Here is a 57,671-nt window from a genome sequence, read left to right as displayed (position 1 = left end):
CGGCAGGCCGGCCCGGACGATCTGGTCATCGTTTTGGTCTCGGGCGGCGGTTCGGCCATTCTCGCCGCCCCCCTGGACCTGCCCGGCCTGCCCCTGACCCTGGCCGACAAGCAGGCCGCCACCCGGGCGCTTTTAGCCTGCGGCGCGTCCATCCACGAAATCAACTGCGTGCGCAAGAAGCTCTCGGCCGTCAAGGGCGGCCGGCTGGCCGCGGCCATCGCCCCGGCCGACTGCCTGGGGCTGCTTTTATCCGACGTGGTCGGCGACGACCTCGACGTCATCGCCAGCGGCCCCACCGTGCCGGACTCCACCTGCGGGGCCGACGCCCTGGCCGTGGTCGAACGCTATGGCGTGGGGGAGAGGATCGGGCAAAACGTCCTGGCCGTGCTTGCCGCCGTGGCCGCCGGACGCGCCCCGGAAACGCCCAAGGCCGGGGATCCGGTCTTCAAGCACGTGCGCACGGTGCTTATCGGCACCAACTGCCAGGCCTTGCTGGCCGCCCGGGACAAGGCCGCCGCCCTGGGCTACGCCACCTTGGTCCTGACCTCGCATCTGGCCGGCGAATCGCGCGAGATGGCCAACCTGTTTCTCGGCGTGGCCAAGGACATCGCCGAATACGCCATGCCGCTGCCCCGGCCGGCTTGCTGCATCGCCGGCGGCGAGACCACCGTGACCCTGCGCGGCCCGGGCAAGGGCGGGCGCAACCAGGAAATGGCCCTGGCCTTTCTGGCCGGGCTGGCCGGGGAACCCCGCAACGCCGAGGAGGCCGTGTTCCTGGCCGCCTCCACCGACGGTTCCGACGGGCCCACCGACGCCACCGGGGCGTTTGCCAGCCTGGCCATCCTGCGCGAAGGCCAGGGGCTGGGCCTTGATCCCCGGGCGTTTCTGGCGGCCAACGACGCCTACCATTATTTCGAGGCCGTGGGCCGGCTGCTCAAGACCGGCCCCACCAACACCAACGTCTGCGACGTCAAGGTGCTGCTGGTGCCCTAGGGAGGCGTCCTCGAAACGCGCCTTTGGCCGTTGTCGCGGTTAAGACGTGAAAATGGCGCGGAGGTTGCATTTCCCTGTGCGGATGGAGTAGCCTTTGTGGCTGCGCGGGGCCGGGCCGTTTGAGGACCGCGCATCACGACTGGCCCGGCCGCCGTGGCCGAGCCGCAACCGCTGGGGGAACCCCTTGCCCTTCGCCTCAAGACAGGGAGCCATCACCTGGCTTCGCGCCCTTGATCTGGCCCTGGCCGCGCTGTCGCTTGTTGTCGCGGCGGCGGTCTCCACGGCTTTTTCCCCGGAAACGGCCAATGCCGCCCATCTGCACCTGGACCCGGGAAGCCTTGGGCTGCTGCTTGGCGTCCTGGCCGCCACCCTGATCATTTTCCCGTTTTTCGGCGTCTATACCGAAACCGCCCTGTATGACCGCCGCCTGGCCGTCAAGCAGGTGGTCAAGTCCGTCACCGGCGTGGTCATGGCCTTGCTTTTAGGCGCGGCCGCCCTGCGTCCGCCCCTGGCCACGCCCGTCTTCCTGGCCGCCTTTTGGCTGATGGCGGCTTCGGGCTGTGTGGCTTCGCGTCTGGCCCTGCGCCGGCTGCTGTTTATGGGCGAGGCCCAGGGACTCTTGCGCCGTCGGGTGCTGGTGGCGGGAACCGGGGAGCGGGCCCAGGAGATCGCCCGGGAGATGCTGGCCCATCCCGAACAGGGCCGGCGCTTCATGGGCTTTGTGGCCGATGGCTGGGAAATCGCGCCCATGGGTTCGCAGCCTGAAGCGGCCCGTCTGGTCTGTCGGTTCGACGATCTGGCCGACTACCTGCGCGAGCAGGTGGTGGACGAGGTGGTGATCTGCCTGCCGCTGGAGGAATTGAGCCGCCTGGGCACGGGGTTGGTCACGGCCTGCGAGGAGCAGGGGGTCACGGCCACGGTGGTGGCCCGGCTATTTGCCCTGAAAAATCCTGGAAGCCGCCCGGCCAGTCATGGCGGCGAGGTCGTGTCCACCTTGTCGAGCAGCCTGGCCGACGAACGCGAGCGCATCCTCAAGCGGTTCCTGGACGTGTCCGTGTCCCTGGCCGCCCTGGTCGCGCTGTCGCCGCTTCTGGCCGTGGTCTGGGCGCTGGTGCGGCTGACCTCGCCCGGTCCGGCCATTTTCGCCCAGGAGCGGGTGGGCCTGGGGAAGCGGCGGTTCATGTTCTACAAGTTCCGCACGATGGTGGAAAACGCCCCGGACCTGCAGGAGGAGCTTGAGGCCCAAAACGAGATGGACGGGGCGCTGTTCAAGATCAAAAACGACCCGCGCGTCACCCCTCTGGGCCGATTGTTGCGGCGCACGAGCATCGACGAGCTGCCCCAGCTGGTCAACGTCCTTCGCGGCGACATGAGTCTGGTCGGCCCCCGGCCGCTGCCGCTTCGCGACGTGGAGCGCATCGAAAAGACCTGGCCGCGCCGGCGCTTTGGCGTCAAGCCCGGCATCACCTGCCTGTGGCAGATCAGCGGGCGCAACGCCACGAGCTTCGAGCGCATGATGGAGCTGGACATCGAGTACGTGGACACCTGGTCGGTGGCCCTGGACCTCAAGATTTTGCTGCGCACCATTCCGGTGGTGTGCAGCATGCGCGGGGCCTACTGAGGGGGGCGACGGGTACGCAGGCGGGGGCCGGGACGGCGGTCCCGGGAAAGCAGCGTTCCGGTCCGGGAAGCAGTTGGGCCGGGCGGAGCCGGCTTCAGTCGAGGATCACCACTTCGAGGGTTTGCACCCCGAAATCCACGGCCTGGCGCTTGTTGGGCAGGCACAGATCCAGCCGGCCGGCATGACGGGGGTGCATGAGGTCTTCCACCACCCGCACGCCCACGCCTTCGATAAAGACCTTGCGGCCAAGGAGTCGACGCAGGTCGCGGGAGACGGCGACCGTGCGGCCGGCCCGCACCGGCGCGCCCGAGGCCGAAAGCTGCGGCCCGTCGTCGTCGAGGCAGTCCGGGCAGTACGCCGTGGCCGTCAGGCGCAGCCGGCGACGTTCCTCGGGATCGATGGCAAAAAGCCCGGCGGCCATGGCCGCCTCGGACCGGGCCATGGCCGCGTCCTGGGCCATGAGCACGGTTTCGTGGCGCAGCTCGCCCGTGGCCTGGCGCAGCCAGTCGCCGGCCTGGGCAAGCGCCAGGGCCGACACGGCCAAGGCGGCCGTGGCCGCCGCCATGCCCAGGCCGCTCTTGGGCGGCGACGTTTGGGGCGTCGTTTTTTCGTCGTCAGCCATGCAAACTCCGTTTCGCCGCCGGGCGGCTTGCCCGGCCGGCCGGCCTCGCCTATAGTGTCGCCACCGCGGCGACAGGGGATACTTGCACCATGCGCATTTTAAAGCCGTTTAAAAAAAGCGGAAAAACGGGGCCGGCCTTCTGGCTCCTGGCCCTTGGCCTCCTGGCCTCGCCGCTTATCGTCGCCGGGTTCGCCGGCTATCAGCTGTTCCTCAAGGACGCCGAAAAGCCGCAGGTAACGCTCTCGCCCCAGGCCGAGGCCGCCTCGCTCAAGCGCCCCTTCGTGGTCACCGCTTCCGACGACCAGTCCGGCATCCGGTCGCTCACCGTCACCGTGGCCCAGGGCCAGCGCCGGGCCGACGTGCTGCGCCGGGTCTACGATCCGCCCCGCGACCAGGTCAGCGAACGTTTCAGCCTGGAACACTCGGAACTGCGCGGCGGCGCCTTTGAAATCCAGATCGCCGCCCACGACGGCTCCCACGCCAACCTCGGGGCCGGCAACGCCGCCCGGGTCACCAAGCGCATGTTGCTCGATCCCGTGCCTCCCACCATCAAGGCCCTGACTCCGGCGCATTACATGCGCCAGGGCGGAGCCGGGCTGGTCGTCTATGAAGTGAACAAAGACGTGGCGCGTAGCGGCGTGGTGGTGGGTGATCGGTTCTTCCCGGGCTACAAGCAAAAAAGCGGCCAATACGCCTGCCTGTTCGCCTTCCCCAGCGACCTCGACGCCGAGGCCTACAAGCCCAGGCTTTTTGTGGAGGACGCCGCGGGCAACGAAAAAACCGGATTTTTCGTCAATATGGCCATTAAACGGCGGTTTCGCGAGGAGCGGGTGGAGATCACCGACGAGTTCCTGGCCGCCCGCCTGCCGGCCTTCGCCGGACTGTTCCCCCAGGAGCGCGATCCGGTGGAGCGTTTTAAAAAGTTAAACACCGAGTTGCGCCGGCAAAACGCCGCCTTCATCGGGTCGCTGTCGGCCAAGTCCGGTCCCGAGCCTTTGTGGGACGGCGGCTTCATCTACCTGCCCCGGTCGGTGGTGCGCGGCTCCTTCGGGGCTGACCGCATCTATATGTATAAAGGTCAGGAGATCGGGCGGGAGCTCAGCGACGGCATAGGCCTTGCTTCGGTTCCTGGAGCGCAAGTCCCGGCCGCCAACGCCGGGGACGTGGTCTTTGCCGGATCCCTTGGCGTCTACGGCAACACCGTGGTCATGGATCACGGCCTGGCCCTGTTGACGGTCTACGCCAACCTCGGCTCCATTGCCGTCAAAGCTGGCGATGTGCTCAAAAAGGGCGACCCCCTTGGCACGACCGGAACCACGGGCCTGACTCCGGGCGACCAGGTGCATTTCGCGGTCTATCTCGCGGGCCAGCCCGTCATTCCCATCGAGTGGTGGGACGGGCACTGGATCGAGGACAACGTGTCCGCCAAACTGCGGCGCTACGCCGCCGAGACCCCGCAGCCGTAACGGGCGGGATGTCTCCCAACCCGCGCCGGGCCGCAGTTGCCGGCTGGGCGCGGCCGCCGGGAAGCGCCGGGAGCGATCGTCGACCCCGCTTGCCCCCTCGGACCGTTCGCTGCGCCGCCGCAGACGCTTGGCCGCCGACGCGCGGGACTGGTGCAGGGCGCGGGCAAAGCTGACGGGCGCGCCCGCCGTCGACCGGCCGGGGACGTCCTTCATGGATCGAAAACCGCTGATTCCGCTGGCCTTTGTGCTGTTCACCGGACTGCTTTTCGTGTTGCGGGAAGTTGTCCCGTCGCCGCAATATCCGCTTTTGGGCAACCTGCGCCAGGGCGGCCGCGTCGCGCCTAAGGAGACCGGCGGCCCGGACATTCGCGCTGCGGCCGAGGCCCCCATTCCCAAACGCTATGTGGACGCCTGCCGCGCCGAGGCCGCCCGGCGCATGGCCCGGCCCGACTGGCCGGCCCTTGACCGGGACGGGCGCGAGGCGGCGCTGGTCCAGCTTTTGGCCCTGTGCGGGGCCGACGCCGAGTTTTGGACCATGCCCGAACACCGGCAACGGCGGGTGGCCCGGCAGTTCGCGGCCCATTATCTGGACGCCGGGGAACCGGGACAGCCGGCCGCCGGGCGGCCGGTTGACAAATGACCGGCTCCCTTTCTATTTTCCTTTTTTGTTCAAATTTTCCCAAGAGGAGCCCAGGCGCATGGAAAAGACGGTATTTTGGATCGAGGGCGACGGCATCGGCCCGGACGTGTGGAAGGCCGGGCGGCCGGTTCTCGACGCCGCCGTGGACAAGGCTTACGGCGGGGCCCGCAAGCTTGTGTGGAAGGAACTGCTCGCCGGCGAAAAGGCTTTCAAGGAAGTCGGGGAATACCTTCCCCAGGCCACAGTCGAGGCCCTGACCACGGCCGAGCTGGCCTTCAAGGGACCGCTGGGCACGCCGGTCGGCGGCGGTTTCCGCAGCCTCAACGTCACCCTGCGCCAGGTGCTCGACCTTTACGCCTGCATTCGGCCCATCCGCTATTTCCAGGGCATCGAATCGCCGGTCAAGCGCCCGGATCTCGTGGACATGATCATCTTCCGCGAGAACACCGAGGACGTCTACGCCGGCATCGAGTACGCCACCGGCACGCCCGAGGCCAAGCGGCTCATCGCCTTTTTGCGCGACGAACTCGGAGCCAAGGTGGACGAGACCGCCGGCATCGGCATCAAGCCCATCACCCCGGCCGGCTCCAAGCGGCTGGTGCGCAAGGCCATCCAGCACGCCGTGGACCACAAAAAGCCCAGCGTCACCCTGGTCCACAAGGGCAACATCATGAAATACACCGAGGGCGCGTTCCGGGCCTTCGGCTACGAAGTGGCCGCCCAGGAATTCGCCGGACAGTGCATGACCGAGCAGGACGCGGCGGCCGGCGCAACCAAGCCCATCGTGGTCAAAGACCGCATCGCCGACAACATGTTCCAGGTGGCGCTCATGCGGCCCCAGGATTATTCCGTCATCGCCACCACGAACTTAAACGGCGACTACATCTCCGACGCCCTGGCCGCCCAGGTCGGCGGACTGGGCCTGGCCCCGGGCGTCAACATGTCCGAGAAGCTGGCCTTTTTCGAGCCCACCCACGGCACCGCCCCGGGCATCGCCGGCAAGGACAAGGCCAACCCCGGCAGCCTTATCCTCAGCGGCGCCATGTTGCTGGAGCACATCGGCTGGCATGAAGCCGCCAAATTGATCCATGATTCCATGGACAAGACCATCTCCGAAAAAAAGGTCACCGTGGATCTGGCCGACCAGATTCCGGGCGCGACCACCATCGGCTGCGCCGCCTTCGGCGAGCTGTTGGCCAAAAACCTCTAATCCTTCCTTTCGATTCCATGGCAACGCCGTCACGTCGTCGTGACGGCGTTGCCCCTTGAAAAAAATCGGAAATCCGCAATAGTGGTTCCGCCCGGCCCGGGGTGGCCCAGCCGCCCGGGAACGGCGCGCGATTTTTTTTGCCAGCGCGCCTCCCTGGTCCACGCCTCGTGGCGTGGGACGCATTGCATTTTCGTCAACCAGGTAGCTGCCATCCCTTGCAAAAAGGGAAAAAGGGGGCGCGATGGCCGTTGTCGGCGTGGATACCGGCGGCACGTTTACCGATGTCATCTGTTGGACGGACGACGGTTTTGCCGTGGTCAAGCTGCCGTCGAGCCCGGACAACCCGGCCCGGGCCGTGCTTTCGGGCCTGGCCCGGCTGGCTGTCCCGGCCCGGAGCGTCATGCACGGCTCCACCGTGGCCACCAACGCCCTGCTCGAACGCCGGGGCGCGGTCACGGCCTTCGTCACCAACCAGGGCTTTGAGGACATCATCGCCATCGGCCGCCAGAACCGGCCCGAGCTTTACGATCTGGCCAGCCGCAAGGAACCGTGTCTGGTGCCCGAGGCGTTGCGCTTCGGCGCGCCCGGGCGGGTGAGCGCCGAGGGCAAGGTCATCGAGGAGCTTTCCGCCGAGGCCATCCGCGATCTCGTGGCCCGGGTGGCCGCCTCGGGAGCCGAGTCGGCGGCCGTGTGCCTGCTTTTTTCGTTCCTCAAGCCCGAGCACGAGCTGCTTCTCGGCGAGGCCCTGGCCGAGGCCGGGCTGTCGGTGTCGCTGTCCTCGGACATCCTGGCCGAATTTCGCGAATACGAGCGGGCCGCCACCACCGTGGCCAACGCCTACGTGGCCCCGGTCATGGCCGGTTATCTCGGCGATCTGGCCGCCGGCCTGCCCGAAGGGGCGCAGCTTTGCGTCATGCAGTCCAGCGGCGGCCTGATCCGGGCCGAGACCGCCCGGCGCGAACCCGTGCGCACGGTGCTGTCCGGCCCGGCCGGCGGCGTGGTCGCGGGACTCGCCATGGGCAAGGCCGCCGGCTTCGACCGGCTCATCACCTTTGACATGGGCGGCACCTCCACCGACGTTTCGCTACTCGACGGCGCGCTGTCCATGGCCGCCGAGACCGAGCTGGCCGGGCTGCCCATAAAAACGCCCATGCTCGACATCCACACCGTGGGCGCGGGCGGCGGCTCCCTGGCCCGCCTCGACGCCGGCGGGGCCTTGGTCGTCGGTCCCGAGAGCGCCGGAGCCGTGCCCGGCCCGGCCTGCTACGGCAAAGGCGACGGGCTGACCGTCACCGACGCCAACCTGTTCCTGGGCCGGCTGTCCCCGGACCATTTCCTGGGCGGCCAGATGCCGCTTTTCCCGCAGCGCCTGCCGGAACTCTTTACAGCCCTGGGCGCGGCCGGCGGCCTGACCGCCGTCGAGGCGGCCGAGGGGGTCATCGCCGTGGCCGAGGCGGCCATGGAGCGGGCCATCCGGGTCATTTCCGTGGAACGCGGCCACGATCCGGCCGATTTCGCCTTGCTGTCCTACGGCGGGGCCGGCGGGCTGCACGCCGTGGCCCTGGCCAGGCTTTTGGGCGTCAAAACGGTTGTCGTGCCGCGCCATCCGGGGCTTTTTTCGGCCCTGGGGATGCTTTTTGCCGACGTTGTGCGCGATTTTTCCGAGACGGTCATGGCCGCTTCGGACAAAACCGATCTCATCGAAGTGGCCGGGCTTTTCGGCAACCTCGAAACCCGGGCGCGCCAGATCATGGCCGAGGAAGCCCCGGGCGCGCGCATGGTCCTGGAACGCCAGCTCGACATGCGCTACCAGGGCCAGTCCCACGAGCTGCCCATCCGGTTCGTGGCCGACCCGTTTCTGGCTTTCCACAACCGCCACGAAGCGGTCTTCGGTTTCAAGCATCCCAAGGCCGTCATCGAGATCGTGACGCTTCGCATCCGGGCCCGGGTCATCACCGACAAGCCGCAGTTCACCGAGGCCGAGCGGCTGGTGGCGGGCGTGCCGGCCGAGGCGCTTTTGGGCTGGCGGCCGCTCATTTGTCAGGGCGCGGAGCAGGTGGCCATGTGGTACGACCGCGACAAGCTGTTGCCCGGCAGCACCCTGTCCGGCCCGGCCCTGGTGGCCGAGACCTCGGCCACCACCTTCCTGCCGCCCGGGGTGGCGGCCGAGGTGGACGGGTTTGGGAATCTCGTCATCAACGTGGACGGCGGGCGGGCCGCGACGGCGTGATGCTCGTCATCGGCACGCCGTGCTTCGGCGGCATGGTCACGGTGCCCTACATGCTCGCCATGATGGGCGTAAAGGACGTGCTCAACCGGGCCAGGACGCCGTTTCGGCTGCTCACCCCCTGCCACGAGAGCCTCGTCACCCGGGCGCGCAACTCCATCGCCAATGCCGTCTTGCGCGACGAGTCGGCCACGCATCTGCTGTTCATCGACGCCGACATCGCCTTCGAGCCGCTGCTCGTGCCGCATCTGCTTGCTTCGGGCAAGGACGTGGTCTGCGGCGTCTATCCGGTCAAGGGCCTCGCCCTGGACCGGGTCATGGCCCAGCCCGCCGGTACGCCGCCGGCCGCGGCCGAGGCGGCCAGCCTCGATTATGCCGTGAAGTTGAAACCCGGCTGCCAGGTGGACGGGCAGGGCTTTCTGGAAGTGGAGTACGCGGCCACGGGGTTCATGCTGCTGCGGCGCGAAGTGCTGGTAAAGTTGGCGGCGGCCTACCCGGAACTGCACTACGGCTTTGCCTGCACCAACGAACCGGCGGCGGACAATTTCGCCTTTTTCGATACCATGATCGACCCCGAGACGCGCAACTATCTTCCTGAGGATTATGCGTTTTGCAAACGCTGGCGCGACATCGGCGGAAAAGTCCATGTGAGTGTGGCGGGCAAGCTTACGCATGTGGGGAGTAGGGCGTATAGTGGGGATTTTTCGGCCTATCTGGCGCGCCAAGGCGCGCGCCGCAACGGTTGACGGGACGGAGCAGCCATGAACATCACCCCGATCACCCTCGAAGTGTTCAAGAACAAATTCGCTTCCGTGGCCGAGGAAATGGGCGTCGCCCTGACCCGGACCGCCTATTCGCCGAATATCAAGGAACGCCGCGACTTCTCCTGCGCCGTGTTCGATTCCGGCGGCGACATGATCGCCCAGGCCGCCCATATTCCCGTGCATCTCGGCTCCATGCCGCTGTCCGTGCGCGCCGCCATTGACGCCATCGACCTCGGGCCGGGCGACATGGTCATGCTCAACGACCCCTTCCGGGGCGGCACCCATCTGCCCGACATCACCCTGGTCGCGCCCGTGCATGCCGGCGGCGACGCGCCGCTTTTCTACGTGGCCTGCCGCGCCCACCACGCCGACGTCGGCGGCATGTCCGCCGGCTCCATGCCGCTGTCCACCTCCATCTTTCAGGAGGGTCTGGTCATACCGCCGGTCAGGATCGTGGCCGAAGGCGAAATCGTCCAGGGCGTCATGGACCTGTTTTTGGCCAACGTGCGTACGCCCCTGGAGCGCCAGGGCGACTTCGCCGCCCAGATCATGGCCAACCGCACCGGCATCGCCCGGCTGACCGAGCTGGCCGCCGCTTACGGCCGCGAACGCCTGGCCGCCATGGGGACTGCGCTGCTCGATTACGCCGAACGCCTCATGCAGGCCGCCATCAAGTCCATCCCCGACGGCGCCTACGAAGCGGCCGACAGCCTGGACAACGACGGAGCCGGAACCAACGAACCGACCCTGCGCCTGACGCTTACCGTCGAAGGCGGCCGGGCCGAACTGGATTTTTCCCGAAGCGATCCGCAAACGCCCGGCTGCATAAACGCCGTGCGGGCCATTGTCGTGTCCACCGCGCTCTATGTGTTCCGCGCCCTGGCCGGACGGGCCGTGCCGGCCAACGCTGGCTGCCTGCGGCCCATCGACGTGACGACCAAGGCCGGGACCATGGCCGACGCCCGCTTTCCGGCCGCCGTGGCCGGCGGCAACGTCGAGACCTCCCAGCGTCTGGTGGACGTCATCCTGCTGGCCCTGTCCCAGGCCTTGCCCGACCGCATCCCGGCCGCCTCCCAGGGCACCATGAACAATCTCGCCATGGGCGGCGTCGATCCGAGAAGCGGCAAACCGTTTACCTACTACGAGACGTTGGCCGGCGGGGCCGGGGCCGATGCGGCCGGCCCGGGACAGTCGGCCGTCCACTCCCACATGACCAACACCCTCAACACCCCGGTGGAGGCCCTGGAATACGCCTATCCCATCCGCGTGACGCGCTACGCCCTGCGTCAGGGTTCCGGCGGTCCGGGATTGCACGTCGGCGGCGAAGGGCTGGTGCGCGAGATCGAGGCCCTGGGGCCCATGGAGGCCACGGTGTTGTCCGACCGGCGGTTGCGCGGCCCCTGGGGCCTTTGCGGCGGCGGGGAAGGGGCGGCCGGCGTCAATGTGGTGACGCGCCGCACCGGCGGCATGGCCATGCCGGGCAAGTTCCATGTGCGGTTGCGGGCCGGGGACAGACTTTGCATCGAAACGCCGGGCGGCGGGGGCTGGGGAACGCCTTCCTGATTGCCTTTTGACGCCGCCTCGCCTATGCCCCCATGTTCCGGCCCGGTCCGCCGCGCCGGAGGCGGGGCATTTTGCCCTTTTCATTTTGGGGTGCTTCCTGTAGCATGACCCATTTTGTATTCGCTTGCGATTTTTTCCTGAATACGACCGAAAATCCGCTGCGACGGCCCGGCCGCCAGCGAACATCTTGGAGGATGCCTTGGAATATACCGTCAATCAGCTTTCGCCTGTCAAAACGCAGGTCACCGTGTCCGTGCCCGCCGAAGAGGCCAACGCCGCCCTGGCTTCCGCCGTGGCCATGTTCCGCTCCCGGACCGACCTCAAGGGTTTTCGCAAGGGCAAGGTGCCGTCCAGCGTCGTCGAGCAGCGCTTCAAGAAAGAGATCGTCAGCGAAGCCACCACCGACCTGATCAACGTGCACATCAACGAGATCATGGGCGAGCTCAAGCTGTCGCCGCTCTCCGGCCTGGACGTGAGCGAAGCGGCCCTGACCAAGGGCGAGCCCCTGGAATATACCTTCAGCTTCGAGCACGCCCCGGCCTTTGATCTGCCCGAATACAAGGGCCAGGCCGTGGAAGAGGAAGACGTCGTCGTCTCCGAGGCCGATATCGAATCCGTCATCGAACGGGTGCGCAAGAACCTGGCCGAAGTGAAGCCGCTCAGCGAAAACCGTCCGGCCAAGGACGGCGAAGTCGTGTCCGTCACCTTCGAGGCCTTCGAGGACGGCAAGGCCATCCCCGGCGTTCGGGCCGAGAACTTCGAGATGACCCTGGGCGAAGGCCAGGCCCTGCCGGCCTTTGAAGAGCTGGTCAAGACCATCGCCTCGGGCAGCGAAGGCGAAGGGGAAGTCACCTTCCCGGCCGACTTCATCAATACCGAGCTGGCCGGCCGCACCGTCACCATGAAGGTGGCCGTCCACGTCATCAAGGAACGCAGCCTGCCGCCGGTGGACGACGAGCTGGCCAAGAAGGCCGGCAACTTCGAAAACCTGGACAACATGCGCGAAGCCATTACCATGTCCTACAAGAAGTCCCGCGAGGATCTGCACCGGTCCTCGGCCCAGAAGAAGCTGCTGGACAGCCTGCTGGCCACCCTGGACTTCCCGCTGCCGCCCGCCGTTGTGGAGCAGCAGCTCGGACAGATGGTCGAGGAATTCGTGGCGCAGCTGGAGCGCCGGGGCAAGAGCCTGGAATCCACCGGCAAGACCCTGGCCGATCTCCAGGGCGAGATGCGCCCGCGCGCCGAGGAGCTGGTCAAGACCCAGATCTTCCTCTCCGCCGTGGCCCTGAAGGAAGAATTGACCGTCACTCCCCAGGAGATGGACGCGTTCTTCTACCGCCTCTCGACCCAGGCCGGCCAGGACGTCATCATGCTCAAGCGCTACTATGAGGACAACGGCCTCATGATCATGGTGCGCGACAAGCTGCTGTGCGACAAGGCGGCGGATCTGATTTACGCCAATGCCCTGGTGACCAAGGTCGCCCCGGCCGAAAAGCCGGCCGGCGAGGAAGCCCAGGACTAGACGGAGCGGGACCGCTTCTTGCATTGAAAATGAAATCAGGACAACGTGGCCGCGTCGTAGCGGCCGCGTTGTCCGGCAACCGAAGCCGGAAGGATGTGGCGGTCCCGATTTGACGACAAAAACGTCGCAAAACGTCGCCTCCGGCCTACAAAAGGGAAGCAGATGGCCACGATACCTATTGTCATCGAGACGACCGGTCGCACCGAACGCGCCTATGACATCTATTCGCGGTTGCTGCGCGACCGCATCATCCTGCTTGGCAGCGCCGTGGACGACTACGTCGCCAACCTGATCTGCGCCCAGCTCCTGTTTCTTGAGTCCGAAGACCCCGAGAAAGAAATTTTCATGTACATCAATTCTCCCGGAGGCGTCGTTTCGGCCGGGCTGGCCATCTACGACACCATGCAGTACGTCATGCCGCCGGTCTCCACCCTGTGCCTGGGCCAGGCCGCCAGCATGGGCGCGCTGCTCCTGTGCGCCGGCGCCACCGGCATGCGTTACGCCCTGCCGCACAGCCGCATCATGATCCATCAGCCCTCGGGCGGCTACCAGGGCCAGGCCACGGACATCGAGATCCACGCCAAGGAGACCCGGCGCACCCGGGAAACCCTCAATGAAATCATGGCCAAGCACACCGGCCAGAGCATGGAGCGCATCCAGGTGGACACCGAGCGCGATAATTTCATGAGCGCCGAGGAAGCCGTGGCCTACGGCCTCATCGACAAGGTGTTGACCTCCCGGGAGCGGCTTGAGAAAAAGGACGCCGAATAGCCCCTGGGGCCTGTTCCTGAAAAATCGGTCAGGTGTGTTTCAGGAAAAGGCCATTTTTCAGGGTGATTGTTCACCAGATCCCTCTGATTTGCTTATAGGACGCCGCACGAGGGCCGCGACGCGGTCAAAAAGGCCCGGTACGCCGGGCAGGGTGGGATTTCCGGTATGACGAGGAAGAAAGCAAGCGTGTCGGGCGAGCTGTGTTGCTCGTTTTGCGGCAAGAACCAGGACGAAGTGCAGCGGCTCATCGCCGGCCCGGACGTCTACATCTGCGACGAGTGCGTGGCGCTTTGCAACGAAATCATCGCCCAGGAGTCCGTCAGCGAGGAGACCGAGGGCGGCAAGCTGCTGGCTCCGGCCGAAATCAAGCGACTGCTCGACGAATACGTCATCGGTCAGGAACAGGCCAAGAAGATCCTGGCCGTGGCCGTGCACAACCACTACAAGCGCGTCTACTACGCCGGTTCCGCCGGCGCCGACGACGTGGAGATCGACAAGAGCAACATCCTGCTCATCGGCCCCACCGGCTCGGGCAAGACGCTGCTGGCCCAGACCCTGGCCAGAATCTTGAATGTGCCCTTTGCCATCGCCGACGCCACCACGCTGACCGAAGCCGGCTATGTGGGCGAGGACGTGGAAAACATCCTCGTCCAGCTGCTGCAAAACGCCGACTACGACATCGAGTCGGCCAGCAAGGGCATCATCTACATCGACGAGATCGACAAGATCGCGCGCAAGGGCGACAGCCCGTCCATCACCCGCGACGTGTCGGGCGAGGGCGTGCAGCAGGCGCTTCTCAAGATCATTGAAGGCACCGAGGCCAACATCCCGCCCAAGGGCGGCCGCAAGCACCCGCAGCAGGAGTTTATCCGGCTCAACACGGCCAATATCCTCTTTATCGTGGGCGGCGCGTTCATCGGCCTGGACAAGATCGTGGGCCAGCGCCAGCGCGGTTCGGCCATGGGATTTGGAGCCAAGGTGGAGGCCAAAAGCGACGACGACCTGTCCAAGCTGCTGACCCAGGCCCATCCGGCCGACCTCATCAAGTTTGGCCTGATCCCCGAGTTCGTCGGCCGTATCCCCATCCTCACAAGCCTTGAGGAACTGACCCAGACCGATCTGGTGCGCATCCTCACCGAGCCGAAAAACGCCCTGGTCAAGCAGTACCAGAAGCTTTTCGAGCTGGACAAGGTGCGGCTGCGCTTCTCCAAAAACGCCCTGGACGCCATCGCCCAGAAGGCCATCGAACGCAAAACCGGCGCGCGTGGCTTGCGAAACGTCATGGAATCCATCATGCTCGACATCATGTACAAGCTGCCGTCCCTTACCGGCGTCAAGGAGTGCGTGATCAACAAAGCCGTGGTGGAAAAGGGCATCGAACCGTTGCTGTTTTATCATCAGGAAGTGAAATCGGCCTAAAGCCCTTGTCGCGCCCGGATTGACAACGGGTTTTCCGGCCTTACCTCACAACCTGCCGCCAAGCCTTCGGATCGGGCAATGCCCGGTCCGGGGGCGGGCCTGGAAACTAACCCCGCAGCGGGAGGTTGCATGACTGGATTTACCTTCGATTCCAACCGGTTCGCCGCCGAGACCATACGCCTTCCCATGATGAGCCTGCGGGAAGTGGTGATGTTCCCGCGCTCCATAGCACCCCTTTTCGTCGGCCGCGAAGCCTCCATCAAGGCCATCGAACAGGCCGTGGCCGCCCACGACAAGAAGATCTTCCTGGTCGCCCAGCGCTCGCCCGAGACCGAAAAGCCCACCTCCGAGGACCTCTTCGAGATGGGCACGGTGAGCAAGATTCTCCAGATGCTGCGCCTGCCCGACGGCACCATCAAGGTGCTCTTCGAAGGGCTTTACCGGGCCGAGTGGGAATCCGAGACCATGACCATGGGCGAGGACGCCAACTATCCCATGGTCACCGTGCGCCGCGTGCCCGAGGAAGAAACCCACGGGCCGGAATCCGACGCGCTGATCCGCGCGACGCAAGAATCCCTGGAGCATTACGGCCGCATCAACAAGAAGCTGGCCCCCGAAACCATCCTGGCCATTAATTCCATCACCTCGCCGGGACGCCTAGCCGACGCCGTCATGCCCCACCTCAAGGTGGACTACATCAAGAAGCAGGGCGTGCTGGAAGAGCTGGAGCCCATGCGCCGGCTCGAAGAGACCTACGCCTTTCTCCAGGGCGAGATCGAAATTTCCTCCATCGAGAAGCGGATCAAAAACCGCGTCAAGCAGCAGATGGAGAAGAACCAGAAAGAGTACTATTTAAACGAGCAGATAAAGGCCATCAACAAGGAGATGGGCCGCGAGGACGATCCCGGGGCCGAGGCGGCCGAATTCGAAAAGCGCCTCGAAGAAAAAAATATGCCCGAGGAAGCCCGGGAAAAGACCCTGCGCGAGATCAAAAAGCTGCGCCAGACCCCGCCGTCCTCGGCCGAGTACACGGTGGTGCGCAACTACGTCGAATGGATCCTCGACCTGCCCTGGCAGGTCTATCAGGACACCGATCTCGACATCCTGGCCGCCGAGGAGATCCTCAACACCGACCACTACGGCCTGGAAAAGCCCAAGGAACGCATCCTGGAATATCTGGCCGTGCAGAAGCTGGTGGACCGCATCAAGGGCCCCATCCTGTGTCTGGTCGGCCCTCCGGGCGTCGGCAAGACGTCGCTGGCCAAATCCATCGCCCGGGCCATGGGCCGGGAATTCGTGCGCCTGTCCCTGGGCGGCGTGCGCGACGAGGCCGAGATCCGCGGCCATCGCCGCACCTACGTCGGGGCGCTGCCGGGCAAGATCATCCAGTCGCTCAAGCGGGTCAAATTCAACAACCCGGTCTTTTGCCTCGACGAAGTGGACAAGATGAGCACGGATTTCCGGGGCGATCCCTCCTCGGCCCTGCTTGAAGTCCTCGATCCCGAGCAGAACTACGCCTACAGCGACCACTACCTCGATCTGGACTACGACCTGTCCAAGATCTTTTTCATCACCACGGCCAACTCCCTGCACTCGATCCCGCTGCCCCTCCAGGACCGCATGGAGATCATCCGCATCCCCGGCTACCTGGAAACCGAAAAAGCGCAAATCGGCGGCCGGTTCCTGCTGCCCAAGAACATCGAACAGCACGGCCTGACCCCGGACAATATCCGGCTCACCGACGAGGCCATGCTGACCATCATCCGCCGCTACACCCGCGAAGCCGGCGTGCGCAACCTTGAACGCGAGATCGCCAGCGTCTGCCGCAAGGCCGCGCGCAAACTCGTGGAAGGCAAGGAACCCGAAGGCGGCTTTGTCGTGGACACGGCCGATCTCGAAGGCTACCTCGGCGTGCCCAAGCACCGCCACGGCGAGATGGAACCCGCGCCCAAGGTCGGGCTGTGCACCGGCATGGCCTACACCGAGGTCGGCGGCGAACTGCTCATGGTCGAAGTGGCCATCATGCCCGGCTCGGGCAAGGTGGAGATCACCGGCAAGCTCGGCGACGTCATGCAGGAGTCGGCCCGGGCGGCCCTGTCCTACCTGCGTTCGCGCTCGGGGCTCTATGGCCTCAAGCCCGATTTCCACAAGGAAATCGACATCCATATCCACGTGCCCGAGGGCGCCATCCCCAAGGACGGCCCGTCGGCCGGCATCACCCTGGCCACCACCATGATCTCGGCGCTGTTAAACCTCCCGGTGCGCAACGACATCGCCATGACCGGCGAGATCACCCTGCGCGGCCGGGTGCTGCCCATCGGCGGCCTGCGCGAGAAGCTGCTCGCCGCCCACCGGGGCCTTATCCGCACGGTCATCATCCCGGCGGAAAACGAAAAGGACTTAAAAGACGTGCCCGAGGCCATCCTCAAGGACATGGAAGTGATCAAGGTCGAAAGCATGGACGAGGTGCTGTCCAAGGCCCTGGCCTGCGAGGACCAGGCGCGCCTGTTCTGCGGCCGCGACGCCAATGCCGCGCCCCTGTCCGATTCGCTGCTCAAGGAAGAATATCGCCTGGAACAGCGGCATTAGGAACGAGAGCGATAAGAGCCGAGAGAAGAAGAGAAGAATGCCTCCGGCGGCTGGGGGCCTGAGGCCCCCAGACCCCCCAACGGGGAAAAAGGTCAAGGGGGGAGGAGTCGGCCGGCAACGCTGGTTGCGGTAAATGAGGCCAGGCTTCGCCTGAAGATGCTATTGAAACGCCGGGACGGTCGCCGTCCCGGCGTTATTTATTGGCGACCTCTGGAGCGTCTGTTGCAAGAGGGGGCAGGGCGGGCGATGGATGCTCCCTCCCGCCAGTTCAGGCTATCCCGCGAGAGGGACTTTCGTGGCGTCGATGATCCGCCGAAACGCGGCCGAGACGGCCCGGTAATCCACCACATCGACCTGCATGGGCAGGTTGGAGGCGGCAAAAGCGTCGCGTAGGGCTTCGAGCCGGTCCAGGGGCAGGGGCGCGTCGGCCGCCACGGCCAGGTCGAGGTCGGAGTGAGGCCGGGTCGTGCCGCGCGCCCGCGAACCAAAGGCGAAAACCGCAGCCTCGGGCAGGTGGGCGGCCAGGATGGCCCGCACGGTGGCGAGCTGGTCCGGGGCGAGGTCAATCATTGCGGTCGGCCAGCCGGGCGAGCAGTTCCTTGGCCTGGGGCAGGAAGCGCCGGGCCGCCTCGCAGACGTCCAGGGCGATTTCGCCGTCATAGGTGTGGGAGGTCAGGTTGCGGGCGTCGCCAAAGCCGAACCAGGGCGTGGGGTCGTCGAGCAGGCCGGCCCGGGTCGCCTGGCGAAAAAGATCCTTGCGGGTGCGCGGAAAGTCGGCTTCGTCCGGGGAGGCGTTTTCCCGCAGCCAGCGCTGGAGAAATTTCCAGCACAGTTCATAGGCCACTTCGAAATGCTGGATGATGCCGGCCCGCACCGTGTCGCGCAGGGTTGGGGGGATGGACGACAGTCCATCGGCCGTGGCGGCCAGGGACCGATCCAGGGCGTCGATGGCCTTGGTCAGGCTGGTCAGGTCGAGAGCCATGGGCTTCTCCTTGTCGCCGCAGCGGCCGGCTGGTCTGGGCGGACCGGCGGCCGGCCCGACCTATCCCCGGGCCTGCCCTTGTTCGCCTTCCACGCCCTCGGGGGCGCGGCCCTGGGCCTTGTCGTGCTCGGCCAGCTTCTGGCAGCGCAGATTGCGCAGCCGCTCGCCCGAAAGCGGCCCGCGCTGGCGCTGCTTGCCGGGCAGATGCACCGAGAGCATCACCTTGAGGTCGCGCTTGGCATAGGGCAGGACGCTGGCCCCGCTGTCGGCCCGCACCACCTCGAAAAGCGGTTCCACCATGTCGTGCTTGTGCAGCCAGGTGAGCATGTCCACCCGCGTGCCGGCCCGCAGTTCGTGGTAGCGGGCGGCTTTCATGTGGAGCTTGGCCGCGGCCTCGCCGGCCTCGCGCACCCGGTTGGGCAGCTTGAGCCGCCGGCCGAGCTCCCCGGCCACCTGCTCGCCCCGGTCGTCGTGGCCGTGGTGGCGCGGCCATTCGCACTCGGGCGTGGCAATCTTGCCCAGGTCATGGCACACGGCCATCCAGCCGGCCAGGGCGTCGCCGGCCAGGATGTCCACCATGTCCAGCATGTGGTCGAACACGCTGCCGTCGTGGTGCTCGGGCGGGCCGGCCGGCACGTGGCGGGCGGCTTCGAGTTCGGGCAGCCAGGGCAGCAAACAGCCGGTGTCGGCCAGGAGCTGGAAAAAGCGCGACGGCTTGGTGGTGCCCAGGGCCTTGCGCACTTCCTGGGCCACCCGCTCGGCAAAGACGTCGCCGAGCGCTCCACAGGCGGCCACGGCCCGCATCTGGGCCACAAGCTCGGGGTGGGGCGAAAAATCCGGCAGCGAGGCGGCGAACCGGGCCGCCCGGTAGACCCGCAGCGGATCGTCGAACATGGACATCTCGCCGCACGGGCGCAGCCACCGGTCGCGCAGGTCGGACAGAGCCAGGGGATGGAAATGCAGCCGCCCGGCGATTTCGCGGGAATCGCCCATGGCCATGGCGTTTATCGTCAGGTCCCGGGCCAGCAGATCCTCGGCCACGCTGTCGCCGCGCGGCCAGGCGTACTGGGCGCTGCCCAGCATGAAGACCGGAAAGGTCTTGCCGACCTGCCGAGCCCTTCGATACCTTCTCACGAACGCCTCGGGCGTGGCGTCGACAATGAGATAATCCTGATCCACAACCGGCCGGCCGAGCAATATGTCGCGGACCGCGCCGCCTACGAGATACCGTTTCATGCATGACTCCGGCGCGGACATTGTCCCAAATGCCGTCAAAAATCCAGGGGCCAGCCGCCCCTTGTCGCAAAACCCCTTCGAAAACGGCGGCGTGTGGCTGTGGGAATCGGGGGGGCCAGGCCTGGCCGGGCCGGTATCGCCGGAATTTTTGGCCGCCGGCCATCCCTTGTGGGCCGCCGACATGGCCCGGCTCGGGCCGTGGCGGACGGTGGAGCTGGGGGCCGAATACGGGCCGGCGGCCGGACGATGGCTGCGCGGTGAGAGCCCGGCCCTGGCCGACGCTCCGGCCATCCTGGTCGTCGGCCCGTGCGCCACGAGCCTGGACGCGGCCTGGGCCTTTGCCGAGGCCGGCCTGCTGCCGCCTTTTGCCTCGGTCCTCGCCGTGTCCCAGACCAGCGGCCGGGGCCAGATGCGCCGGGAATGGATTTCGCCACCGGGCAACATCTACGCCGCCCTGTCCTGGCCGGCCGGGGAGGGGGCTTTGGCCGCCATGGCCCCGGTGGTGGTCGGGGCCTGTCTGGCCGACGCGCTCTATGGCCGGGGATTCGCCGCCACGGTCAAATGGCCCAACGATCTTCTGATCGAGGGGCGCAAGGTCGCGGGAATCCTCCTTGAAGAACGACATGGCCGTATTGTGGCCGGCGTCGGCATAAACTGCGCCGAGGCCCCGGATGCGGCGTCGCTTCGTCGGGATCACGCCGCCCCGGCCGCCGCATTGGCCGACTTTGGCGAAGTGCCGGGGGCGGTTACGTTGTGGGGCGAACTTGTGAAGTTTGGGCAAACCTGCTACTTCCAGTGCGTTGCGCTATCGGACTCGAGTGCATTGTCCCGTTTTGTCGAGCGTCGTCTGGCTTGGCTTGGCCGGGAAGTCTTCGTGCGCGAGAGCGGATCGGACGGGTTTCGGGCACGGATCGTCGGGTTGGCCGAGGACGGGGGACTTCGGCTGCTGCGTGGCGATTCCGGGCCAGGGCAGGATTTGACGCTTCATTGCGGGAGCATATCCCTCCTTTGATGCCGGCCCCCGCCGGATCGTCACTCTAAAAGAGAATGGACAGGTCGCCCTCAGGGGTCAGAGGACAGCATGATCGCCAAGACGTTTCAGGAAGTGCTTTCCGAGGTTGAAGGAAAGAAGATTCTTGTCGCCAACCGGGGCATTTCCGCCCGCCGGGTGCTGCGTTCCATCCGCGAACGCCTGCGCGCCATTCCCGTGCTCACCGTAACCGATGTGGACATGACGTCCCCGGCCACGGCCGGCGCCCATGAGCTCATCACCCTAGGTCCCGATCCCCGGGCCTATCTCGACATCGACGGCATCATCAAAAAAGCCAAGGCCCGGGGCGTGGTCGCCATCCACCCTGGCTGGGGATTTGCCTCCGAAGACTGCGAATTTCCTCGCAAATGCGCCGAGGCCGGCATCATCTTCATCGGCTCCTCGGCCGACGCCATGAAAAGCCTGGGCAACAAGGTCGAAGTGCGCCGGCTGGCCATGAGCCTGGGCATTCCGGTCGTTCCCGGTTCCGAAGGCTCGGTCACCATCCCCGAAGCCCGGGAAATCGCCCAGAAGATCGGCTTCCCCATCATGCTCAAGGCCGAAGGCGGCGGCGGCGGCCGGGGCATCTACGAAATTTATTCCGAAGCCCAGCTCGAATCCGCCTTTTCCAAGGCTTCGGCCATGGCCCAGGCCTCCTTTGGCAACCCGCGCCTTTTCGTCGAAAAGCTCCTCACCAGCGTGCGCCACATCGAAATCCAGGTGGCCGGCGACCGCTTCGGCAACGTGTTCGCCTTTGATGAACGCGACTGCTCGGTCCAGCGCAACCACCAAAAGCTCGTGGAAATCACGCCGTCGCCCTGGCGCGGCATGACCGACGAGTTGCGCCAGCGCCTCAAGGACTACGGCGAGCGCCTGGTGCGCGAGACCGGCTACTATTCTCTCGCCACCGTCGAATTTCTGGTCGATGCCGACGGCGAGCCCTACCTCATCGAGGTCAACACCCGTCTGCAGGTCGAGCACGGTATCACCGAATGCCGCTACGGCGTGGATTTGGTGGAAGAGCAGATCAACATCGCCTTTGGCGGCAAGCTGCGGTTCAACTGCGTGGACACCCGTCCGTTCCTCCACGCCATGCAGCTGCGCATCAACTGCGAGGATCCCAAGCAGAACTTCGCCCCCAACGCCGGCTCGGTCACCCGCTACCTGTCCCCGGGCGGCCAGGGCATCCGGTTGGATTCCTGCCTGACGGCCGGCTACGAATTCCCCACCCAGTACGACTCGGCCGGGGCGCTGCTTATCTCCTACGGCCGCAACTGGCCCAAGGTCGTGGCCGTCATGGAACGGGCGCTGCGCGAGTACATCATCGGCGGGCTCAAGACCACGATCCCGTTCCACCGCCAGATTTTGCGCCATCCGGAGTTCATCAAAGGGGAGTTCGACACCAAGTTCATCACCCAGAACCCCTATCTGCTCAATTACCAGGACGACGAGCCCGAGGCCATGCGCCTGTCGTGGCTGGTGGCCGAGATCTCGGCCCGGGGCTACAACCCCCACGTCCAGCTCGGCAAGTACCGGGGCCGCGAGGACTACCGCCTGGGGCGCTTCACGCCCCACATGCCCGAAGCCGATCTGCGCTCGCCGGAAAGCCCCTATCCGCGCGGCGACCGCCAGGCCGTCCTGGACATGGTGCGCGACTCCGGCAAAGTCCATTTCGTCGACACCACCACCCGCGACATCACCCAGTCCAACAGCGGCAACCGTTTCCGGCTGGCCGAGGACGAGCTGGTCGGCCCGTATCTCGACAACTGCGGGTTCTTCTCCCTGGAAAATGGCGGCGGCGCGCACTTCCACGTGGCCATGATGGCCAACATGACCTACCCCTTCACCGAGGCGGCCAAGTGGAACGAGTTCGCGCCCAAAACCATGAAGCAGCTGCTCATCCGCTCCACCAACGTGCTTGGCTACAAGCCCCAGCCGCGTAACCTCATGCGGCTGACGGGCGAGATGATCTGTGAGCATTACGACATCATCCGCTGCTTTGATTTCCTCAATCACGTCGATAACATGTATCCCTTTGCCGAGGTCGCCCTGTCGCGGCCGGGTATCATCTTCGAGCCGGCCATATCCCTGTCCTACGCCCGGGGCTTTGACGTGCACCATTACCTTGGCGTGCTGGAGGCCATCCTCGACCAGACCGCCAAGGCCGGCGGCATGACCAAGGCCAAGGCGGCCAAGAGCATCATTTTGTGCCTGAAAGACATGGCCGGCGTGTGTCCGCCGCGTTTCGTGCGCGAGCTCATCGCCGCCATCCGCAAGGCCTACCCCGATCTGGTCATCGACTACCACCGCCACTACACGGACGGGCTTTTTGTCCCGGCCGTGGGCGCCGCCGCCGAAGCCGGCTGTCACATCGTCGATACCGCCATCGGCGCCTCCGTGCGCTGGTACGGCCAGGGCGAGGTGCTCTCCACGGCCGCGTATATTGAAGAAGACCTGGGCGTGCCCGTGGCGCTGACCAAGGCGAACAAGGACATGATCCGGGCCGCCAACTTCGTGCTCAAGCAGGTCATGCCCTACTACGACCGCTACACCGCGCCGTACTTCCAGGGCATCGACTACGACGTGGTGGAACACGCCATGCCCGGCGGGGCCACCAGCTCTTCCCAGGAAGGGGCCATGAAGCAGGGCTACATCCACCTGCTGCCCTACATGCTCAAGTTCCTGGCCGGCACCCGCAAGATCGTGCGTTACCACGACGTCACCCCGGGTTCCCAGATCACCTGGAACACGGCGTTTCTGGCCGTCACCAGCGCCTACAAGGTCGGCGGCGAACGGGCCGTCAAGGACATGCTTGAAGTGCTCGAGGCCGTGTCCGAGAACTGCGACGAGTGCCTGACCCCGGCGGCCAAGCACGACCGGCTGCTGCTGTACGCCAACTGCAACGACGCCTTCCGCAACCTGCTTTTGGGCAAGTTCGGCAAGATGCCGCTGGGGTTCCCGCCGGACTGGGTCTACGAGAGCGCCTTTGGCTCGGAGTGGAAGGAAGCCATTGCCTCGCGCACCGAGGATTCGCCCCTGGACGCCCTGGGCGAGGTGGACATGGAAGCCGAGATGGCCGCCCTGACCAAGCAGCTGGGCCGCGAGCCGTCCAACGAAGAGTTCGTGCTCTACTTGAACCATCCGGGCGACGCGCTCAAGACCATGGAATTTCGCAAGAAATTCGGCGATCCCAACAACCTTCCCCTGGACGTGTGGTTCGAGGGCCTGGAGCCCGGCGAGGAGCTGACCTTTGCCGACAGCCAGGGCAAGCCCCACCACCTGTCCCTGCTCGACATCTCGCGCCCGGACAACAGCGGCATGGCCACGGTCCGCTATGTCCTGGATTCGGAAATCCTGAGCCATCAGGTCCAGGTGGCCGCCGCCCAGAACGGGCCGGCGAGCAAAGTCGAGATGGCCGACCCCAACAACCCCTACCACGTGGGCGCGCCGGTCTCCGGCGACCTGTGGGTCATGCACGTCTCGCCCAACGATTACATCAAGACCGGCGAGGAACTGTTCAACATCTCCGTCATGAAACAGGAAAAGACCGTGGCCGCTCCCCTTGACGCCACGGTCAAACGAGTGCTCAAAAGCGCCGATTACGCCAACGACCGCAAGATGGTGCCGGTCAAGGAAGGGGAGCTTTTGGTCGAACTGGCTCCGGTTTCCAAGGATTGCCCGGGGTGCCGCCAGCCCTTGGGCGATGATGGCTTCAAATTCTGTCCGAATTGCGGCCAACAGATGTAATGTAACTTTTGCCGCAAACGTGTCATAGTGGGGCCGGCGGTAAGACGCCGGCCCATTGAGTCTGGAGAGACAAGGAGGGGAGAATGGCCAAGAACCAGTCCAATGACAAACCGCGCCAGGACGAAAACCCGTCCGCCAAAGAGACCGGCGCGGCTCTCGATACCGCCGCCACGCTTATTCTCACCGGAGCCGACATCGTCGGCATCGGCGAAGAGGCCGAGATCCTCGTCGGCGGGAAAAACTATAACACCGCGCTCATCAGCCAGATTCAGGGCATCCGCGCCCCGCAATTTCGGGCCGTGTCCTCCGTGGCCTTCCATCGGGTCCTGGACGAAACCAAGGTCAACGCCGCGCTGATCCGCGAAGTGGTCAACGATGGCTATCGCCGGGTTGACTGGAATGACGAAGAAGTCAACAGTGACCCGGAATACATGAAAAATCTGGTGCGCAACCTGGCCGAGGAGGTCCGCCTCAAGACCGCCGACGCGCCGGGTTCCTCCATCAAGCTGCGCACGTTTATCAACAACGTGGTCGAGGGCTTCGCCACCTCTCCCGAAGGCATCGACCAGTTGCGCAAGCGTTCCGTCCTCGTCCAGGCCGCCATCCTGTCCGTGGACATGCCGGCCGGCGTGCGCGAGGCCGTGGCCAGCGCCTACAACGACATCTGCCGCGAAGCCGGCCTGGAAGACGTGCCCGTGGCCGTGCGCTCCTCGGCCGCTGGCGAGGACAGCCGCAAGAAAGCTTTCGCCGGCCTGCAGGACACTTATCTCAACATCGTCGGCGCGGCCCAGTGCGTGCGCGCCTACCAGTGGGACTGCGCCTCGGCCTACAATCTGCGCTCCATGACCTACCGCCGCGAGGCCATCCTCGACGCCGTGGCCCTGGCCGAGCGCACCGGCGACGACTCCATCGCCGAAGTGGCCAAGCAGGAATGGGCCATTGAGAACACCTCGCTGTCCGTGTGCATCATGCGCATGATCAACCCCGTGATCTCCGGCACGGCGTTTGCCGCCGACACCGCCACCGGCTGCCGCGGCACCGCCCGAAACGACCTCGTCTCCATCGACGCCAGCTATGGCCTCGGCGAAGCCGTGGTCGGCGGCATGGTGACCCCGGACAAGCTTTTTGTCTTCCAGCGCGACGAAGGCCCCGAAGTCGTCATCCGCAACATGGGCTACAAGGACAAAAAGATCGTCTATGACGACGAGGAGGGCGGCACCAAGCTCGTCAAGGTGCCCGACGAGATCGCCTACCGCTGGGCCCTGTCCCTGGCCCAGGCCGAGGAAGTGGCCCGGGGCGTGCGCGCGATCTCCGCCGCCTACGGCGGCTGCATCATGGACACGGAATTTTGCATCGACGAGTCCGACCGCCTCTGGTTTGTCCAGGCCCGGCCCGAGACCCGTTGGAACGACGAGCTGGAGCTGCACCCCGACACCATCTTCATGCGCCGCATGGAGGTCGAAAAACGGGCCGCCGCTTCGGCCGAAGTGATCCTGGAGGGCAACGGCGCCTCGCGCGGGGCCGGCCAGGGCATGGTGCGCTTTTTGCGCTCCGCCCTGGAACTCAACAAGATCCAGAAAGGCGACGTCCTGGCCGCCGAACGCACCGACCCGGACATGGTGCCGGGCATGCGCGTGGCCTCGGCCATCCTGGCCGACGCCGGCGGCGACACCAGCCACGCCGCCATCACCTCCCGCGAACTCGGCATTCCGGCCATCATCGGCATCCAGCGGGCCGAGACCCTGCGCTCCCTGGACGGCCAGTATGTCACTGTGGACGGCTCGCGCGGCTGTGTCTACCGGGGCCTTCTGCCCCTGGTCGAAGTGGGCGGCGAGATGGACCTGTCCAAGCTGCCCACCACCAAGACCAAGGTCGGCCTGATCCTGGCCGACGTGGGCCAGGCGCTGTTCCTGTCGCGCCTGCGCAATGTCCCCGACTTCGAGGTGGGCCTGCTGCGCGCCGAATTCATGCTCGGCAACATCGGCGTCCACCCCCAGGCCCTGGAAGCTTACGACAACGGCACCCTGCCGAGCCTTATCGAATCCAAGGTCAAGGAACTCGACGCCAAGCTGGCCAAGGTCGTGCGCGAGCAGATGGCCGCCGGCTTCATCAACGTCCAGATCAAGCTGCGCGGCTACGTCGGCCTCGTCACGGGCCTGACCGCCGATCTCGACAATCTGGCCGACCACTCCGGCGCGCGCGGCACCGACGAAGTCATGGCCGTGCATCGCCGCATCCGCGACCTGGAGAAAAAGCTCGATCATTATCTCGAAGAGACCACCCGCCGTCTGGACATGCTCAAGACCTCGGCTGATCTGTTCACCCACGTGGCCATCATCCTTGGCTACTGGGACGAGCTCCAGACCAAGGCCGTGGAACCCGATGAGGTCAAGCGCCGCTACGAGATCAAGGCCCAGATCGAGGACCGCATGGCCGCCGTGGCCGACGAGCCGCTGGTCAAGGACGTGCTGGCCAAGATCACGGCCATGCGCCAGGAAGTGGCCCGGCAGGTCGGCATCAAGTCCCAGATCGACGACCTCAACGCCCTTTTGGGCAAGATCCGCAAGCAGCTCACCTCGCGCGGCTTCCGCAGCGGCAAGGAACTCTACGTCCAGACCCTGTCCCAGGGCCTGGGGCTTTTTGCCATGGCCTTCCACGGCAAGCCCATTCTCTACCGCACCACGGATTTCAAATCCAACGAGTACCGAAACCTCCTTGGCGGCAACCTCTTCGAGGCCCTGGAGGACAACCCCATGCTCGGCTACCGGGGCGTGTCGCGCAACATCCACGACTGGGAAATCGAGTCGTTCAAGCTGGCGCGCGGCATCTACGGCGGCAAGAACCTGAACATCATGCTGCCCTTTGTGCGCACCGTGGAAGAAGCCGTCTCCATGAAGCGCTACCTCGAACGGGTGCACAAGCTCCAGTCGGGCGACGATGGACTCAAGATGTTCATCATGTCCGAGATCCCCAGCAACGCCATCCTGGCCAAGCAGTTCATCCAGGAGTTCGACGGCTTCTCCATCGGCTCCAACGACATGACGCAAATGGTGCTCGGCACCGACCGCGACAACCCGGCCCTTCGCCATATCTACGACGAAGAGGACCCGGCCGTGGTCTGGGCGCTTTTGGTCACCATCTTCGCCGGCCAGAAGTACGGCAAGAAGGTGGGGTTCTGCGGCCAGGGCGTGTCCAACAGCGTGATCCTGCGGGGCCTGGTCGCCATCGCCGGCATTGTGTGCGCCTCGGTTGTGCCCGACACCTACTACCAGACCAAGTTCGACATGGCCCATGTCGAGGACGAGAACATCCCGGCCTCGGGCCTGGGCACGTGGCTGGGCGAGCAGCATCTGGCGCGGCTCAAGACCGTGCTTCAGGAAAATAAGTACGAGCACATCGCCAAGAAGTACGACACCGCCGCCGACATCAAGGACTGGTACGACGGCGAGCTGACCCGTCTTGGCGAGCAGCTGCGCGAGAACCTGGAAAGCCCCAAGGCCGCCTTCTACCGTCAGGAGATGGAGACCTTCCGCAAGCTGTTCCACAAGCCGGTGCTCTACGCCACCTGGGACTGGCCGGGCACGGTCTTCGACGCCCTGCGCCAGGCCGGTTTCGAGAGCTACGACGAGCAGGCCGTGGCCTTGGCCGCCCAGCGTCAGAAGAGCTGGTAGCCGGGCAGGCCTCGCCGCCGGCGGCAAACAACGCAAGCAAGCGGCCTCCGACATTGTCGGAGGCCGCTTTTTTCGTGCTGGGTGCCCGGCAGGCCGGGGTTGCGGCCTGGGGCGGTAACATTCTGCTTGGCCGCAAGCCGGGTCGGGAGCGCTGTTGGCCGCGCGGCCAGGGCGCGTCGCCTTGACCGGGCCAGGGACGACGGCAACTGTCCCGAACCGACAAAAAGGCCGTCCAGACGGATGTCCGGACGGCCTTGAGAACCTATTGCACGAGCAGCTTCACAACTTGCTCAGGATATTGTCGTCGATCCAGTGCTGGTCCCACCATTCGATGGGCGAGGCCTCGCGGCCGCCGACCAGCACGCCGAAGTGCAGATGGTCGCCGACGGCAAGCCCGGTGACGCCGGTCTTGCCGATGATGTCGCCCTTTTTCACGTCCTGGCCATCCTTCACGTCGATCTGGCGCAGGTGGGAATAGAGCGTTTGCAGCCCCAGGCCGTGGTCGATGATGACGGTTTCGCCGTAGATGCCCAGAAACCCGGTGAAGACCACCTTGCCGCTGTTGGCCGCCGGCACGGCCGCGCCCTCCAGCGAAGCCAGGTCCACGCCCATGTGGGTCTGCTGATCGATCTCCTTGCCTTGGTAGAAATAGGTCCGGTGGTCGCCGAAACCGGCCCGGGGGGCGGCGTTGGGCAGGCGCAGGAAAGCCTTTTTGTCCCACAGCATGGCCGGGGCGCTTTTCTGGGCAAGTTCCTTTAAAAACACCGCGTTTTGCTTGCGGACGTCGTTGTTGACCTTGAGGTAGATCTGCAGATTGTCCCGGGTGTCGGGGATGATGTTGTAGTACTGGGGCATCTTCGACTCAAGAAACGCGTCGGAGATGTTGATCTTGTCGTCGCGGAACTTGCGCGGGATGGCCTGGAAGCGAAACGCTCCCATGCCCACGTTGCCGGCCTGGTCCGTGACCTTGACCTTGGGAACGAAGTTCTTCGGGTCCATGTTGAAGGGGAAGACGTAAAGTCCAAAGTAACGGCCGCCTTCGAGTTTGTAGGCCGGGTAGAACTCGTCGCCGACCACCACGCCGGCGCTTTCCACCGGTTCGCTGACGCTAAAGGACACGGCCCCGACGCCGCCCTGGCGCACGTTGTGGGCCAGGCTCGTCACGTCCACTCGGGGCGGGATGGTGTCGAGGGTGAACTGTCGGTCGATGGTAGCCACGTTGCCCGCGCCGAAATTGGCGATGGAGCGGTCGGAAGCGGTGACGGTCAGGGTGAAGGGGCCGTCGCGAAGGCCGGCCGGCTCCAGGGTGAATTTCTCCACGGCCTCGCGCACGGGCGTGGCGTAGGCGGCGTCGAGCAGGGTGATCTGCTTGTCCTCCTGGCGCACCACCACCTTGGCGCTTTTGAGTCCCGAGCCGGCGTCGCGAAGCGTCAGGGTGAACTCGCGCTTGGGCGCGGCCACCGCAGCGTCCGGCGCAAGCGCGATCTCCGGCTTGCCCCCGTCGACCAGGAACAGATAGCCGGCTGCGCCGCCGGCCAAGGCCAGAATCAAAATCACGCCGAAAACAAGTCGTTTCATGGTATCCTCTCCCGTTGGCAGCCTGCTTCATAACGGCCCGGTCCTGGCAGCGCAAGTCCGGACCGGCCGCCCTGGCCGGCGGCCAGGCCCGGCCGCCAACGTCGGCCTTGCGTTTGACCGGCCACGCGCGCTACTTTCCATTCGGGAAATCCGATACGAAGAAAGGAGTGTCCATGGGGCGTCGGGTCTGGAAAAACGCCGGAATCAGGGCGGCGTTCGGGGTCATCGGCCTGTTGCTGACGACCCTCCTGTGGCAGGCCGCCTGGGCCTCGGCGACGGACGAAGAACAGCTGTGGCGGTCCATTGCCGACGGGTTGTCGCAAAACGTGGTGCTCAAGCGTCAGGAACTCGACCGGTTGCACCGGGATTTGCCGGGGATCAAGAACGCTCTGGGAACGGATCTGTCCCAGGTCAGCAGCCGGCTGGACCAGCTCCTGCTGCTGCGCGGCGTGGCCGGCGACACGCCCTGGGCCTCGCGCACCCTGCTCATGGAGCTGGCCGAACTCGACAAGGCGGTCAACGTGGCTCGCGGCCCCCTGGAGGACATCCGCGACGCCCTGGCCCGCACCAAGCAGGAATACGCCACCCTGCGCCAGATCAGGACCCAAAACGCCAGCCGGGAATACGCCGATCTCATAAACGAAGAGCTGGCCGGACCGGGCCGGGAATTCAAGGAACTCAAGCACGCCGTGGACGCGGTCAAGGAGGACGTCGACGCCGCCCTGGCCCAGGCCGACGCCCTGACCGCCGACATCGCCGCTGCACGCAACGATGAGACCGACCGGTTCATCGCCGTCTTCGGACAGACCTATCTCCAATCCGCCGGGTCCTTGCTGCATCCAGCCAATGTGATGGGTCTTTTGGACGATGTCGTCGAATGGGCCGACGCCTCGCCGCGCTTCTGGGGGCCTATTTTGCGGTTTACGCCCTGGGGGACGTTTTTCCTGCTGGGTACGGTCTATGCCGGCCTGGCCTTTTGGGCCGTGCGTTTTCTGGCCTTGCGCCGTTCGGAGACCTGGCCGTCGCGCCGGGCCGGCTTGGCCTGTCTGGCCGTTGGCCTGGGCTTTTTTCTGGCCCGCCATTCGCTGCTCTATGTCGGCAACCAGTTCACCTCCCTGGTCTGGGTCGTCTTCCTGGCCTACGGCCTCTACCGCCTGTCCGGCGGCGGCAGCGTCTTGGCCGTGCTGTTTGGCTGCTTTTTGGCCGGGGTCTCGCTGGACATCTTCAATTTGCCGGCCTCGGCGGCCTGCGCCGTGTGGCCGGTGGTTTCGGGACTGGGCGTCTGGCGGCTGACGCGGGGCCTGGGCTGGCGCTGCCCTGTGGTGTGGCTGCTCCTGATCTCGGGCGTGGCGGCCCTGGCCGGCTTCGGCCCCCAGGCCATCATGTTGGTGCAGGCCGTGTTCATGCTCTATCTGGCCGTCTACGTCTCGGGGGCGGTCCAGCGTTGGCTCGGGGCCATGGCGGCCGACCGGACGCGCTCCATCGCCCACTTGGCCCAGCCCCTGGCCGTCACGGTGCTGGCGGCGCTCTATATCGCCTGGGTGCTGCTCTTCATGGGCGGCCCGGGGCTTATGGAATACGTTTTCGCCATGACCTTTTCCGTGGGCAAGGCCACGGTGTCCCTGGACGCCGTCTCGGGGCTGGTCATCAGCTTTTTCCTGTTGCGCCTCGTCCAGGCCTGGTTCCAGGAGTCCCTTACCTTCATCAATTTCCGGGGCAAGCCCATGGACCCGGGGCTGGCCCATACCGTGGGCGCGGCCTTTTCCTACATCACCTGGACGCTGTTTATTCTTTTCTCCCTGCATCTGTTCGCCGTGCCCCTGGGCGCGCTGACCTGGATCGCCAGCGGCCTGTCCGTGGGCATCGGCTTTGGCCTCAAGGACATCGTCAACAACTTCATCAGCGGACTGATCATCATGTTCGGCGGCACGGTGAAAAAGGGCGACATCATCCAGCAGGGCAAAAACCTTGGCGAGGTGGTGGACCTTTCGGTGCGAAACACCATCGTGCGCACCCTGGACAACACCACGGTCATTATCCCCAATTCGAGTTTCCTGCGCGGCGAGATCGTCAATCTCTCCTACCAGGGGACCACCCTGCGTCTGACCATCCCGGTCACCGTGGCCCCGGGCACCAAGATCAAGAAGGTCCGCAAGCTCCTGCTCGGCATTGCCAAGGAGCACAAAGACGTGCTCAAAAATCCGCCGCCCGAGGTGCTGCTGCGTACCTTCGGCCGGCTGGGCCTGGAGTTCGACCTGCAAGTGTGGATCGACAACTTCATCAAGAAGTTCGACGTGCAGTCCGAACTGTCCACGACCATTGACCAGGTGTTCCAGGACAACAAGGTTCTCGTGCCGTTCCAGGGAGTGAAGGTGAAGTACAAGCCCAAGGGCACCGAGGCCATGCAGCTCGAAGCCCAGCGTGAGGAGCTGCGGCAAAAGCGCGGCAAGGTGTTTGGCAAGGTGCGTTTGTTGCGGCGGGTCCACGCCAGGCGGCGCTGGCCGGCTCCGACGCCGACGACGGGAGGCGAGGAATAATGCGCCGACTTCTTCTGGCCGCCCTGGGATGCGCGGCGTTGGTGCTGGCCGTGGCCGGGCAGGGGGCCTGCGAGTCCAAGCTCGAACCGGTGGATCCGTCCTTTGCCGGCCGCACCCTGACCGTGGGCGTGGTCATTGCCCCGCCGTTTGTGGAAAAAGACCCCAACGGCAACTACATCGGCGTGGCCTACGACCTGTGGGAGGACGTGGCCCAGGATTTGGGCCTGCGCTTCACCACCCGGGAATACGGCCTGGAGGCGTTGCTCGCCGCCGTGCGCGGGGGCGAGGTGGACGTGGGCGTTTCCGCCTTGTCCCTGACCCCCGAGCGCGAAGCGCAGATGGATTTCTCCCAGCCCTTTTACTATTCGGGCCTGGGCATCGCCGTGCCGGCCGTGGCGGAAAGCGCCGTCGAGCGCGTCGTGGACGCCATATTTTCTTCCCAGGTGCTCTTTTACGTCGGCTCCCTGCTGGCACTGCTGCTGCTGGTCGGCATCGGGGTCTGGCTGCTGGAGCGGCGGCGCAATCCCGAGCATTTCCGGCCCGGCGGCAAGGGCATAGGCGACGGCATGTGGTGGTCGGCCGTGACCATGACCTCGGTGGGCTACGGCGACGCCACGCCCAAAACCTTCATGGGACGCGCCCTGGCCATGGTCTGGATGTTTGCTTCGGTGGCGCTTTTGGCCACCTTCACCGCCGGCATCACCTCGTCGCTGACCGTGGACACCTTGACCGGCCGGGTGCATGGCCCGGACGATCTGCCCAAGGTGCGGGTAGGCGTGTTGCAGGACAGCGCCGCCGAGGAAGAGCTGGTGGCCGGCCATATCGGCGTGCGCCGGTATCAGACGGTGGACGCGGGCCTCACCGCCCTGGTGGACGGCGATCTCGACGCCTTTGTCCACGACCAGCCCATTTTACATTACTACCAGCACCGGGATTTTACCGGCGACGTGCGGATTTTGCCGGGCTTTTTCGATCCGCAGCTCTACGGTTTTGCCTTTCCGCGCGGTTCGCTGTTGCGCAAGTCCGTCAACGTGGCCTTGCTGCGCCGGCTGGTCGACACCGAATACCGAGCCCAACTCTATGGGCCGTATCTGGGCAAGCAGGCCATCCAATAAGCGAAGTATTGGCCGATCCGGCGTCGGCACGTTACAACTCTGGTTAATCCCTTGACTTTCGCAGGCATGTGCGGGAGAGGGATGGCATTTGCCCCGCTGTGTCGCGTAGCATCCGCCCCTTGGGCCTGGTGCGTCGCGCCGCGACGCCAACGAGAGGAGACCGCATCCATGCCTGTCACGATTTCCCGCTCGGCCGCCCGGTCCAGCGCCTGTGCCGCCGTTTTGCTGGCGTTTGTCCTCTCGGCGCTGCTGGCCGGATGCGAAAAGAAAAAGCCCCAGGCCGAAAAACCGACCCCGGTCGAGGTCACGGTCATGGAGGCCAAGGCCACCACCGCCCCCCTGGCCGTGGACGGCATCGGCCATGTCTATGCCGTGCGCACGGTGAGCGTGCGCTCCCAAGTCACGGGCGTGCTGCAAAAGACCCTTTTTGCCGAAGGCGACGTGGTCAAGGAAGGCCAGTTGCTGCTCGTCATCGATCCCGACTCCTACAAGGCCAAACTTGACGAGGCCAAGAGCACCCTGGCCCGGGACCGGGCCACGGCGCTGCAGGCCAAACGCGACTGGCTGCGTTTCCGCGACCTGGTGGCCCAGGCCGTGGTCAGCCAGGAAGACTACGAGCAAAAGCGCACCGCCTGGCAACAGGCCGACGAACAGGTCAAGGTGGACGAGGCGTCCGTGGTCAACGCCAAGGTCAATCTCGATTACTGCTACATCCACGCGCCCTGCACCGGCGTGGTCGGCCTGCAGCAGTACAAGACCGGCAACCTCATCGAGGCCAACAAGGACGTCATCATCACCCTCAACCAGATCGAACCCATCAACGTCCAGTTCGCCGTGGCCGAAAAATATCTGCCCGACATCCGCGCCTACGCCGCCAAGGGGCAGCTCACCGTGGACGTCCGTTATCCCGGCCGCCAGGAAGTGGCCGCCAAGGGCGTGCTCAACGTCATCAACAACACCGTGGACACTTCCACCGGCACCATCACCCTGCAGGGCGTGTTCCCCAACACCGACCGCGCCCTGTGGCCCGGCCAGTTCGTGGACGCCTCGGTGGTCCTGGCCCAGACCGCCGACACGCTGCTCGTGCCGTCCAGCGCCGTGGTCGCCACCCAATCCGGGGCCTCGCTTTTTATTGCCAAACCCGACAACACCGTGGAAATCCGCCCGGTGACGGCCGGTCGCAAGATCGTGGACCAGACCGTCATCGAAAAGGGGCTGGCCATCGGAGAAAAGGTCATCACCTCGGGCCAGATCAAGCTGTTCCCGGGCGTGCCCATCAAGATCGTGGATGGGACGACCTACAAGGAAGGGCCGGTTTCCCCCCAGGCAGTGGCGGACAAGGTCAAGAAGTCTGATGCCGCTGCCGGGGCCGAGTAGGGGAACCAGTCATGACCGATCTTTTCATCAAGCGGCCGGTGGCGACAACGCTGCTGATGGCCGCGCTGGTCTTCTTCGGCATTGTCTCGTATTTCTCGCTGCCCATCAGCGAAATGCCGAGCATCGACTTCCCCACCATCCAGGTGACGGCCTCGCTGCCCGGCGCCGACCCCGAAACCATGGCCTCGGCCGTGGCCACGCCGCTGGAGCGCCAGTTCACCTCGATCTCGGGCCTGCAGTCCATGAGCTCGGCCAACTCGCTGGGCACCACCACCATCACGCTGCAGTTCGACCTGTCGCGCAACATCGACGGCGCGGGCACCGACGTGCTCACCTACATCAACGCCGCCCAGGGCAGCCTGCCCACCAACATGCCGAGCCCGCCGACCTTCCAGAAGGTCAACCCGGCCGACATGCCCATCATCTATATCCGCGTCTCCAGCGACACCATGCCGCTGTTCCGCGTCACCAACTACGCCAAGGTCTACATCGCCCAGCGCATCTCCATGATCAACGGCGTGGCCCAGGTGGCCGTTTACGGCGACCAGACCTATTCGCCACGGGTCCAGGTCAACCCCGACAAGCTGGCCGCCCTGTCGATTGGCATCGACGAAGTGGCCAACGCGTTTAATAACGAGACCGTGCTGCAGCCCACCGGCTCCCTCTACGGCATTGATCGCCTGTTCACCATCAAGGCCCAGGGCCAGTTGACCAGCGCCACAGCCTACAACCGCCAGATCATCGCCTACCGAAACGGCAGCCCGGTGCGGCTGCAGGACGTGGGCCAGACCATCGATTCCACGATAAACGACAAAAACGCCGCCTTTTTCGACCAGCAGCAAGGCATCGTCATCGCCGTCAAACGCGCCGCCGGCACCAACACCATCCAGCTGGTGGACGCCATCCGGGCCATGATCCCGAGCATCGAGGCAACGCTGCCGCCCTCGGTCAAGCTCGAATTCCTCTACGACCGCTCCAAGTCCATCAAGGAAGCCATCGACGACGTCCAGTTCACCCTGCTTTTGTCCATCTCCCTGGTCGTCATCGTGGTCTACCTGTTCCTCAACAACCTGCCGGCCACCATCATCGCCAGCCTGGCCCTGCCCACGGCCCTTATCGGCACGCTCTCGCTCATGGTCTTTTTCGGGTTTTCCATCGACAACCTCTCGGCCATGGCCATCATCCTGGCCGTCGGGTTCGTCGTGGACGACGCCATCGTCATGATCGAAAACATCGTGCGCCACACCGAGATGGGCAAAAAGATCATGCAGGCCTCCCTGGACGGGGCGCGCCAGATCGGCTTCACCATCATCTCCATGACCCTGTCCCTGGCCGTGGTCTTTATTCCCATCATGTTCATGGCCGGCATCCTCGGGCGCGTGCTCAACGAAATGGCCATCACCATCACGCTGTGCATCCTCGTGTCGGGCTTTGTCACGTTGTCGCTCACGCCCATGATGTGCAGCCGGTTCCTGTCGGGTAAGATCTCCGAGTCCGGCAAGATCTTTAAATGGATCGAGCACGGTTACGAGAAGTCGCTGCATCTGGCCCTGCGGTTCCGCTTTTTCGTCATGATCCTGTCCATGGCCATCCTGGGGCTGACCTTCTGGCTGTTCACCGTGGTGCCCACGGGCTTTATTCCGGCCACGGACTCCGGCATCTTCTACGCCTTCGGCATGGCCGAGCAGTCGGCTTCCTTCGAGACCATGAAGGACCGGGTGCTCAAGGTCGGGCGCGTGTTCATGGCCGACCCTGACGTGTTCAAGTTCATCGGCGTCGTGGGCGTGGGCGGTCCCAACACCTCCATGAACAACGCCGCCATGTTCCCGCTTTTGGCCCCCATGGAGCATCGCAAGCGCAGCGCCCAGCAGATCATCGACGACCTGCGCCCAAAGATGGCCGAGGTGCCCGATCTCTTCGTCTTCATGTACAATCCGCCCTCCATCCAGATCGGCGGCAAGCAGACCAAGGCGCTCTACCAGTACACGTTGCTCTCGCCCGATCCCGGCGAGCTCTATCCCGTGGCCCGCAAGATGGCCATGTCCATGCGCAAGCTCAAAGAGATCACCGACGTCAACACCGACATGCAGATCGACGGTCCCCAGGTGCGCATCGACATCGACCGCGACAAGGCGCAAGCCCTTGGGGTCACGGCTTCGTCCATCGAAACGGCGCTCATGACCGCCTACGCCGCGCGTCAGCTCACCAACCTCTACGGCTCCACCGACACCTACAAGGTCATCGTGGAAGTGCAGCCCGAGTACCAGCGCCGGCCGGACCTTTTGAACAAGCTCTACGTGCGCACCAACCAGACCAATTCCGACGGCACGCCGGTGCTGGTGCCCTTAAACGGCCTGGTGAAGATGACCGAAGACACCGGGCCGCTGGTCGTCAACCATACCGGCCAGCTCACTTCCGTCACCATCTCCTTTAACACCGCCGGCAACTATTCCATCGGCGAGGCCGTCACGGCCATCGAAGCCCTGTCCAAGCAGGAGCTGCCGACCAACATCAGCTACATCTTCGAAGGCCAGGCCACGGCTTTCAAGGAATCCCTGGCCAGCGTGCCGTTTCTGCTGTTCTTGGCCATCATGATCATCTACCTCATTCTCGGCATCCTCTATGAGAGTTTCATCCACCCCATCACCATTCTGTCCGGCCTGCCCTCGGCGGCCCTTGGCGGCTTGCTCACGCTGTTGGTCTTTGGCCGACAACTCGACCTCTACGGCTTCATCGGCATCATCATGCTCATCGGCATCGTCAAAAAGAACTCGATCATGGTCATCGACTTCGCCATTGAGGCCGAGAAAGAGGGTAAGTCGCCCTTTGACGCCGTGTTCGAGGGTTGCGTCGTCCGCTTTCGTCCCATCATGATGACGACGGTGGCGGCCATCGCCGGCATCTTCCCCATCGCTCTGGGCATGGGGGCTGGCGGCGACGCCCGCCAGCCGCTTGGCCTCGTGGTCGCCGGCGGCCTGGTCATCTCCCAGATGGTGACGCTGTATCTCACGCCGTGTTTCTACACCTACATGGACGAGCTGCAGACCTGGCTGGTGGGACACAGGGCCGAGAAGGACGAGGCCTAGGCGGCGAGCCTGAGTTTTCTCGGGGAATCTGGCCGGCTTGATGCCGGCTGGCGGCGCGGACGACAACGCGCGGCAAATGGGATTGGCTTATGCAAGGCCGGGGCGTCGATGGCGCTCCGGCCTTTTTGTTGAATGCGGCGCTTTGACAGGCGGTTTGCCATCCGTTTCAAGCGTCGGTAGGGTGACAAAGCGTGGACCCCTTGGCCGCCGGAAATTGGCGAATGCCGATTCCGTCGCCGGCAAGTCAAAGCGCTTGCGCCGACCATAAATGCTACCGCGCGTGGCTGGCCCCCTTAAACCCTTTCCCCGTTGCAGGGGTCCGGGGGGATCATCCCCCCGGCCGCCGGAGGCTTCCCCCATGTCCACCGCCGCAACCACCGTCACACCCCCTGTCGCCAGCCTGTTCGATTATCTTGCCCTCTCGGACGCCGTGGCCGACGTGTTGCGGGCCAGGAAGGCCGGCGAGGCCTTCGCGCCTGAGCGTCTGGCCGTGCCTGTGCCTGGCGGGGTGCTTTTGTGCATGCCGGCGGCGGACGGGGCCATGGCCGTGGTCAAGACCATCACCGTGCATCCCGGCAACCGGGAGCGGCCGGTGATCCAGGGCGAGGTGACGGTGCTGGACGCGGCCACGGGCGAGCGGTTGGGAAGCCTGGACGGCCCCACGGTCACGGCCCGGCGCACGGCGGCGGTGACGCTGCTTGCCGCGCGGCGGCTGGCCAAGGAACCGGCCGGGCCGCTGGTCGTCGTCGGCAGCGGGGTGCAGGCGCGGGGCCATGCGGCGGCTTTCTGGCAGGGCCTTGGGGTGCGGGAAATCGTGCTGTGCGGCCGCGACCCGGCCCGGCTTGCGGCGGCGGCCAGTGAGCTGGCGGCCCTGGGTGTGACGGTAGCCGTCACGGCCGACCCGGGCGAGCGCGACCGGCTGACGGCCCGGGCCGGACTCATCGTCACGGCCACGACGAGCGCCGAGCCGGTCCTTGCCGACAACGTCCGGGACGAGGCGTTTGTCGCGGCGGTGGGGTCGTTTACGCCCCAAGCCGCCGAGCTGCCGGCCTCGCTGGTGGAGCGGGCGTCGCTATTTGTCGATGATTTGGCCGCGGCCAAGGCCGAGGCCGGGGATTATCTGCGGGCCGGCGTGGATTGGGGGCGCGTGACGCCCCTGGAAGACGTGCTGGACGGCGCGCCGCCGCGCCCGGCCGGGCCGGTGGTCTTTAAAAGCGTGGGCCACGCGCTGTTCGATCTGGCGGCGGCCCGTCTAGCATTCATCCTACGGAGCTGACCGCCGGCCCCCAGGTGGGGTTTCCAAAGGGGCTCAGCCCCTTTGGCCGCTGGAGGCCTCTTCTTTCTTCTTTCTTCTCAAGCTCCCCGAAAAAGCCCCGCGCCCTTTTTCAACGCCTCGGCCGTGCCCATGACGTAGAGCCGGTCGCCGGCCGACAGCACGAACGGTCCGTCGGGGTTGGGCACGAATTCGTCGCCGCGCCTTGCGGCGGCCACGGTCAGGTCGTGTTCGCGGCGCAGGTGCACGTCCATGAGCGACCGGCCGGCCAGGGGCGAGGCCGTATCCACCGTGAACACCGCCACGTGCAGCCCGGCCAGGGACTTGTCCGGCACATGGACGGCCAGTTCGTCAAAGCTGCCCGGCAGCATGGATTTGTAGCCCTCGCGCCGGATGTCGGCCACCATCCTCTCGATGTCGTCATGGGGGATCATGAACTTGTCCATGACCCGGGTGAAGACGCCAAGCGAAGCTTCGAATTCCTCGGCGATGACGTCGTTGGCTCCGAGGTCGAGCAGGGCGGTGATTTCGGTGTTGAACCGCGTGCGGGCCACGATGTAGAGGGCCGGGTTTTCCTGGCGGGCGATTTCCACGGCCCGGCGCGAGGCGGCCGCGTCGGAGATGACCACGGCCAGGGCTTTGGCCTCCTGGACGCAGATGTGGGACAGTACGCCTGGCTTGGAGGCGTCGCCAAAAAGGATGGGTTCGCCCTTTTTCGCTTCGTTTCGCACCGTGTCCGGGTTCATTTCCAGGATGACGTAGGGGATTTCGGCGTTTTTGGCTGCCCGGGCCAGTTGGCGGCCGCCGGCCCCGAAGCCCAGGATGATGAGGTGGTTGCTGTAGTGGGCGGCGGGCAATTCGTCTGGCGCGTCGCACACCCGCAGCCAGCGGCAGACCAGGGCGGCGATGCGCGGGGCGAGCGTGATGCAAAACGGGGCCAACACCATGGTCAGGATGCTGGCGGCCAGGAATTTCTGGTAGAAATGCTCGGAGATGACGTCCTTGTCGAAACCGGTCTTGGCCAGGATGAAGGAGAATTCACCGACCTGGCACAGGGCCATGCCGACCAGCACGGCGGTGCGGGTCGGGTAGCCCAGGATGCGGGCCGCCGTGCCGGCCAGGGCGGCCTTGGTGACCAGCAGCAGGAGAGCCGCCACGATCACTTCGCCGAGATGGGCCGAGGCCGACCCGACGTTGAGCAACATGCCGATGGAAATGAAAAACAGCGACGTGAAGACGTCCTTAAAGGGCAGCACGGCTTCGTGGAGATTTTCGCGGTAGTCCGAGCCGGACAGGAGCAACCCGGCCAGGAAGGCCCCCAGCGACAGGGACAGGCCGATGGAGGCGGTAAGCAGGCTGACGGCCATGCAGATGGCCAGGGCGGTCATGAGGAACAGTTCGCGGCTGCGAGTGCGGACAATGGAAAGGAGCAGCCCGGGCATGATTTTTTTGGCGAAAAAGACCAGCAGCACGAGGATCAGCGCGCCCTTGCCCACGGTGTAGACGATGGAATTGGTAAAGCCAAAGGTGCGCCCGGCCAGCAACGGCACGGCAAGCATCATGGGCACGGCCAGCAAATCCTGGAAGATGAGGATGCCCAGGCTCACCCGGCCGTGGGGAGCCTCCATCTGGGAACACTCTTGCAGGGTTTTGAGCACGATGGCCGTGCTGGACAGGGCGGCCAACATGCCGATGAGCACCGATGAGCCGCCGGAGAAATCCAGCAGATAATAGGGGACGGCGAAAAACACGGCCCAGGTGAGGGCCATCTGGGCCGACCCGCCGATGAAGACCGGGCGTTTGAGGCGCGACAGGTCGGCCAGGGAAAGTTCCAGACCGATGGTGAAAAGCAGCATGATGACGCCGATTTCCGAGAGGATTTCAACGTCGTGGGCCGAGCGGACCAGCCCCAGGCCATGGGGGCCGCAGAGCATTCCGGTCAGCAACATGCCGACGATGGCCGGCACCTTCAGGCGATGGCAGACCAGGATGACCACCACGGCCAAGCCGAAAACGACGGTGACGTCGGGCAGAACGGGAATTTCCATGGGCCGCACTATGAAGCAAAGGGGCAATGCTGTGAAGTGGCTCCCAAGAGCTGGGGCCAATAAAGGGCAAAGAGCAGGGGCGAGCGACGGTTAGCCGGTGATGTCGGCGCGCACGACGTCCATGCAGCGGCGCAGCATGTCCAGGGAGGCGAGCAGGGCTTCGCGCTGGGCCGGGTCCACCTGGCCGAGCATGGCGGCGAACAGGCCGGCCAGGAATTCCCGGACCTCCTCGCGCACGCGCTTGCCGGCCGGGGTGAGGCTTAAAAGCGTCACCCGGGCGTCGGCCGGGTCGGGGCGGCGTTCGATGAGGCCCCGGCGGGTCAGGTCGGCGGTGAGCGCCGTGACGCGGCTTTTGGTGACGCCAAGACGGCGGCCGAGTTCGCCGGGGGCCAGATAGCGGGTTTCGCCCAGGGCAATGAGCGCCCGCATGGCGGCCGGTGGCAGATCGAATCGCTCGCTTTGCAGGGCGATGCGGGTCTGGCAGCAGGCAAAAAGGCTCTCCACCGCCTCTTGCAGGCGCTTGGCCTGGCCGGCGGCGAGTTCAGCCTCGGAAGAGGGCGGCGCGTCGTGCATGGGTTAGGGCCTACCGGAGGCCGGGCTGGGGTGTCAATGCGCCGGTGCGCGGCAAAAATGGCGGCGGCTTGGCTTTTGGCGACAATTTCAGGTAGGGTGGCTCTAACGCGGGGCTTGCAGCGCCGCGCAACACGCAGGAGGCCAGCCATGTCCGACCCACGCACCCCGTGGACCTGCCCCAAGTGTCAGGCCGAAAACGATCCGGATTTCACCCATTGCCGGCTGTGCGGCGAAAAGCATCCCGAAGGCGGGGATGTGGAAGTGGCCTGCGCTTCCTGCGGCACGAAACATCCGGGCGGAACCTGCTGTCCGCTGTGCGGCAGCAAGGAATTTCTGCAACTCTGATCGACAACCGGGCGGGCTGGGCCAGCCCCGGCCCGCCATAAACATGCAGCATGATGCGCGGGATGCCGGCGGAGCCGGTCCCGGAGAGGATTGTTGCGGCAAGGAGGCTTGATGCCGCACGACATTGACCTGATCGTGACCCTGGCCGCCGGTCTGGTGGCCGCCCTGGCCCTGGGGCTTTTGGCCAAGCGCCTGTCGCTGTCGCCCATCGTCGGCTACCTCGTGGCCGGCTATTGCATCGGTCCGTTTTCCCCGGGATTTGTGGCCGACGGCTCCATCGCCAACCAGTTCGCCGAACTCGGCGTCATCCTGCTCATGTTCGGGGTGGGACTGCATTTCCATTTGAAAGACCTCGTGGCCGTGCGCGGCGTGGCCGTGCCCGGGGCCGTGGCCCAGATCGCGGCCTCGGCGGTCCTGGGGACGGTGGTCACCCACGCCCTGGGCTGGTCCTGGACGGCCGGGGCGGTCTTCGGCACGGCCATCTCCGTGGCCAGCACGGTGGTGCTGACCCGCGTCTTGGCCGACAACAAGGCCCTGCACACCCCCACCGGGCACATTGCCGTGGGCTGGCTCATTGTCGAGGATCTGTTCACCATCGTGGTGTTGGTGCTTTTGCCCACGCTTTACGGCCCGGGAGCGGGCGATGCCGGCCTGGGCCGGACCCTGGCCGTGGCCGGCGGCAAGCTTTTCGCCCTGGTCGCCGTGGCGGCCGTGGCCGGCCGCTACCTGCTGCCGCGCTTTTTCGGACACATCGCCCGCACGGGGGCGCGCGAGCTGTTCACCCTGGCTGTCTTGGCCTCGGCCCTGGGACTGGCTGTCGGCGCGGCGGTCTTTTTCGGGGCGTCCATGGCCCTGGGGGCCTTTTTGGCCGGCATGATCGTGGGGCAGTCGGAATTCGGGGCCAGGGCGGCCTCGGACGCCATGCCCATGCGCGACGCCTTTGCGGTGCTCTTTTTCGTGTCCGTGGGCATGTTGCTCGACCCGGCCGCGTTGGTGACCCAGTGGCCACTGGCTTTGGCGACCTTGGGCATCGTGCTTGTGGGCAAGCCGCTAGCCGCCCTCATCGTGGTGCTGGCCTTGGGCCGGCCCCTGGTGGTGGCCTTGTCGGTCTCGGCGGCCCTGGCCCAGATCGGCGAATTTTCGTTTATCCTGGCCACGCTGGCCACCAGCCTGGGCATCCTGCCCAAGGAGGCGGGCACGGCTTTAGTGGCCGCCTCGGTGGTGTCCATCATCCTCAACCCCTGGCTGTATCAGGGCGTAGCCCCCCTGGCCGCGCGCCTGACCCGGGGACGGGGCCGGACAGTACGGCTCACGGCCGAGGACGCGGCCGAGGCGGCCGGCGGCAGTTTGTCCGCCATCGTGGTCGGCTATGGGCCGGTGGGCAGCACGCTGTGCCGCATTCTGGCCGATAACGGCATAGAGCCGGTGGTAGTGGAGATGAACATCGACACCGTGCGCGCCCTGGCCGCGTCCGGCAAGCGGGTGGTGCACGGCGACGCTGCCAGCCGGGAGATATTGCTCCATGCCGGCGTCGAGACGGCGGCCAGCCTTTTCATCACGGCTTCGGACCTGCCGGCGCGGGAGATCGTGGAGGCCGCCCTGGAACTGCGGCCGGAGATACGCATCGTCAGTCGGACCGGCTACCTGCGCGAAGCCCAGGCGCTGCGCCAGGAAGGGGCGAAGGCGGTTTTTTCCGGCGAGGGCGAGGTGGCGCTGGCCATGTCCACGTATCTCCTGCGTGAACTGGGCGCCAGCGCCGAGCAGATCGACCGCGAACGCGACCGGGTGCGGCGGGAATTGTTCGAGCCAGCCGGCCAGACGCCCGAAACAGCCCCGGCCTGACTTCTGCCGCATCCCTTTCGGGGGCCGGGGGCCTAAGGCCCCGGCTCCCGGAGCATCGTGAATTCTGCTATTCGCCGTGGGCCAGGCGTTCCCAGGCCAGGGCGCGGGCTTTTTCGGCGAGCTGGAGCATTTCGGGCTTGGACACCTGATCGTCGGCCCCGACGGCTTCGCCTTTGTGGCGCAGGCTGTCGGTGATGAGCGAGGAAAAAAGGATCACCGGCAGGCGTTTGAGGACAGGGTCCTCCTTGACCTTGCGGGTGAGGCTATGGCCGTCCATGGCCGGCATTTCGATGTCGGACACGAGGATATGGCAAAAATCGGTGATGGGCCGGTCTTCCTTGGCGGCGGCATCCTTCCAGTCAACGAGCTGGTCCCAGGCGATGCGGCCGTTGATGGTGCGGGTGACCTCGAAACCGGCTTTTTCCAGCGACGTGCCGATCATGCGGCGGATGGTGGTGGAATCGTCGGCGATAAGCGCCTTGAAGATCATGTCCTTGTCCGGCAGTTCCTTCTGCCGCTCGACGAAGACGACCTCGTCGAGTTCCTTGAGGGCCAGCTCCGGGTTGAGATCGGCCACGATCTTTTCCATGTCGAGGATGAAAACCACGCGCGTGTCGAGCTGGACCACGCCGGTGACCGAGTTGCCGGAATAGGTCTGCACCTGGATGCTTGGGGGTTCGATCTGTTCCCAGCTGAGGCGATGGATGCGGGTGACGCCGGAGACACGAAAGGCGCTGACCACCCGGTTAAACTCCGTGACCACCACCTTGTCCGAGGCGTTGTGGGAGCGGTCCTTGCCGAGCCACAGGCTGAGGTCCACCAGCGGCACGACCTTGTCGCGCAGATTGAAGGTGCCCAGCACGCAGGGATGGGGCGTTTGCGGCATCTCCGTGACTTTGGGGAGGCGGATGATCTCCAGCACCTTGGCCACGTTGACCCCGTAATAACCGGTGTAGGTCTTGCCGGAAGGGGTGGGTTCCTCCAGATAAAATTCAACGATTTCGAGTTCGTTGGTGCCGGATTCCAGGAGGATGTTGGTATTGCTCATGCTGGCGTCGCTCCCCTAAGCGCGGCGGGCCGTCGTATAGGCGGGATAGTGGCTTGACTGTTTATCTATGCACTAGGTCGGGCAAAATGCAAGCACGTATTGACGGAGAATCGCCCTTTGACATTGGCCGCCTTTTCCGCAAAAAAAGGTATATGGAAACCCTGCCGCCAAAGACTGTAACGCGGTTGTTCCCGAACAAAACCAAGGCGCGAAGTCTGTTACGTGCCGTTTTGGCGGCGCTGGCCATGCTGGCTCCAGCCCTGACGCCAGCGGCGGGACAGGCCCAGAAGCCGTTGTCGCTGCTCGTTTTTGATCGCCCTCCCTATTACCAGCTGCAGCATGGACAGCCTGCGGGCGGGTTCCTGCTCACCACGGCCCTGACCGTCTTTGCCCAGGCCGGCATTCCCGTGTCGGTGCGGGAGATGCCGCCGGGCCGCGTCGTGGCCATGCTGCGGGAAGGCCCAAGCCGGGCCTGCGCCGTGGGTTGGTACAAGACCGCGGAGCGCGAGGCCTTTGCCCGCTTCAGCAAGCCCCTTTACCGCAACCAGCCCACGACCGTGGCCGTGCGCGCCACGTTGCCCGTGCCCGAGACCTGCAGCCCCTTTTTGGCAGATCTGCTCGCCGCGGGCTGGCGCTGGGGCCTGCGAGAAGGCTTTTCCTACGGCGCGGAATACGATCATCTCCTGGCCGCGTATCCGGCGACCAAGCGTTTTGCCGACACGGCCCATATGGTCGAACTGCTGGCCAAGGACCGGCTGGACGCCATGCTGGTCGAACCCGAGGAACTGGCCTGGATATTGGCCGCCAAACCCGCCTTGCGTAAGCATATCCGGATCGTGCGGCTGGCCGATTCACCCCTGGGCGGACGACGCCACATCATGTGCGGCCTGGGTGTTAGCCCCGGGGAAATGGCCCGCCTTGATGCCGCCATTGAAAGTTTTCGCGCCACGCCGCAGTACCAGGGCCTTGTCGATGGCCTGCATCTGACGCCATAGAGGGAGGCGCGGGGCACGGCGCTCGTGCCGCGCCACGATAACGCCTTGGGCGTCTGGTGGACAATAAGCCAACCCCACTGATGTATGTTGAAAATGCAATCGTGCTCGGTGTGGCGCGAAGCTCGTGTCGCGTTCCTTAAAAAATACGATAGTATTTTTTAAGAAAAATAAATGGTTTTAGGTCGTTGACTAAAAAACACCATATGCGCTTTTCGCGGACGCGACACTAGAATTTGCGGTCCAGCAGCAGATGGGAGAAATAGCCCAGCACCGTGGCCGCGTAATACGGCAGGAAGGGCTTCCACGGCAGGCCTAAAAGCAGCATGGGCGCGAGCAAGACCGAACTCGGGATGAGCAGGGCCGCCCACCACGAATGGGTCCAGCCCCGGTGGGAGCCGATGGCCGGCAGCAGGGCGCAAAACCCCAGCACCGCCGCATAGCGGTACTGCTCCCGGAAGATGAGAAAGGCGTCCACCACCAGGGCCGCGCCGTAAAAAATGCGCCGTCCCTTGGAATCGGTGTCCACGTCCGGGAATAGCCCGCCCAGCACGGAAAAAAGTCCCAGGCAGACCATGGTCTCGAACCCCGGCCGATAGACCCCCAGCCACGACGTGGCGGCCAGCGCCCCGCCTGTCACCGCCGCCGCGCCCACGATATGCGTCTTGTATCCCGGCATGGGCGCCTCCCTAGCACCTCCCGCGCCGACCCGGCAACCGCCGCTGCCGCGACGCCCGGCTTGACGCGGCCCGCTCCCCCCGGCTACCACCAGTGATTGCCAACACCCAACCGGAAGCACGCCATGCCCCGCATTGTTTTCCCGGCCCTCGGCCGATTTGCCGCCGCCTGCCTCGTCCTGGCCGTCCTTGTGGCCGCCGTGCCGGCCCGCGCCGCCGGGCCAACCGTTGAACTCTACGTCACGAGCTGGTGCCCCTACTGCACCAAGGCCAAGGCCTATTTCGACGGCAAGGGCATTGCCTACACGGTTTACGACATCGACAAGGACGCCACCGCCAACATGCGCTTCAAGCGGTACGGCGGCCGCGGCGTGCCCCTGGTCATGATCAACGGCCGGGCCGTTTCCGGTTATTCCGTGGCCGAATTCGAAAAGGCCCTGGCCGCGCCGCCCCTGGCTCCGGCCTCGGCTCCGTCCCATCCCAAGATCGCCGTGCCGCAGTAAGGCGGCCCCGGTCGCCCAGCGCGGATTGTTTTTCGCTGCCGGGCGGCCATGCCGGGTTGCCTGTTTTTCTTGGCAACGACAACATCCATCGTTGTCGCCGCCCCGGCCATGCGCCGTTTTTCCCCGGGCCACCGACAGGCCCGGGCTTGTCGTAGGGAGCCGTCGTGACAAGTCTTTCCCACCGTTTCAGCCAGCGCGCCAAGAACATCAAGATTTCCGCCACCAAGCTCATGCCCATGCTGGCCAGTGAAGTCGGCGGCTGCGCCTCCCTGGGCCAGGGCGTGCCGTCGTTCGCCACTCCGCCCCATGTGGCCGAGGCCGTCTGCCGGGCCTTGGCCGACCAGCCCTCGGCCGGCAAGTACTCGCTCCAGCCCGGCATGCCCGAGCTGCGCCGGGCCGTGGCCGATCTGCTGGCCGCCGAAAAACGCCTCATCGCCGACCCGGACCGGGAGATCGCCATCACCGTGGGCGGCATGGAGGCGCTGTTGTGCGCCGTTTTGTGCCTGTGCGAGCGCGGCGACGAAGTCATCGTGCCCGAGCCGTTCTATCCCTCCCACGTGGAACAGGTGCTCCTGGCCGAAGCCCAGCCCGTCCTTGTGCCCCTGCGCCGCCAGGACTGGAGCCTGGACGCCGAGGCCGTGGCCGCCGCCGTCACCGAGCGCACCCGGGCGATTATCATCAATTCGCCCCACAACCCCACGGGCGCGGTTTTTGCCAAAGACGATCTGCTGGCCGTGGCCGAGGTCGCCTTGACCCACGGACTGACCATCATCTGCGATGACACCTACGACGCCCTGGCCTACGACGAGCCGGCCTTTTCCCTGGCCAGCCTGCCGGAGCTGCGCGACAACCTCGTGGCCGTGGGCAGCTTTTCCAAGCGCTTCGCCCTGACCGGCTGGCGCGTGGGCTTTGCCTTTGCCCCGGAACCGATCATGGGGCAGATGCTCAAGGTCCACGACTGCACGGCCATCTGCGCCCCCACCCCTTCCCAGATCGCCGCCCTGGCCTCGCTGACCGGCCCCCAGGCGGTCTACGCCGGCTTCATCGACGCCCTGCGGGAGCGCCGGGCGCGCATCATGGCCCGCCTGGACGCCATGGAAGGCCTTACTTACAACGCGCCGGCCGGAGCCTTTTACATCATGGCCCGCTATCCGGTCCCGGGCGCGCCCATGGACGTGGCCACGCGGCTGATCCGCGAAGCCAGGGTCATCACCATTCCCGGCGACAGCTTCGGCCCGGGCGGCGAGGGGAGCTTGCGCCTGTCCTACGGCGCCGAGCCGGCCGAGATCGACACCGCCTGCGACCGCCTGGCCGAATGGTTCGCCCGGCAATAGCCGAAACAAGGACGGACCCGTGGCCCACGACGAAAATGACCCCCAGGACCAGCCAAGGGCTTCGGATGACGGGCGGCCCGTGGCCTACAGCGACGGTTCGGAAGCCTGGCTGCTGCGTTTTTTTCGCGACCACCAGGTCAACGAATACGAGCTCTACCCCAAGGACGCGCCCTGGGCCGTGCGCTACCATCTCTCGCCACGCCGCAAGACCCTGCTCTCCTGGCTGGATTTCGGCCCCACCGGCCGCATCCTGGAACTCGGCGCCGGCTGCGGCGCGCTGACCGCCCATCTGGTCAGCCTCCCCCACGCCGTCACCGCCGTGGAGGGCGCGCCGCAGCGGGCCGCCGTCATCAAGGCGCGCCTGCCGGACGCCGCCAATCTGGAAGTGGTCACGGCCAACGCCGTGGGCTTGCCCTATAACGGCTGTTTCGATGTGGTCACGCTCATCGGCGTCCTGGAATACGCCGGGGCCTTCGTGGACGGCCCGGAACCCTACCACAAGCTTCTGACCGAGGCCCGGCGCTATCTCGCCCCGGGCGGCTGCCTGGTGCTGGCCATTGAAAACCGCATGGGCCACAAGTATCTGGCCGGCCTGCCCGAGGACCACACCGGCCGGCCCTACGACGGCTTAAACGGCTACCCCGGCAACCCGGGCGTGCGCACCTTCGACCGGCCAACCCTGGCCGCCATGCTGGCCCGGGCCGGGTTTGCCGCCACACGCTGGCACTACCCGTCCCCGGACTACAAGATGCCCGACAGCGTCCTGTCCGAGCGGGCGCTTGGCCTGCCCGGCTTTGCCGCCCTGCCCCTGCTGGAGCTGCCCACGGCCGATCCCGGCGGCCGGGCCGCACCGGCTTTCGCCGAACGGGCCTTTATGCGCTCGGCCCTGGCCGGGGGCGTGGCCGGCCATTTCATGAATTCCTTTCTCGTCCTGGCCGCACCCAGCCCCGACGCGCCCCTGCTGGCCGCCAACGCGTCCACCCTGGCCGTGGCCGTCAACGCCGACTCCTGCCCGCCGCATTTCCAGACCATGACGCGGTTCGTTGACGACGGCGCGGGCGGCGTCACCGTCACCCGGCGAAACCTCCACGGCCTGCCGCCGGCCGTCTTTGCCGCCGGCCGCCAGAGCGTCAAGCCGTCCGAGCCGTATCGCCTGGGCTACGCCAGCTATCTGGAACTGGCCCTTGACGCCGTGGAAGACGGCGACCCGGTCGGGGCCGGCCGGCTGGTCGCCGAGTGGATGGAGCTGGCCGCCTCCCGGGCCAGGCCGGCCATGCCCGGGGCGGCCGAGGCCTTTGCCGCCTTTTGCCGCGACCATCTGGGCCGGGAGCTTTACCCTGCCGCCATGGCCGGACCGTGGCTGCCCGGCAGCCTGCTCGACGCCCATCCCGGCAACGTCCTGCGCCATCCGGCCACCGGCGACGTGCGCTTTATTGACCTCGAATGGCAGCTCACCTGCCCCATGCCGCTCCAACTGCTCCTGGACCGGGGCGTCAATCTCGTCGGGCAAAAGCTCGCCGCCCATGCCCGGCAACCGGGCGAGGCGGGGCCGGCCGTACTGCCGCCGGCCATGGACCGACTGCTCGCCCGCCATCCCCTCTCCCGGGGCAGCGACCCGGACAGCCTGGCCCGCTTCACCCACTGGCTCTTTGCCGCCGTCACGAGCGGCGCCCTCGACCATCGCCTGCCCACCGCCGGATAATCCGCTTCCCCGCCGCCGCCCGTTGGGGTACACGGCGGCATCGACCAGCCAAGGAAGTCCGTTTTCATGCAAGACCATACCGCCCAAGCCGGCCATGTCCCGACCCCGCGCCCGGCCCTGGCCATGATCGGGGTCAATCTCATGGTGTTCATGGCGACGCTGGACATGAGCATCGTCAACGTGGCCCTGCCCACCCTGACCGAAAGTCTGGCCACGGACTTCGCCACCATCCAGTGGGTCATCTTAAGCTACGTGCTGGTCATCGCCAGCCTGCTGCTCCTGGTGTCCCGCCTGGGCGACATGTACGACAAGAAGCGGATATTTGCCGCCGGGCTCGTGCTTTTCATCGCGGCCTCGCTATGCTGCGGCCTGGCCCCGTCGGTGTCCTGGCTCATCGGCTTTCGGGCCATGCAGGGCATCGGCGCGGCCATGAGCCAGGCGCTGGGCATGGCCATCGTCACCCAGATCGCTCCGCCATCCGGCCGTGGCCGGGCGCTGGGCTTTATCGGCGCCACCGTGGCCATGGGCCTTATGCTCGGCCCGCCCCTGGGCGGCGTGCTTATTGGCCTGCTGGGCTGGCGCGAGCTTTTTCTGCTCAACATCCCCTTGGGGCTGCTGGCCCTTTTCGCCGTCGTCCGCTTCATGCCGGCCCTGCCGCCCCAGCGACGGGGCGAACGCTTCGACCTGCCCGGCGCGGCCATCGCCTGCCTGACCCTGGCCTGCTACTGCCTGGGCATGACCTTCATGCAGCGCCACGGCCCCACCGACGCCGCGGCCTTGATCCTCCTGGCCGCCAGCGCCCTGGGGCTGGCCGTCTTCATCAAGGTGGAGCGTCAAAGCCCGGCCCCCATGCTCGACCTGAGCCTTTTCGCCAACCCGCTCATTTCCCTGCCCCTGGCCATGGCCACCCTGGTCTTCGTCACCGGAGCCAGCGGCTTTATCATGCCGTTTTTCCTGCAAGCCGGCCAAGGTTACAGCGTCACGCAAGTTGGGCTTTTACTCATGATCCTGCCGGCTTCCATGGCCGTGACCGCTCCGGTGTCCGGCAGCCTGGCCGACCGCTACGGCGCGCGGGGCATGAGCCTGCTGGGGCTGGTGGTCCTGACCGGCGGCTGTCTGGCCCTGGGGACGCTCACCGAACTTACGCCGTGGTGGGGCTATCTGCTGCGCACCATGCCGGTGGGGCTTGGCATAGGCATCTTCCAGGCCCCCAACAACACGACCATCATGGGGCAGATGCCGCCGCATCGCCTGGGCGTCGGCTCGGGGCTGGCCAACTACGCCCGGGTGTTCGGCCAATCCACCGGCCTGCCGCTGGTGGCCACGATTTTCTCCGGCATCGTCCACGCCACCGGCTCCATCGCTGATCATGCCGACTTCGCCAGCGCTCCGCCGGCCGCCCTGGCCGCTGGTATCGCCGGGGTGTTCCATGCCCTGGCCGGGCTGCTCTGCGTGGCCATCGCCATGGCCGTATGGGCCTGGAAGATTGAAGACAGGCGTAAGATGAAGGGAAAATAAGAAAAAGAGGGGAAGATGCCTTGCGGCGGCCGGGAGGGGGGTACCCCCTCCCGGACCCTCCCAGCTTGGGGGCGCGTTTGCCGCCAGGAGGAACCTGGCGGCAAACGCGCCCCCAAACTGGAAGCTTCCAGGAAGAGCTAGCAAGATCGTGAATAACTCTCCGGCGAAGCCGCCCCCTTTTTCCCAGATGGGGGGTCCGGGGGCCTCAGGCCCACGGCCGCCGGGCATTTTCTTCTTCCCTCCCTCTTTTTTCACATGGCAATAATGCGACAACGCGTCACGGAAACGTCGTTTGTCGGGGCGGGGCGGCGGCGGTAGACGGCGGGCATGAATCGTACTGTGTCACGGCGTCTGGGCGACGCTTTTTTCCGTTTTGTGCATGGCAACCGCCTTGTCTACAACACCTGCTGGGAAGACCCGCGCCTGGACCGGCGTCTGTTGACGCTTGGGACCGACTCGCGGGTGGTGGTCATCACCTCGGCCGGCGACAACGCCTTGGACTATTTGCTGGACGAGCCGGCCGAGGTCGCCTGCGTGGACCTCAACTTCCGCCAGAACGCCTTGCTGGAGCTCAAGCGGGCGCTTTTCTGCAGGGCATCCTTCAAGGAACTCTTCACCTTTTTCGGCGAAGGCGGCGGGCCGTCCTGTGCCGCGACCTACGCCCGGCTGCGGGGGCATCTTCCAGCCTACGCGGCAGCCTATTGGGACAAGAACATCGCGTATTTCAAGGGCGGCCGGTTGTCGCGCTCCTTTTACCATCACGGCGCGTCCGGGGCGGCGGCCTTTTTGTTCACGCGGCTTTTGGGGCTGCTCAAACCCGGGCTGCGGCGCGAGTTGCCGCGCTTGCTGGCCGCCGGGGATCTGGCCGAGCAGCGCCGGGCATTTGCTGCCGTGGAGCCGATCTTTTGGGATCGCCTCAGCCGTTGGTTGGTGGCCCGGCCGGCGCTCATGGCGCTTTTAGGCGTGCCGCGCCCGCAAATCGCGCTCATCCGCGATTCCCATCCGGGCGGGCTGGAAGGCTTCGTGCGCGAGAAGGTGCGCCGGGTGTTCACCGAAACCGCCATGGCCGAGAACTATTTCTGGCGGGTGTACCTCACCGGCCGCTACGCCCCGGAATGTTGCCCGGAATATTTGAAGGAACAGCATTTCGAGGCAATCCGGGAGCGTCTGGGGCGGCTGACGACCCATACGGACTCGCTTAGCGGCTTTCTGGCCCGTCATCCTGGCCCCTACAGCCATTTCGTGCTGCTGGACCATCAGGACTGGCTGGCCAACCACGATCCGGCCGCCCTGGCCGAGGAGTGGGAGCGCATTTTCGCCGCCGCCGCGCCCGGGGCCAGGGTGCTCATGCGTTCGGCCGGGCTGGACGTCGCGTTTGTGCCCGAGGCGGCCCGGCGGCGGCTGACCTTTTTCCCGGAAGTGACCGAGGCGCTGCACGGCGCCGACCGGGTCGGCACCTATGGCAGCCAGCATCTGGCGGTGGTGGCCTGATGGCGGCGGAAGTTTCGCCCCTGCCCGGGTATTACCGGTTTCACGCCCGCATCTACGACGCCACGCGCTGGAGTTTTCTTTTCGGCCGCGACAGGTTGGTGTGCTTGGCCGCCGAAGCCGTGGCCCGGGACGGCCTGGAGCGGCCGGCGCGGGTGGCCGAGATCGGCTGCGGCACCGGGCGCAATATTCTGGCTCTGTCCCGGGCGCTGCCCGGGGCGTCGTTCACCGGCGTGGACCTGTGCCGGCCCATGGTGGAGCGTGCCCGCCGGGCCGTGTCCCGCACGGCCTGCCCGGTACAGCTGCATTGCGCGGCTTACGGCCCCGACACGTTCGTGCCGGGTTCCCTGGACCTCATCGTCTTTTCCTACGCCCTGACCATGTTCAATCCCGGCTGGGGCGCGGCCCTGGAAGCGGCCCGGGAGCATCTGGCTCCCGGCGGACGCATTGCCGTGGTCGACTTCGACGACACGCCGGCCTCCTGGTTTCGTGCCTGGATGGGCGTCAACCACGTCCGGCTTGACGGCCACCTTGCCCCCGAACTGCAGTCCCGTTTCCGGCCCTGCCGTCATGAGGCGCGGCCGGCCTACGGCGGCCTGTGGCGGTACTTTCTGTTTCTGGGGCGCAAGTAAAAAGGCGCGGCGACCGGTTGTTCGGTCCGCCGCGCCTTTCTCGGTCAAACAGCATCAAGTTCTGTTTGCGTATAGGCCATGCCGCCAGCGCGCGTTTGTTGCTCTGACGCGCTTGAGCAGAGCGCTCGGCCTCAGGCTGGCGAGGCGGCCTCGGCCGCTTCGTAGCCTTCGACCAATTCCTTGAAGAGATCCGCCACCGACATGATGCGGTCCACCCGCCAGGCGTTCTGGCCGGCAAAGGCGAAGCCGTGTCGCAGCCGGCCCTTCTTGGCGTTGGCCAGGGCCAGGGTGATGCAGTAGGGGGCCTGGGTGTAGTCGCAGGTATGGATGCAGCGGTAGGGGCAGCGGGCCGGCGTCTTGGAGCCCTCGGCGGCAAGGTCGAGAAACTCGTTGTGGATGGCCCGGCCGGGCATCCCTACGGGGCTTTTGATGATGACCACGTCTTTTTCCGTGGCCTCGACGTAGCTTTGCTTGAAGCGGTCGTCGGCGTCGCATTCGTGGGTGGCGACGAACCGGGTGCCCATCTGGACGCCGGCCGCGCCAAGCTCGATGAAGCGGCGGATGTCGGCCCCGGTGTACACGCCGCCGGCGGCGATGACCGGAATGGGCGCGCCGTTGGGGGCGGTGTAGGGGGCGACCCCGGCCACCACCTCGCTGACGAGTTTTTCCAGTACGAAATCCGGGTCGTCGATCTGCTCGGCCTTGAATCCCAGATGACCGCCGGCCATGGGGCCCTCGACCACGAAGGCGTCGGGGGTGCGGCCGAAGCGCGACAGCCATTTCTTGCATAATATCACGGCGGCCCGGGCCGAGGACACGATGGGCACGAGCTTGGTGCGCGCGCCTTCGGGCAGGTGTCCCGGCAGGTCCAGCGGCAGGCCGGCCCCGGAAAAGATGGCGTCCACGTTTTCGCAGATGGCGGTTTTGACCAGCTCCGCGAAGTTGGCCATGGCCATCATGATGTTGACGCCGATGGCGCCGCCTGGGGCGGCTTCCTTGGCGGCCCGGATTTCCCTGGCCAGCACCCGGTTGTTGGCTTCGATGTAGTTGGAGCCGAAATCCGGCTCGTTCATGCCGATGCCGGCCGCCGAGATGACGCCGAAGCCCCCGGCCGCGGCCACGGCCGAAGCCAAACCGGAAAGGGAGATGCCTACGCCCATCCCGCCCTGGATGATGGCCCTGGGGATGGTAAGGTCACCGATGGTTAAGGAAGGAAACGACAAAGGGGCTCCGAAGGTTGCGGGTGGAGGCGATAGTGCCTGTCCTTCCTTGGGAAGGGGCTTGGTCCATGGCGTCTCGTCCCGGGCGTTATACCCCGTCGCGGCAAGACGCTTTGTATTTCAATCCTCGCCGACGGACGCACTGCCGCCTACTTCCCGCCCAGGGGAAGGGCAACAGCAAAAACGCCACGCGCCTGGCGGGTGCTCCGAAGCGCCGGGGCCTTGCCCCGGACCGGGGCGATGGTCCCGGTGGTTGGGCCGGGCGCACGGCCGGGCCGGTATTCCGCCGAAGCGCCCCTATACCGTTAGGACAGGCCTTCTGGCAATGAGGTGTTGGGGCCTTTCGCGCTTGTCGTCAGACGTTTTTTTGGTGGAGCCGCCGATTTGCGCCTTGGCGACGTTCTCCAGACGGTGATGGGGCGGCGTCATGACGCGATTTGCTGGGCGCGGTGGTTGGTTGAGGATTTTTTTGGGGCGACCAGGGGATGTTCTGGAGGCGGGCAGGGCGTCGGGTATTTTCTCACGTGCCGCTACGTTTGATTGTGAAGGAATTATCATAGCCCGAACTTTTTGACTTCGCCATTTTGCATCGCATCGTGAAGCAATTCCTGAATCCGCTCGTGGCCGCACCCTGGTCGTGGCAGGAAGATTTTTTTATTAGTACAATTAATTTAGATAATTAACTCTTTGTTTTGGTGTGGTCAGGTCACGAGAAGGGAACTTTTTCCCGGGCTCGTACTGGCGTGTGCCGGAAGTATCTGCTACGATTATGACAAATTATTGTCTCTTGACGACGGCCGAAGTTCGACGATATAAGCAACCCGCCTCGCGTGTTACCGTTCTTTGAAAGCTTCGCACGTCATGCACGGTTGGCTGTTCTTAGAATGGCGTGTGATACAAAGTCAGACAGCATTTTTTGGGTTTACTTGTTATTAAATTTACGCTTTTGCTGGTAGTGTATTACAATGCTGTTGTAATAAGCTTGTAAAATTTGTAAATAGCAATGCAGTGTGAGAGAAAAATCACATGCCACGTTATTTTTTGTAGCGTTTGAACGCATATTTTACTGAATAAATTTTTATTAAAGTCGGATAATGTTCAAATTTTGTACAAATTAAACAAAACAAATTGGTCTGTAAAAATAACATAGCATCGTGTTAGCGTGTTAAAAGCCGTGTTTGATTTTTTAAGTTATATTTTATATATGAATATTGTGCCGTAACATAAGTTAAAGTTCGCAACGTTGACTGGGGGGTGCTCGGTATGGTCAGTTTGAAGAAGTCAAGAAGCCTTACGAGGAGAACAGCGGGGCGCTTATGAATGAAATGTACCTTGGACAGACCGCCTTTGCCTTCTATAGCCTGATCGCCCTTGCCGGCGGCGTTCTCGCCGTGTCCGCGGCAAGTCTCGTTCGGGCCATGCTCGGCCTGGTCGTATCCCTTTTCGGTGTCGCCGGACTCTATCTGCTGCTCCTGGCCGATTTTGTCGCCCTCATGCAGATCCTCATCTACGTCGGGGCCGTCACCGTGCTCATCTTCTTCGCCATCATGCTTACCCGCGCCTCGGCCGACGGCGGCGAAGGCCAGGGGCCGGGGCTGCGCGGCAGCCTGCGCGGCGTGTTCGGGGCGCTGCTCCCGGCCGGCATCCTCGTGCCGTGCCTGGCCGTCTACGGTGTGGCCGGATTCCCCACGCCCAAAAACGTCAGCCCGGCCGAACTCGGCGCCGGACTGCTCGGTCCCTACACCATGGCCTTCGAGCTCATTTCCGTGGTGCTCCTGGCCGCCATGGCCGGCGCGGTGCTGCTGGCCTTTGAAAAGCGAGGAGCCGCCAAATGAATCCGCTTGTCTTCTACCAGACCGTGGCCCTGCTCCTGCTCGGCCTTGGCCTCTACGCCCTGGTCGCCCGGCGGACGCTGGTCGGCATGCTCATCGGCGTGGAGCTGATGCTCAACGGCGCGGGCCTGTCCATCGTGGCCGCCGCCCAGCTGACCTCGGCCGACGCCGTGCTCGGCCAGCTCGGAGCGCTTCTGGTCATGGGACTGGCCGCCGCCGAGGCGACGCTGGTCCTGGCCATTGTCCTGGTTGTTTCCAAACGGTTCGGGGACGCCTCGGCGGACGCCCCCAGCGAACTCAAGGGGTAGTCCATGGCCGCCAGCGTGCATACCGTTGAGAGCGCCCGGGTGCTTGTGCCCCTGGTCATCACCTTCCTGGCTCCACTCGCCCTGTGGCGACTGCGCAAAAACATCAACCTTCGGGAAGGCGTCTCCTTTGCCGCCGCCGCCCTGGCTTTCTTCTCGGTCCTGTCCATGGTGCCGGGCGTCCTGGACGGCGTCATTTGGACCTACCACCTCGTCACCTTCTTCCCCGGCGTATCCATCACTTTCGCCGTGGACGGCCTCTCGCTCATCTTTGCCATCGTGGCCACGTTTTTGTGGTTTTTCGCCACCAGCTACAACATCGGCTACATGCGATCGCTTAATGAGCACGCCCAGACGCGCTACTACTTCTGTTTCGCCGTGGCCATCTTCGGCGCGGTCGGCGTGGCCTTTTCCGGCACCGTGGTCACGCTCTACCTCTTCTATGAGGTCATCACCGTCTTCACCTATCCCCTGGTCGCCCACCATCAGGACGAAGAGGGGTATAAGGGCGCGCGCAAGTACTTGGTGTACCTCATGGGCACTTCCAAGCTGTTCCTGCTGCCGGCCATGATC

At 65.4% G+C, this 57,671-nt stretch carries 42 protein-coding genes (2 of these 42 cut by a window edge); 32 read left to right on the top strand and 10 right to left on the bottom strand.

Translation table 11 applies throughout. The features are described from left to right. A protein-coding gene (locus tag C3Y92_RS13205) for a glycerate kinase type-2 family protein (RefSeq protein ID WP_129353252.1) crosses the window boundary here: on the top strand, window positions 1-993 show its 3' portion. It extends 366 nt beyond the left edge of the window; only the last 993 of its 1,359 coding nucleotides appear in the window; the start codon falls outside the window, past its left edge; the stop codon is at window positions 991-993. A 94-nt stretch (window positions 994-1,087) separates the two neighbouring features. Beyond that, window positions 1,088-2,614, top strand: a complete 1,527-nt coding sequence (locus tag C3Y92_RS13200) for a sugar transferase (RefSeq protein WP_235669485.1) — start codon at window positions 1,088-1,090, stop codon at window positions 2,612-2,614. 94 nt (window positions 2,615-2,708) lie between these two features. Here the strand turns inward: C3Y92_RS13200 and C3Y92_RS13195 are convergent, their stop codons facing one another. Further along, window positions 2,709-3,236, bottom strand: a complete 528-nt coding sequence (locus C3Y92_RS13195; protein WP_129353250.1) for a 3D domain-containing protein — start codon at window positions 3,234-3,236, stop codon at window positions 2,709-2,711. An 89-nt stretch (window positions 3,237-3,325) separates the two neighbouring features. Here C3Y92_RS13195 and C3Y92_RS13190 point away from each other — a divergent pair, with 89 nt between their 5' ends. The 10 genes from C3Y92_RS13190 (at window position 3,326) to lon (ending at window position 17,407) form a co-directional block, all read left to right on the top strand. Further along, window positions 3,326-4,702, top strand: coding sequence for a M23 family metallopeptidase (locus tag C3Y92_RS13190; protein ID WP_129353248.1), 1,377 nt, complete (start codon window positions 3,326-3,328; stop codon window positions 4,700-4,702). A 211-nt stretch (window positions 4,703-4,913) separates the two neighbouring features. After that, window positions 4,914-5,342: a hypothetical protein gene (locus tag C3Y92_RS13185; RefSeq protein ID WP_129353246.1), complete on the top strand. Its 429-nt coding sequence runs from the start codon at window positions 4,914-4,916 to the stop codon at window positions 5,340-5,342. 58 nt (window positions 5,343-5,400) lie between these two features. Next, on the top strand, window positions 5,401-6,552 hold the full coding sequence (icd, locus tag C3Y92_RS13180) for an NADP-dependent isocitrate dehydrogenase (RefSeq protein ID WP_129353244.1): 1,152 nt from the start codon (window positions 5,401-5,403) through the stop codon (window positions 6,550-6,552). Window positions 6,553-6,793: 241 nt separating this feature from the next. Beyond that, entirely contained in the window at window positions 6,794-8,782 is a 1,989-nt protein-coding gene (locus tag C3Y92_RS13175; protein ID WP_129353242.1) for a hydantoinase/oxoprolinase family protein, read from the top strand. Then, the gene (locus C3Y92_RS13170; protein ID WP_207214046.1) at window positions 8,782-9,525 is read left to right on the top strand and encodes a glycosyltransferase family protein; all 744 of its coding nucleotides are present in this window, start codon (window positions 8,782-8,784) and stop codon (window positions 9,523-9,525) included. Before C3Y92_RS13175 ends, C3Y92_RS13170 begins: the two co-directional genes overlap by 1 nt. Before the next feature lie 15 nt (window positions 9,526-9,540). Continuing rightward, a complete protein-coding gene (locus tag C3Y92_RS13165; RefSeq protein WP_129353238.1) occupies window positions 9,541-11,106 on the top strand; it encodes a hydantoinase B/oxoprolinase family protein in 1,566 nt (521 codons plus the stop codon). A 199-nt stretch (window positions 11,107-11,305) separates the two neighbouring features. Beyond that, complete coding sequence (gene tig / locus C3Y92_RS13160; RefSeq protein WP_129353236.1) at window positions 11,306-12,628, top strand: trigger factor; 1,323 nt, start codon at window positions 11,306-11,308, stop codon at window positions 12,626-12,628. A gap of 162 nt (window positions 12,629-12,790) precedes the next feature. Further along, window positions 12,791-13,399 carry an ATP-dependent Clp endopeptidase proteolytic subunit ClpP gene (clpP, locus tag C3Y92_RS13155; RefSeq protein ID WP_015861473.1) on the top strand — a complete coding sequence of 203 codons (609 nt, stop codon included), beginning with the start codon at window positions 12,791-12,793 and terminating at the stop codon, window positions 13,397-13,399. Window positions 13,400-13,564: 165 nt separating this feature from the next. Beyond that, complete coding sequence (gene clpX / locus C3Y92_RS13150) at window positions 13,565-14,818, top strand: ATP-dependent Clp protease ATP-binding subunit ClpX (RefSeq protein ID WP_129353234.1); 1,254 nt, start codon at window positions 13,565-13,567, stop codon at window positions 14,816-14,818. A 129-nt stretch (window positions 14,819-14,947) separates the two neighbouring features. Beyond that, window positions 14,948-17,407 carry an endopeptidase La gene (gene lon / locus C3Y92_RS13145; RefSeq protein ID WP_129353232.1) on the top strand — a complete coding sequence of 820 codons (2,460 nt, stop codon included), beginning with the start codon at window positions 14,948-14,950 and terminating at the stop codon, window positions 17,405-17,407. A 273-nt stretch (window positions 17,408-17,680) separates the two neighbouring features. Here lon and C3Y92_RS13140 read toward each other — a convergent pair whose 3' ends face one another. From C3Y92_RS13140 to C3Y92_RS13130, 3 genes are read right to left on the bottom strand one after another with little or no spacing between them, the layout of a single operon-like run. Then, window positions 17,681-17,977: a nucleotidyltransferase family protein gene (locus tag C3Y92_RS13140; protein ID WP_129353230.1), complete on the bottom strand. Its 297-nt coding sequence runs from the start codon at window positions 17,975-17,977 to the stop codon at window positions 17,681-17,683. Next, window positions 17,970-18,389 carry a nucleotidyltransferase substrate binding protein gene (locus tag C3Y92_RS13135; RefSeq protein WP_129353228.1) on the bottom strand — a complete coding sequence of 140 codons (420 nt, stop codon included), beginning with the start codon at window positions 18,387-18,389 and terminating at the stop codon, window positions 17,970-17,972. The genes C3Y92_RS13140 and C3Y92_RS13135 overlap by 8 nt, the downstream gene beginning before the upstream one ends. A gap of 60 nt (window positions 18,390-18,449) precedes the next feature. Further along, window positions 18,450-19,625, bottom strand: coding sequence for a tRNA nucleotidyltransferase (locus C3Y92_RS13130; protein ID WP_129353226.1), 1,176 nt, complete (start codon window positions 19,623-19,625; stop codon window positions 18,450-18,452). A 61-nt stretch (window positions 19,626-19,686) separates the two neighbouring features. Between C3Y92_RS13130 and C3Y92_RS13125 the strand changes: the two genes are divergently transcribed. From C3Y92_RS13125 to C3Y92_RS13115, 3 genes are all read left to right on the top strand, one after another. Further along, a complete protein-coding gene (locus tag C3Y92_RS13125; protein WP_129353224.1) occupies window positions 19,687-20,637 on the top strand; it encodes a biotin--[acetyl-CoA-carboxylase] ligase in 951 nt (316 codons plus the stop codon). Window positions 20,638-20,706: 69 nt separating this feature from the next. Continuing rightward, on the top strand, window positions 20,707-24,402 hold the full coding sequence (locus C3Y92_RS13120; protein WP_129353222.1) for a pyruvate carboxylase: 3,696 nt from the start codon (window positions 20,707-20,709) through the stop codon (window positions 24,400-24,402). A gap of 83 nt (window positions 24,403-24,485) precedes the next feature. Continuing rightward, on the top strand, window positions 24,486-28,073 hold the full coding sequence (locus C3Y92_RS13115; protein WP_129353220.1) for a PEP/pyruvate-binding domain-containing protein: 3,588 nt from the start codon (window positions 24,486-24,488) through the stop codon (window positions 28,071-28,073). Window positions 28,074-28,352: 279 nt separating this feature from the next. Here C3Y92_RS13115 and C3Y92_RS13110 read toward each other — a convergent pair whose 3' ends face one another. Then, window positions 28,353-29,651 carry a peptidoglycan DD-metalloendopeptidase family protein gene (locus C3Y92_RS13110; RefSeq protein WP_129353218.1) on the bottom strand — a complete coding sequence of 433 codons (1,299 nt, stop codon included), beginning with the start codon at window positions 29,649-29,651 and terminating at the stop codon, window positions 28,353-28,355. 173 nt (window positions 29,652-29,824) lie between these two features. On the opposite strand from C3Y92_RS13110, the gene C3Y92_RS13105 reads away from it, so the two are divergent. The 5 genes from C3Y92_RS13105 to C3Y92_RS13085 all read left to right on the top strand — a co-directional run bounded on the left by C3Y92_RS13105 (window position 29,825) and on the right by C3Y92_RS13085 (window position 39,042). Further along, entirely contained in the window at window positions 29,825-32,188 is a 2,364-nt protein-coding gene (locus C3Y92_RS13105; RefSeq protein ID WP_129353216.1) for a mechanosensitive ion channel family protein, read from the top strand. Beyond that, complete coding sequence (locus C3Y92_RS13100) at window positions 32,188-33,303, top strand: transporter substrate-binding domain-containing protein (protein WP_129353214.1); 1,116 nt, start codon at window positions 32,188-32,190, stop codon at window positions 33,301-33,303. The genes C3Y92_RS13105 and C3Y92_RS13100 overlap by 1 nt, the downstream gene beginning before the upstream one ends. 168 nt (window positions 33,304-33,471) lie before the next feature. After that, window positions 33,472-34,680 carry an efflux RND transporter periplasmic adaptor subunit gene (locus tag C3Y92_RS13095; protein ID WP_129353212.1) on the top strand — a complete coding sequence of 403 codons (1,209 nt, stop codon included), beginning with the start codon at window positions 33,472-33,474 and terminating at the stop codon, window positions 34,678-34,680. An 11-nt stretch (window positions 34,681-34,691) separates the two neighbouring features. After that, entirely contained in the window at window positions 34,692-37,766 is a 3,075-nt protein-coding gene (locus C3Y92_RS13090) for an efflux RND transporter permease subunit (protein ID WP_129353210.1), read from the top strand. 358 nt (window positions 37,767-38,124) lie between these two features. Next, complete coding sequence (locus C3Y92_RS13085) at window positions 38,125-39,042, top strand: delta(1)-pyrroline-2-carboxylate reductase family protein (protein ID WP_129353208.1); 918 nt, start codon at window positions 38,125-38,127, stop codon at window positions 39,040-39,042. Between the two features lie 77 nt (window positions 39,043-39,119). Here the strand turns inward: C3Y92_RS13085 and C3Y92_RS13080 are convergent, their stop codons facing one another. Together C3Y92_RS13080 and C3Y92_RS13075 are read right to left on the bottom strand one after the other, a co-directional pair. Continuing rightward, window positions 39,120-41,087: a cation:proton antiporter domain-containing protein gene (locus tag C3Y92_RS13080; RefSeq protein ID WP_129353206.1), complete on the bottom strand. Its 1,968-nt coding sequence runs from the start codon at window positions 41,085-41,087 to the stop codon at window positions 39,120-39,122. Between the two features lie 90 nt (window positions 41,088-41,177). After that, window positions 41,178-41,660, bottom strand: a complete 483-nt coding sequence (locus tag C3Y92_RS13075) for a MarR family winged helix-turn-helix transcriptional regulator (protein WP_129353204.1) — start codon at window positions 41,658-41,660, stop codon at window positions 41,178-41,180. A 147-nt stretch (window positions 41,661-41,807) separates the two neighbouring features. Between C3Y92_RS13075 and C3Y92_RS13070 the strand changes: the two genes are divergently transcribed. Both C3Y92_RS13070 and C3Y92_RS13065 read left to right on the top strand, forming a co-directional pair. Further along, window positions 41,808-42,005, top strand: a complete 198-nt coding sequence (locus tag C3Y92_RS13070; protein ID WP_129353202.1) for a double zinc ribbon domain-containing protein — start codon at window positions 41,808-41,810, stop codon at window positions 42,003-42,005. 111 nt (window positions 42,006-42,116) lie between these two features. Continuing rightward, window positions 42,117-43,847, top strand: a complete 1,731-nt coding sequence (locus C3Y92_RS13065; protein ID WP_129353200.1) for a cation:proton antiporter — start codon at window positions 42,117-42,119, stop codon at window positions 43,845-43,847. A 67-nt stretch (window positions 43,848-43,914) separates the two neighbouring features. On the opposite strand, the gene C3Y92_RS13060 is transcribed toward C3Y92_RS13065, so the two are convergent. Then, a complete protein-coding gene (locus C3Y92_RS13060) occupies window positions 43,915-44,895 on the bottom strand; it encodes a chemotaxis protein (RefSeq protein ID WP_129353198.1) in 981 nt (326 codons plus the stop codon). A 245-nt stretch (window positions 44,896-45,140) separates the two neighbouring features. On the opposite strand from C3Y92_RS13060, the gene C3Y92_RS13055 reads away from it, so the two are divergent. Continuing rightward, a complete protein-coding gene (locus tag C3Y92_RS13055; protein ID WP_235669484.1) occupies window positions 45,141-45,890 on the top strand; it encodes a substrate-binding periplasmic protein in 750 nt (249 codons plus the stop codon). 226 nt (window positions 45,891-46,116) lie between these two features. Here the strand turns inward: C3Y92_RS13055 and C3Y92_RS13050 are convergent, their stop codons facing one another. Further along, the gene (locus C3Y92_RS13050; protein ID WP_015861453.1) at window positions 46,117-46,566 is read right to left on the bottom strand and encodes a metal-dependent hydrolase; all 450 of its coding nucleotides are present in this window, start codon (window positions 46,564-46,566) and stop codon (window positions 46,117-46,119) included. Between the two features lie 123 nt (window positions 46,567-46,689). On the opposite strand from C3Y92_RS13050, the gene C3Y92_RS13045 reads away from it, so the two are divergent. The 6 genes from C3Y92_RS13045 to C3Y92_RS13020 all read left to right on the top strand — a co-directional run bounded on the left by C3Y92_RS13045 (window position 46,690) and on the right by C3Y92_RS13020 (window position 53,741). After that, window positions 46,690-47,067, top strand: coding sequence for a glutaredoxin family protein (locus C3Y92_RS13045; RefSeq protein ID WP_129353194.1), 378 nt, complete (start codon window positions 46,690-46,692; stop codon window positions 47,065-47,067). A gap of 164 nt (window positions 47,068-47,231) precedes the next feature. Then, a complete protein-coding gene (locus tag C3Y92_RS13040) occupies window positions 47,232-48,401 on the top strand; it encodes a pyridoxal phosphate-dependent aminotransferase (protein WP_129353192.1) in 1,170 nt (389 codons plus the stop codon). A gap of 19 nt (window positions 48,402-48,420) precedes the next feature. After that, window positions 48,421-50,103, top strand: a complete 1,683-nt coding sequence (locus C3Y92_RS13035; protein WP_129353190.1) for a class I SAM-dependent methyltransferase — start codon at window positions 48,421-48,423, stop codon at window positions 50,101-50,103. Window positions 50,104-50,169: 66 nt separating this feature from the next. Beyond that, window positions 50,170-51,621: an MFS transporter gene (locus C3Y92_RS13030; protein ID WP_129353188.1), complete on the top strand. Its 1,452-nt coding sequence runs from the start codon at window positions 50,170-50,172 to the stop codon at window positions 51,619-51,621. 327 nt (window positions 51,622-51,948) lie between these two features. Further along, window positions 51,949-53,112: a DUF3419 family protein gene (locus C3Y92_RS13025; RefSeq protein WP_129353186.1), complete on the top strand. Its 1,164-nt coding sequence runs from the start codon at window positions 51,949-51,951 to the stop codon at window positions 53,110-53,112. Then, entirely contained in the window at window positions 53,112-53,741 is a 630-nt protein-coding gene (locus C3Y92_RS13020) for a class I SAM-dependent methyltransferase (RefSeq protein WP_129353184.1), read from the top strand. Before C3Y92_RS13025 ends, C3Y92_RS13020 begins: the two co-directional genes overlap by 1 nt. Window positions 53,742-53,872: 131 nt before the next feature. Here C3Y92_RS13020 and C3Y92_RS13015 read toward each other — a convergent pair whose 3' ends face one another. Beyond that, window positions 53,873-54,964 carry an NAD(P)H-dependent flavin oxidoreductase gene (locus tag C3Y92_RS13015; protein ID WP_129353182.1) on the bottom strand — a complete coding sequence of 364 codons (1,092 nt, stop codon included), beginning with the start codon at window positions 54,962-54,964 and terminating at the stop codon, window positions 53,873-53,875. Window positions 54,965-56,277: 1,313 nt separating this feature from the next. Here C3Y92_RS13015 and C3Y92_RS13010 point away from each other — a divergent pair. The 3 genes in view from C3Y92_RS13010 to C3Y92_RS13000 are tightly spaced (at most 3 nt apart) and all read left to right on the top strand, a layout consistent with a single transcriptional unit that may run on beyond the window. Then, window positions 56,278-56,796 (top strand): NADH-quinone oxidoreductase subunit J family protein, encoded by a 519-nt coding sequence (locus C3Y92_RS13010; RefSeq protein ID WP_015861444.1) that lies wholly within the window; start codon window positions 56,278-56,280, stop codon window positions 56,794-56,796. Then, entirely contained in the window at window positions 56,793-57,101 is a 309-nt protein-coding gene (gene nuoK, locus C3Y92_RS13005; protein ID WP_006917780.1) for an NADH-quinone oxidoreductase subunit NuoK, read from the top strand. The genes C3Y92_RS13010 and nuoK overlap by 4 nt, the downstream gene beginning before the upstream one ends. Before the next feature lie 3 nt (window positions 57,102-57,104). Next, a protein-coding gene (locus tag C3Y92_RS13000; RefSeq protein ID WP_129353180.1) for a monovalent cation/H+ antiporter subunit D family protein crosses the window boundary here: on the top strand, window positions 57,105-57,671 show its beginning. Its footprint extends 927 nt past the window's final position; 567 of the gene's 1,494 nt are visible here — the first part of the coding sequence; it begins with the start codon at window positions 57,105-57,107; its stop codon lies off the right edge, out of view.

The sequence above is a fragment of the Solidesulfovibrio carbinolicus genome, assembly GCF_004135975.1.
GTDB classification, from domain to species: Bacteria; Desulfobacterota; Desulfovibrionia; order Desulfovibrionales; family Desulfovibrionaceae; genus Solidesulfovibrio; species Solidesulfovibrio carbinolicus.
This window is presented reverse-complemented; position numbering and strand designations above follow the sequence as displayed.

Bases quoted from the DNA above. Each gene is read 5' to 3' on its own strand.
- C3Y92_RS13175 (WP_129353242.1), top strand. From the start codon at position 6,794: ATGGCCGTTGTCGGCGTGGATACCGGCGGCACGTTTACCGATGTCATC.
- C3Y92_RS13170 (WP_207214046.1), top strand. From the start codon at position 8,782: ATGCTCGTCATCGGCACGCCGTGCTTCGGCGGCATGGTCACGGTGCCC.
- C3Y92_RS13010 (WP_015861444.1), top strand. From the start codon at position 56,278: ATGAATGAAATGTACCTTGGACAGACCGCCTTTGCCTTCTATAGCCTG.
- C3Y92_RS13030 (WP_129353188.1), top strand. From the start codon at position 50,170: ATGCAAGACCATACCGCCCAAGCCGGCCATGTCCCGACCCCGCGCCCG.
- C3Y92_RS13075 (WP_129353204.1), bottom strand. From the start codon at position 41,660: ATGCACGACGCGCCGCCCTCTTCCGAGGCTGAACTCGCCGCCGGCCAG.
- clpX (WP_129353234.1), top strand. From the start codon at position 13,565: ATGACGAGGAAGAAAGCAAGCGTGTCGGGCGAGCTGTGTTGCTCGTTT.
- C3Y92_RS13115 (WP_129353220.1), top strand. From the start codon at position 24,486: ATGGCCAAGAACCAGTCCAATGACAAACCGCGCCAGGACGAAAACCCG.
- C3Y92_RS13065 (WP_129353200.1), top strand. From the start codon at position 42,117: ATGCCGCACGACATTGACCTGATCGTGACCCTGGCCGCCGGTCTGGTG.
- C3Y92_RS13100 (WP_129353214.1), top strand. From the start codon at position 32,188: ATGCGCCGACTTCTTCTGGCCGCCCTGGGATGCGCGGCGTTGGTGCTG.
- C3Y92_RS13190 (WP_129353248.1), top strand. From the start codon at position 3,326: ATGCGCATTTTAAAGCCGTTTAAAAAAAGCGGAAAAACGGGGCCGGCC.
- C3Y92_RS13045 (WP_129353194.1), top strand. From the start codon at position 46,690: ATGCCCCGCATTGTTTTCCCGGCCCTCGGCCGATTTGCCGCCGCCTGC.
- C3Y92_RS13095 (WP_129353212.1), top strand. From the start codon at position 33,472: ATGCCTGTCACGATTTCCCGCTCGGCCGCCCGGTCCAGCGCCTGTGCC.
- C3Y92_RS13110 (WP_129353218.1), bottom strand. From the start codon at position 29,651: ATGAAACGACTTGTTTTCGGCGTGATTTTGATTCTGGCCTTGGCCGGC.
- C3Y92_RS13135 (WP_129353228.1), bottom strand. From the start codon at position 18,389: ATGGCTCTCGACCTGACCAGCCTGACCAAGGCCATCGACGCCCTGGAT.
- C3Y92_RS13080 (WP_129353206.1), bottom strand. From the start codon at position 41,087: ATGGAAATTCCCGTTCTGCCCGACGTCACCGTCGTTTTCGGCTTGGCC.
- icd (WP_129353244.1), top strand. From the start codon at position 5,401: ATGGAAAAGACGGTATTTTGGATCGAGGGCGACGGCATCGGCCCGGAC.
- C3Y92_RS13020 (WP_129353184.1), top strand. From the start codon at position 53,112: ATGGCGGCGGAAGTTTCGCCCCTGCCCGGGTATTACCGGTTTCACGCC.
- C3Y92_RS13060 (WP_129353198.1), bottom strand. From the start codon at position 44,895: ATGAGCAATACCAACATCCTCCTGGAATCCGGCACCAACGAACTCGAA.
- C3Y92_RS13165 (WP_129353238.1), top strand. From the start codon at position 9,541: ATGAACATCACCCCGATCACCCTCGAAGTGTTCAAGAACAAATTCGCT.
- C3Y92_RS13050 (WP_015861453.1), bottom strand. From the start codon at position 46,566: ATGCCGGGATACAAGACGCATATCGTGGGCGCGGCGGCGGTGACAGGC.
- C3Y92_RS13085 (WP_129353208.1), top strand. From the start codon at position 38,125: ATGTCCACCGCCGCAACCACCGTCACACCCCCTGTCGCCAGCCTGTTC.
- lon (WP_129353232.1), top strand. From the start codon at position 14,948: ATGACTGGATTTACCTTCGATTCCAACCGGTTCGCCGCCGAGACCATA.
- C3Y92_RS13105 (WP_129353216.1), top strand. From the start codon at position 29,825: ATGGGGCGTCGGGTCTGGAAAAACGCCGGAATCAGGGCGGCGTTCGGG.
- C3Y92_RS13140 (WP_129353230.1), bottom strand. From the start codon at position 17,977: ATGATTGACCTCGCCCCGGACCAGCTCGCCACCGTGCGGGCCATCCTG.
- C3Y92_RS13070 (WP_129353202.1), top strand. From the start codon at position 41,808: ATGTCCGACCCACGCACCCCGTGGACCTGCCCCAAGTGTCAGGCCGAA.
- C3Y92_RS13025 (WP_129353186.1), top strand. From the start codon at position 51,949: ATGAATCGTACTGTGTCACGGCGTCTGGGCGACGCTTTTTTCCGTTTT.
- C3Y92_RS13195 (WP_129353250.1), bottom strand. From the start codon at position 3,236: ATGGCTGACGACGAAAAAACGACGCCCCAAACGTCGCCGCCCAAGAGC.
- C3Y92_RS13120 (WP_129353222.1), top strand. From the start codon at position 20,707: ATGATCGCCAAGACGTTTCAGGAAGTGCTTTCCGAGGTTGAAGGAAAG.
- C3Y92_RS13185 (WP_129353246.1), top strand. From the start codon at position 4,914: ATGGATCGAAAACCGCTGATTCCGCTGGCCTTTGTGCTGTTCACCGGA.
- C3Y92_RS13055 (WP_235669484.1), top strand. From the start codon at position 45,141: ATGCTGGCTCCAGCCCTGACGCCAGCGGCGGGACAGGCCCAGAAGCCG.
- C3Y92_RS13090 (WP_129353210.1), top strand. From the start codon at position 34,692: ATGACCGATCTTTTCATCAAGCGGCCGGTGGCGACAACGCTGCTGATG.
- nuoK (WP_006917780.1), top strand. From the start codon at position 56,793: ATGAATCCGCTTGTCTTCTACCAGACCGTGGCCCTGCTCCTGCTCGGC.
- clpP (WP_015861473.1), top strand. From the start codon at position 12,791: ATGGCCACGATACCTATTGTCATCGAGACGACCGGTCGCACCGAACGC.
- C3Y92_RS13130 (WP_129353226.1), bottom strand. From the start codon at position 19,625: ATGAAACGGTATCTCGTAGGCGGCGCGGTCCGCGACATATTGCTCGGC.